39 protein-coding genes, 1 pseudogene and 1 riboswitch are annotated in these 45,617 nt (G+C 44.0%); of the genes and pseudogenes, 5 read left to right on the plus strand and 35 right to left on the minus strand.

All coding sequences use genetic code 11. The features are described from left to right. The 13 genes from H8704_RS12525 to H8704_RS12585 form a co-directional block, all read right to left on the minus strand. The coding region (locus H8704_RS12525) for an IS3 family transposase (RefSeq protein ID WP_249298476.1) at window positions 1-320 on the minus strand (320 nt) is incomplete at its 3' end. Between the two features lie 77 nt (window positions 321-397). After that, window positions 398-682, minus strand: coding sequence for a transposase (locus H8704_RS12530; protein WP_249298477.1), 285 nt, complete (start codon window positions 680-682; stop codon window positions 398-400). A gap of 392 nt (window positions 683-1,074) precedes the next feature. Continuing rightward, on the minus strand, window positions 1,075-3,525 hold the full coding sequence (locus H8704_RS12535; RefSeq protein WP_249298478.1) for an ABC transporter ATP-binding protein: 2,451 nt from the start codon (window positions 3,523-3,525) through the stop codon (window positions 1,075-1,077). 12 nt (window positions 3,526-3,537) lie between these two features. After that, window positions 3,538-5,733 (minus strand): ABC transporter ATP-binding protein, encoded by a 2,196-nt coding sequence (locus H8704_RS12540; protein ID WP_249298479.1) that lies wholly within the window; start codon window positions 5,731-5,733, stop codon window positions 3,538-3,540. Further along, window positions 5,726-6,406: an ABC transporter ATP-binding protein gene (locus H8704_RS12545; RefSeq protein WP_330605999.1), complete on the minus strand. Its 681-nt coding sequence runs from the start codon at window positions 6,404-6,406 to the stop codon at window positions 5,726-5,728. The genes H8704_RS12540 and H8704_RS12545 overlap by 8 nt, the downstream gene beginning before the upstream one ends. Next, a complete protein-coding gene (locus H8704_RS12550) occupies window positions 6,403-7,683 on the minus strand; it encodes an ABC transporter permease (protein WP_249298480.1) in 1,281 nt (426 codons plus the stop codon). Before H8704_RS12550 ends, H8704_RS12545 begins: the two co-directional genes overlap by 4 nt. Next, window positions 7,680-8,882 carry an FtsX-like permease family protein gene (locus H8704_RS12555; RefSeq protein ID WP_182439755.1) on the minus strand — a complete coding sequence of 401 codons (1,203 nt, stop codon included), beginning with the start codon at window positions 8,880-8,882 and terminating at the stop codon, window positions 7,680-7,682. The genes H8704_RS12550 and H8704_RS12555 overlap by 4 nt, the downstream gene beginning before the upstream one ends. A 101-nt stretch (window positions 8,883-8,983) precedes the next feature. Then, window positions 8,984-9,436, minus strand: coding sequence for a leucine-rich repeat protein (locus H8704_RS12560; RefSeq protein ID WP_249298481.1), 453 nt, complete (start codon window positions 9,434-9,436; stop codon window positions 8,984-8,986). Between the two features lie 181 nt (window positions 9,437-9,617). Further along, a complete protein-coding gene (locus H8704_RS12565) occupies window positions 9,618-10,358 on the minus strand; it encodes a glycoside hydrolase family 30 protein (protein ID WP_249298482.1) in 741 nt (246 codons plus the stop codon). Window position 10,359: 1 nt separating this feature from the next. Further along, window positions 10,360-10,524, minus strand: coding sequence for an AraC family transcriptional regulator (locus tag H8704_RS12570; RefSeq protein ID WP_249298483.1), 165 nt, complete (start codon window positions 10,522-10,524; stop codon window positions 10,360-10,362). After that, a complete protein-coding gene (locus tag H8704_RS12575; protein ID WP_249298484.1) occupies window positions 10,517-10,663 on the minus strand; it encodes a hypothetical protein in 147 nt (48 codons plus the stop codon). The genes H8704_RS12570 and H8704_RS12575 overlap by 8 nt, the downstream gene beginning before the upstream one ends. Before the next feature lie 90 nt (window positions 10,664-10,753). Next, window positions 10,754-11,290 (minus strand): M48 family metallopeptidase, encoded by a 537-nt coding sequence (locus H8704_RS12580; protein ID WP_249298485.1) that lies wholly within the window; start codon window positions 11,288-11,290, stop codon window positions 10,754-10,756. Between the two features lie 4 nt (window positions 11,291-11,294). Beyond that, on the minus strand, window positions 11,295-11,789 hold the full coding sequence (locus H8704_RS12585) for a CinA family protein (RefSeq protein WP_249298486.1): 495 nt from the start codon (window positions 11,787-11,789) through the stop codon (window positions 11,295-11,297). Between the two features lie 191 nt (window positions 11,790-11,980). Between H8704_RS12585 and H8704_RS12590 the strand changes: the two genes are divergently transcribed. After that, window positions 11,981-13,459, plus strand: coding sequence for a DUF1846 domain-containing protein (locus H8704_RS12590; RefSeq protein WP_249298487.1), 1,479 nt, complete (start codon window positions 11,981-11,983; stop codon window positions 13,457-13,459). A gap of 114 nt (window positions 13,460-13,573) precedes the next feature. On the opposite strand, the gene H8704_RS12595 is transcribed toward H8704_RS12590, so the two are convergent. From H8704_RS12595 to H8704_RS12625, 7 genes are all read right to left on the minus strand, one after another. After that, complete coding sequence (locus tag H8704_RS12595; protein ID WP_249298488.1) at window positions 13,574-15,259, minus strand: hypothetical protein; 1,686 nt, start codon at window positions 15,257-15,259, stop codon at window positions 13,574-13,576. Window positions 15,260-15,292: 33 nt separating this feature from the next. Next, window positions 15,293-16,219 carry a chemotaxis protein gene (locus tag H8704_RS12600; RefSeq protein ID WP_118678342.1) on the minus strand — a complete coding sequence of 309 codons (927 nt, stop codon included), beginning with the start codon at window positions 16,217-16,219 and terminating at the stop codon, window positions 15,293-15,295. A 25-nt stretch (window positions 16,220-16,244) separates the two neighbouring features. Further along, the gene (locus tag H8704_RS12605) at window positions 16,245-16,946 is read right to left on the minus strand and encodes a DUF4352 domain-containing protein (protein ID WP_249298489.1); all 702 of its coding nucleotides are present in this window, start codon (window positions 16,944-16,946) and stop codon (window positions 16,245-16,247) included. 137 nt (window positions 16,947-17,083) lie between these two features. Then, window positions 17,084-18,628, minus strand: coding sequence for a sensor histidine kinase (locus tag H8704_RS12610; RefSeq protein ID WP_118689555.1), 1,545 nt, complete (start codon window positions 18,626-18,628; stop codon window positions 17,084-17,086). Window positions 18,629-18,664: 36 nt separating this feature from the next. Continuing rightward, window positions 18,665-19,336, minus strand: coding sequence for a response regulator transcription factor (locus H8704_RS12615; RefSeq protein ID WP_022465533.1), 672 nt, complete (start codon window positions 19,334-19,336; stop codon window positions 18,665-18,667). A gap of 34 nt (window positions 19,337-19,370) precedes the next feature. Further along, window positions 19,371-20,483, minus strand: coding sequence for an FKBP-type peptidyl-prolyl cis-trans isomerase (locus H8704_RS12620; RefSeq protein ID WP_249298490.1), 1,113 nt, complete (start codon window positions 20,481-20,483; stop codon window positions 19,371-19,373). Window positions 20,484-20,511: 28 nt separating this feature from the next. Continuing rightward, complete coding sequence (locus H8704_RS12625) at window positions 20,512-22,869, minus strand: M3 family oligoendopeptidase (RefSeq protein ID WP_330606003.1); 2,358 nt, start codon at window positions 22,867-22,869, stop codon at window positions 20,512-20,514. 533 nt (window positions 22,870-23,402) lie between these two features. Here H8704_RS12625 and gdhA point away from each other — a divergent pair. Beyond that, on the plus strand, window positions 23,403-24,755 hold the full coding sequence (gene gdhA / locus H8704_RS12635; protein ID WP_249298491.1) for an NADP-specific glutamate dehydrogenase: 1,353 nt from the start codon (window positions 23,403-23,405) through the stop codon (window positions 24,753-24,755). A gap of 80 nt (window positions 24,756-24,835) precedes the next feature. On the opposite strand, the gene H8704_RS12640 is transcribed toward gdhA, so the two are convergent. From H8704_RS12640 to H8704_RS12660, 5 genes are all read right to left on the minus strand, one after another. Next, entirely contained in the window at window positions 24,836-25,117 is a 282-nt protein-coding gene (locus tag H8704_RS12640) for an acylphosphatase (protein ID WP_022465537.1), read from the minus strand. Window positions 25,118-25,153: 36 nt separating this feature from the next. Continuing rightward, window positions 25,154-26,212, minus strand: coding sequence for an NAD(P)H-dependent flavin oxidoreductase (locus H8704_RS12645; protein WP_249298492.1), 1,059 nt, complete (start codon window positions 26,210-26,212; stop codon window positions 25,154-25,156). Between the two features lie 144 nt (window positions 26,213-26,356). Further along, window positions 26,357-27,406 carry a GGDEF domain-containing protein gene (locus H8704_RS12650; RefSeq protein WP_249298493.1) on the minus strand — a complete coding sequence of 350 codons (1,050 nt, stop codon included), beginning with the start codon at window positions 27,404-27,406 and terminating at the stop codon, window positions 26,357-26,359. A 60-nt stretch (window positions 27,407-27,466) separates the two neighbouring features. After that, window positions 27,467-27,542, minus strand: a riboswitch (cyclic di-GMP riboswitch). Between the two features lie 76 nt (window positions 27,543-27,618). Further along, window positions 27,619-28,812, minus strand: a complete 1,194-nt coding sequence (locus H8704_RS12655) for a BMP family ABC transporter substrate-binding protein (protein WP_249298494.1) — start codon at window positions 28,810-28,812, stop codon at window positions 27,619-27,621. Between the two features lie 77 nt (window positions 28,813-28,889). Next, complete coding sequence (locus tag H8704_RS12660; protein ID WP_249298495.1) at window positions 28,890-32,447, minus strand: HD domain-containing phosphohydrolase; 3,558 nt, start codon at window positions 32,445-32,447, stop codon at window positions 28,890-28,892. Between the two features lie 238 nt (window positions 32,448-32,685). On the opposite strand from H8704_RS12660, the gene H8704_RS12665 reads away from it, so the two are divergent. Next, on the plus strand, window positions 32,686-33,630 hold the full coding sequence (locus tag H8704_RS12665; RefSeq protein WP_118678362.1) for a GTP-binding protein: 945 nt from the start codon (window positions 32,686-32,688) through the stop codon (window positions 33,628-33,630). Window positions 33,631-33,679: 49 nt separating this feature from the next. On the opposite strand, the gene H8704_RS12670 is transcribed toward H8704_RS12665, so the two are convergent. The 5 genes from H8704_RS12670 to cyaB all read right to left on the minus strand — a co-directional run bounded on the left by H8704_RS12670 (window position 33,680) and on the right by cyaB (window position 37,378). Then, a complete protein-coding gene (locus tag H8704_RS12670; RefSeq protein ID WP_249298496.1) occupies window positions 33,680-35,068 on the minus strand; it encodes an MATE family efflux transporter in 1,389 nt (462 codons plus the stop codon). Window positions 35,069-35,196: 128 nt separating this feature from the next. Continuing rightward, complete coding sequence (locus H8704_RS12675) at window positions 35,197-36,147, minus strand: cysteine-rich small domain-containing protein (RefSeq protein ID WP_249298497.1); 951 nt, start codon at window positions 36,145-36,147, stop codon at window positions 35,197-35,199. 94 nt (window positions 36,148-36,241) lie between these two features. Further along, window positions 36,242-36,466, minus strand: a complete 225-nt coding sequence (locus H8704_RS12680; RefSeq protein WP_249298498.1) for a hypothetical protein — start codon at window positions 36,464-36,466, stop codon at window positions 36,242-36,244. Beyond that, entirely contained in the window at window positions 36,460-36,741 is a 282-nt protein-coding gene (locus H8704_RS14560; RefSeq protein ID WP_408611201.1) for an AAA family ATPase, read from the minus strand. Before H8704_RS14560 ends, H8704_RS12680 begins: the two co-directional genes overlap by 7 nt. Before the next feature lie 34 nt (window positions 36,742-36,775). After that, the gene (cyaB, locus tag H8704_RS12685) at window positions 36,776-37,378 is read right to left on the minus strand and encodes a class IV adenylate cyclase (protein ID WP_249298499.1); all 603 of its coding nucleotides are present in this window, start codon (window positions 37,376-37,378) and stop codon (window positions 36,776-36,778) included. Between the two features lie 218 nt (window positions 37,379-37,596). On the opposite strand from cyaB, the gene H8704_RS12690 reads away from it, so the two are divergent. After that, window positions 37,597-39,018 (plus strand): alanine/glycine:cation symporter family protein, encoded by a 1,422-nt coding sequence (locus H8704_RS12690; protein ID WP_022465549.1) that lies wholly within the window; start codon window positions 37,597-37,599, stop codon window positions 39,016-39,018. A 173-nt stretch (window positions 39,019-39,191) separates the two neighbouring features. On the opposite strand, the gene H8704_RS12695 is transcribed toward H8704_RS12690, so the two are convergent. From H8704_RS12695 to H8704_RS12705, 3 genes and pseudogenes are all read right to left on the minus strand, one after another. Further along, a complete protein-coding gene (locus H8704_RS12695; RefSeq protein WP_022465550.1) occupies window positions 39,192-40,313 on the minus strand; it encodes a 5-methyltetrahydropteroyltriglutamate--homocysteine S-methyltransferase in 1,122 nt (373 codons plus the stop codon). Between the two features lie 151 nt (window positions 40,314-40,464). Then, window positions 40,465-40,682: pseudogene (locus H8704_RS14420) on the minus strand (hypothetical protein); the annotation flags it as partial. A gap of 344 nt (window positions 40,683-41,026) precedes the next feature. Continuing rightward, window positions 41,027-41,248 (minus strand): hypothetical protein, encoded by a 222-nt coding sequence (locus H8704_RS12705; protein WP_022465552.1) that lies wholly within the window; start codon window positions 41,246-41,248, stop codon window positions 41,027-41,029. Between the two features lie 203 nt (window positions 41,249-41,451). On the opposite strand from H8704_RS12705, the gene H8704_RS14295 reads away from it, so the two are divergent. Then, complete coding sequence (locus H8704_RS14295) at window positions 41,452-42,756, plus strand: response regulator (protein ID WP_330606006.1); 1,305 nt, start codon at window positions 41,452-41,454, stop codon at window positions 42,754-42,756. A gap of 117 nt (window positions 42,757-42,873) precedes the next feature. Here the strand turns inward: H8704_RS14295 and H8704_RS12715 are convergent, their stop codons facing one another. Beyond that, complete coding sequence (locus H8704_RS12715; RefSeq protein ID WP_249298500.1) at window positions 42,874-44,979, minus strand: PTS sugar transporter subunit IIC/EAL domain-containing protein; 2,106 nt, start codon at window positions 44,977-44,979, stop codon at window positions 42,874-42,876. 234 nt (window positions 44,980-45,213) lie between these two features. Then, a complete protein-coding gene (locus H8704_RS14565; protein ID WP_408611202.1) occupies window positions 45,214-45,507 on the minus strand; it encodes a leucine-rich repeat protein in 294 nt (97 codons plus the stop codon). Window positions 45,508-45,617: the final 110 nt, after the last annotated feature.

A 45,617-nucleotide genomic window follows, 5' to 3' on the forward strand; every position in this document is an offset into this window, starting at 1 on the left:
TCAGGATTAAACTGCTCATCAAGGATATTTTGCAATTCATTACTGAAATCGGAATCCTTGGTTGTTACTGTCCATGGACGGATCCATTGGGCTTTGATGCCCATTTGTTTCATGTATTTGCCGACAGTTCTTTCAGAAACGTTTTCCCCTGTTTTACGCAATTCCCTTGTGATCTTAGGGGCACCATAATTCTGATGAGAATTGTCATAAATCTTTTTGATCTTTTCCTTGAGCAGTTTCCTGCGTTTGGCAGTATCGGATGGCATATGCCGTTTCCATGTGGCATACCCTGACCGTGAAACGCCTAAATATTTTAACATTCCGGAAACAGAAACCCGGCGTCCTGCTTTTTTAGCGTTTTCTGCTTTAACGATAACTTCGAGATAAACAGCTTCCGTTATTCGCCCAGAATGTTTATGGCTTTTTTTAGCACATCAAGCGCGTCCTTGGCATCACGCAATTCTCTCTTCAGACGGGCGATCTCTTTTGCCTCATCCGAAGAATAATTGCCGGATCCACGGCATTTCAGATTACCGGATTCCCGCAGCTCCTTCTGCCATCTGGACAGAGACTGCTGGCTGATGCCTAGATTTGATGCACAGCCGACCAATCCCAGTTCACGGTGATCATGATAGTACTGGACGGCATCCAGTTTAAACTGTTTGTCAAAATGTTTTGCCATGATAAATTCCTCCTTCAGTACGATACTTTTATTGTATCACTAATCGACGGAATGAAAAGCTCTCACTTTGACTTGTACTATTTATATTCTAACACCAGCTTCGCTCATTTCTCTGTTAAGAAATTTGCTCGCAAAACAGGGCATATGCCCTAACAATAAAAAAGAAATAGCATCCCCAACCCTCGCAAAGTTTAGGATGCTATTCTTATAAACATTTTAATACTGAGGGCAATCGGATAACACATCCGATAACCTTTCTAAGTAGATTATACATCAGGGTACTTGTACTTTCAAGTACCCTTTTTAATCATCCGGTGATAGATAGACACCCAGTGAAGCATTTAATGCATCCATTTGTCCTGTCAATTCTTTTCTTTTTTTGATGTTTTGCATTATTCCGTATATCTGAGTGGGAATCCCGGCAGATTACATTTCCAGACGGCACCATATGCCACTGTGACAAGTCCGGTCAATACACCGCCGAAAATCAACGCAATCCACCAGGTCATGTCCACAAAATAATTGAATGACGGAATCGAAGACATAATCTGCACTACGATCCAGCATATCATCACAACCGGCAGACATACAAAGCTTGTATTCCGGAGGGCATACAGCATTTTCATTCTCCACAGCACACTTCGTCTGATCCCCACGAACTGACTGACGATCATCTCTTTTCTCTGGGACAGAATCTGAAACCAGATCAACACAAGAATCACAACAAACACAACTGCAACAAAAGCAATCAGATATTCATAATCCATCCGGAGCATGGAATGCTTTTCTTCCAGTGCTTTCTGAAACTGTTCCTGTGTCGTCTGCTGCATCACAACCGGAAACTTATCTTTTCCCCGTTCCATATCCTTCCGAATCTGGGCGATCATTTTCTGCGGCGATTCCGCATAGGCATAACATTTGTGATCCTGAATCGCTTTTTCCCTGGAAATGTCATAACAAAATCCCTCCGGAATAATGTAATCATAGCCCTCCTCGGAAAAAGTTCCTGCAATGTAACATTCCCAACCCGTAAGATCCTTCAGGGTCTTTAAAATCGTTTCCTTCTTTTCTTTATCACTGGCGCCCTCCGCCTGTGCTAGGATTCTTTCCGAAACGAGCACCTCATTATCATTCAGATACAGATCTTTATATTTCTTTGGATACAACGCGCTGATTTCTTCGGCTGTTATCAAAGAAGGAAGCTCATATGCCATACTTAGCCGCAGGGTATCACTGCCATAAACGGACGGCTCATCCCGGCTGCCGATCCCAACGATCGTTACGGGATTTCCCGTAACGAAGGACACCTTCTGCCCCAGAAACTGTTTGTCATCCAGAAATAATTCCCGCAGAATATTATTATCCTGTCTTGCACGTTTTAAAAGCCACCGGTCCACCACGATCTCATTGCGGTTCTTTGGCATCCTTCCATATTGTATATCCACCGTCGAGATCTCCTTAACGGAAATCATGGAAAAATCCTGTACCTTGCACAGATGACCGGATAATTGCAGATAACCGTCATACTGCACATTCATGGTATCATTCAGTGCCGGCATGATATCGCTGTAGCCCCCTGCAGTCAGATATTGATCGTAAAAAAGTTCAATCCCCGACCGTGTAAAACCACCCTGTGAAAAATCAAAGGTCACCAAATGACTGTCTGTTGTCTGCAGAGCAAGCTTATTCAGAGAATCTCTGGAGCGGTAGTCCGTAAATATCAGAAATGTGACCACCGTAAATAATAAAAGTGTCAGCCGCATAAAAAGCCATCGGCCATGTCCCTCCGAAAGTCCGGCAGAAACCTTTAAGAGCTCCGGCAGCCGGTAATGCTGTCGGAAAGCCTGTGAAATACTCTCCAGTCCCAGCTCCTGCCCCTCCAGAGTATCCATATACTCCGGCCGTAGACCATCGACCACCTTGCAGTCACTGTCCTTTAACAGAATGATCTCTTCCTCGCCGGTTCCTTTGACAAAAAACTTGTGATTACGGTGAATGATCTGAATGGTGTTTTCCTGTGCAGTATTTTCCTGTTCTGTCTCCTCCTGCATTTCCTCTTCCTGCTCATAAAACTGAACCTGCAAATGCTCCAGTTTCTGCTGCGTCCGGCGATATTCCCCCAGATAAATATCCTTCCATTCCATACGGCGGATCTGTTCCGCCGCATTGTTTTCCCGGTCAGACACGATCCGCCCCTCCTCCAGATGAATGATCCTGTCTGCAAATCCCTTCACCATATTCTGTTCATGGGACACCAGAACCACCAGTGCTTTTTCGGAAAAGGCCCGCAACAGCTGCATGATCCGGATGGTATTCTCCTCATCCAGATTTCCGGTGGGTTCATCTGCAAAAATAATCCTTGGGCATGTTACAAAGGCTCTTGCCACAGCGACCCGCTGCATCTGCCCTCCCGAAAGATATTCCAGACGGCGGTTTTTGTACTTCTCCATCCCCACAGCCTCCAGAGTCAGCCGGATCCGCTCCTGTTCTTCCTCCCCGGAAAGCTCATACGGAACCAATGCCATCCGGACATTTTCCAGAACCGTCAGTTCTTCCCTCATATATTCATTTCGAAAGACAAATGCGATATTCCGGTTCCGGTATTCTTCCATAGAATTCTTCCGGGGCATGATCACATGTTTTCCTTCATATACCATCCGGCCATCGTCAAAACAGTCCAGACCGCTGATGCACCTTAAAAGAGTCGTCTTTCCGCAGCCACTCTCCCCCACCACGGCAATAAGACCATGGGACGGCAGTTCCAGATTGATCTCCTGTAATACATGTTTTTCGTTTTTCTTATGACGATCATAATATTTCTCCAGATTTTCTACCCGTATCATAGCCATCCCTCCTTACATGATCTGACGCTTTAACCACTTTTTATAAAATCTGCAATGTAAAAGCCATGACGCACACACACAGACAACATTATACAAAAGCACGCACACGGCTCCTGTGACCGTATAATAATCTAACATCACCCGCGCCTCCTCATTATAATGCAGAAGCCACACCACGATGCCTCCCAGGACAAGTACCGGTATAAGCTCCAGAATAAGCTCTGCTGCCTCGATCCAAAGCAAACGGTCCACCGTTATCCCCAAAGTCTGCATCAGAAACTCCTCTGGGCGCCGGATCCGGTAAAAGATCATATGCACCAGGATCTGTACCAGAAACATCACACCCAGAATCGCTCCCATGATCTCAAAAATATTCATTCTCTGCTGCAGCCGGTCCGGATCATACTCCGTCTTGCTGACACGGTATGTACTGACCCCGTCATACCCTTTTGCACGAAGACTTCGGATCACACGGTCCGTACTGTTATAGCTTTTGATATAGACAGAAATCTCCCCCGACTGTTCCTTTCCGTAATCGCCATAGCACTCACGAAATATCGGTTCACTGACCCCCAGAAAAAATGAAGTACTGCTGTGAGTCTTTTTTGTATATTGTACTGATATCTTCTTTTCTCCCATCTCCAGCTGCTCTGTCCCGGCAAAAACCTTCCTGAGTTTTTTGTCAAATTGATACAATATTGATGCCGGTACCTGAAAGGAATCATCCAGCGCCACTCCGGCTCCGGATGCCACATCGCTGATAAACGGGATCACCCGGAGGCTGCCCAGATATTTTCCATCCTTCCGGCCATAATTCATAATAACGTCCTCCGATGCCAGCGGAAGGTACAGCATCTCACAGAAATCATCCGAAAAATAAACCTGCGGTGTCCGGCCATTGCTGATTCCCGCCACCCGGAAGGTGTATTTCAGGGTTTCATCCCTGCCCCAGTAATTCCTGCATTGAAAAGAAATGTTGACCGTACCTCCTTTTGGGATGCCTACGCCTCGGGACACAACAATCTCCCCCGTTTTCTCTGCCATGGTTCCTTCTTTAATATCCTGTTTTTTTAGTACATAAACGGATTTCATATATCCCTTCTGATCTCTGGAACTTATCGTATACTCTATTTCATTGACCGCTCCGTACAGATCTGCCGCCACCACTTCGGGCTGCTTTAGTATTTCCTCCAGATCCGTCTTTCCCATTGCAGAACCATCGGAGCGTTTCACCAGAAGTCTCGTCCTGTCCTGCTCTCCAAAGATCGAGTCATCCGTCACTCTGGCGATCCGGTCATCCCGAAACATCTGGATTTCTCCAATCGAACCATAAGAGATCACGGCAACCAGCATCATCAGCAGAAGGATCAGCCCTGTTTTCACCTTATGACCCCGGATATTTTTCCATGCAAAATACAAAATATCTTTCCGGTCTGCTTTCCTTTGTAACCCGCTTTTACCGGGATCCATCGTTTTAAGACACTGCTTTTTGTCCCCGTTCTGCGCATCTGATCCATTTGTTTCCTGCAGCCTGACATCATCCATCACCTGCCCATTCCGGAGCGTAACCTTTCTGGAAACAAACTCCTGCGCCTCCGCAAAGTCATGGGTCACCATGATCACCAGACTGTCCTTTGCCACATCACGAAGCAGCCGGAGAATTTCCAGACTGCTCTGGTGATCCAGATTGCCGGTGGGTTCATCCGCCAGAATGATCGGTGCCGATACGGCAACCGCTCTCGCAATCGCCAGCCTCTGCTTCTGTCCGCTGGATAACTGTCCTGCCTTATGATTTTCATAGTCCTTCAGACCGGCCCGGCGTAATGCATTTACTGCTTTTTCCTGTGCATTCTCTTCCATTCCGGCAATTCGAAGCGCCATGATCACATTGTCCATCACCGTATAATGCTCGATCAGTTTATAATCCTGCCATATCATACCGATCTCCCGGCGGCGTATCTCATTCCATTCCTCCGGAGAGCAGGAAAAACACGACTCTCCATGCAAAAACAGATCACCGTCATCCAGAGGAATCAGACCACAGATCGCACGCAGCAGTGTGGATTTGCCGCTTCCACTTTCCCCGGTCACTGCCACAAATTCTCCCCGCTCAAACTTCAGGCTGATACGCCGCAGTGCCTCTACAACATGGGTATCTGTTTTATAATATTTACTCGCCAATTTTAATTCTACTAATGTCTCACGCAATATCCTGCACCCTTCCATCTACTATTTTGATGATCCGATCACAGCTTTCCGCCACCAGTCTGTCATGGGTCACGATCACCATCGTGGTTCCCTTTTCATTTAAGGTCCTAAGCAGCTTCATGATCTCCCCACTTGTCACAGAATCCAGTGCTCCCGTTGGTTCATCCGCAAATAGAATCTCCGGGCGATTCACCAGACCTCTTGCAATCGCTACCCTTTGTTTCTGGCCACCGGACAGCTTGCACACCGGTTTTCCGGCATACTCTTTCATGGAAACCGCCTCCAATGCCTCCAGTGCCATATTTCTTTTTTCCTTTTTTCTGCGTTTCTTTGCCGAGAAATCCAATGGCATCATAACATTTTCCAATGCAGTAAAATCCTCGATCAGAGCAAAATCCTGCATAACAATTCCCATTTTTTCATTTCGTATCTCTGCCATCCGGGCATCCCCCATTCTCCCGATCAGTTCTCCGTCCAGCAGATACTCTCCATTGTCGTACCGGTCAATGCAGGACAAAATATGTAACAGAGTGCTTTTGCCTGCGCCGCTTGCTCCCATGATAGCAGTCATCTCCCCGTCATGAATCGTCAGATTGATTCCCTTTAACACCTCACAGCCGTTCTCCTCTCCGAGATTATAGGCTTTATTCAGATTTTTTATTTCGATCATCATTCTCCCCCTCTCGTTAATATTTCCTTTGCACTCACTCCATGGGTCTCCCGACGTACCACACCGATCCCAAACAGAGTAAACAACAGACATAACAGCAGACACCCCGCCATCTGCCAAAGACCCGGTGAAATCACCGTATACTTTAACGCACCGCCAAACTTCAGCAAAAACAATCCCGCCGTCACCAGAAGAAAGCTTCCTCCTTCCAGAAGTATCATGCTGAATATATGGATTGACCTACACTTTTTCCACGACAATCCGTTAATGTAATACACCGCATAATTCCGCAAACTTTTCTGAACCATGATCGCCATATTACAGACCGTAGATAAAACCGTCATGATACATAATGTGATCAGGATCGGCAGGATCATCCGGACCTGTTCCCAGATATACTTTTTACTCTCCCTTCGGATCAATTCATAGTCTTTGGTATCTGTAGCCGTAGCGTTTTTCATTACCTTTTCCTGATTGCTGCTGATCACCTTCGGATCCTCGGTTTCCCAGGAAAAGAAACATTCCCCTAACATCTTCTCCGTCCATGCACCGGCATGCTGATGCTTACACCGCAGCAGATCGGACTGTATCCCGAAAAGATATAAGCCGTCATTATAATAATCATAATAATCCCAGAACAATGTCCGGTAGTCCTCCTTACTTTTTTTCCCCTCCAATTTGGAGCCCAGAATAGAAGCTCCGTTTTCAATAATGCCAATAACCTTAAAAGATATCTTGGTATCATCACCTTCATTGACCCAATCTCTCAATTCCTTTTCGGCACTCAGGGTATCTCCCACCTGATACCTGCCATCCTTTCCTCCTTTTTGTGCGATCACAACCTCCAGCTCCTCCGTCTGTTTATCCCGGTCAGAAAACCATCTTCCTGCTGCGATTGCCGGCCGATGACACTTCCACAGTGCCTCATCATATGCGGTCAGACTACAATCCTGCACATCCCCGTCAATGCCCACACCCCAGTTATAGCACCCCTGCACCTTTGCATCCGTCAGGCCGCTTTCAACTTCTTCTCTTGTGTATGCACAGCTGTAATGCCATTCTCCCTCCTTGTTCTTGTAATAATCCTGGTAACTCTCCAATGTATAAACAGCACCATTTCCGGACACCAGATCTGATATCTCCCGGTAGGTATTATAGCGGGAAACAATTGTAGATATCATACTCACCGTTACCGCAAAAACCACCACGTTTTGCACAAAGATCAAAAGCATCATTAACGGATGATGCCATAATTCTCTCCAGGCATATCTCCATTTCATACTCTTCCACCTCCAATCCGCATCCTTCCTTCTCCCTGCAGCCGTCTCCAGATAGAAACCAGCAGAATGATCAGCGAGGATATGTAATAAATCGCAAAAAGCTCCAGATATAGTTTCAGGCTGTAATGATCATCCACATAAGTGTAAAAAGAACTCATCATCCGCAGGGCAAACCGGTCATACAGAAATACCGACAGCACATAAACCGGCAGTGTCAGGCAGACACATTCCGCCAGAAACATCACCACGGCACGTCTCCGCTTCATCCCGCAGATCCTCATTGCCCGGATCTCCTCCTGCCTTTTTTCCAGAAAATACTGATACAGGATCACAAAATTTAACGCCGAAACCACTGCGATCAGAACCGCAATAATGATCATCGTATTGTAGAGATAAATCTTATCCATATCCGGCAGATCCATATCCGGAAGGGATGCATGATCCCCCAGTGTCTCCTCTACCACATCCTTTAACTCCGTGTACTGCAGACTGTTGACGGACTTCGTGAAATCAAAATTTATAAATTCATGCAGAGGATAGTCTTCCGGCAGGGATGTGATCGGGACAATGGGCTGATCATAAGTAAAATGTTTTCCTATGATCCGGTACTTTTTTCCCGCAATAGTCAGGTATTTACGATCCTTTGACCGGATGCTGTCGATATATGGTGTTTTCTGACTCTTAGACATAATTGCCTCATCCAGAGCAACCGGCAGTCCCTCTTTGTATTCCTCCTCTGTAAAAAATCTTCCTTCCGGCAAAGAATGCGCTGTGATATTGTCACGATACTGCTTCGACATCACGATCTCTCCGTTCTCCACACCAAACCAACATATATACGGAACATTATCCACAACCACCTCTGTTCCAACATCCAGTACCTCCTTTTGAAATTCCTCGGACAATTTTTTCAGCAGTCGTTTCAGATCTTTGATAGTGACATATTTTGTCCCCTTCCGTGGAATGATCCGGTAATCACTATCATTAGGATCACCCTTCTGTGTATACAGATCCTGAAGCTCTACGTCCAGCCAATCCGCCTCCACACTCTGGGCATCCTTTTCCTTCATAAAGGACTGATATAATGAATAGGAAAAATGAAGTAAAAAAACAGACGACATCACAGCAGCAATGGATAAAAGATATATCCCCCGCTGATTTGTCATAAAAAGACGAATGTTCCGCAATATATAACGCATATTTACCCTCCCCTTTATATAGAATAATGATTCCATATATTTAGTATAGCGTTATTATATCATGGAACATTCCATGTGTTTTTTAAGAATTCCTTACGAATTTATTTTGTAATTTTCATTGACTTTATGTATCCTGTTTTGGCAGTAAACAGCTTTTTGTATGCTGTCACATTCTTCTTTCCGCAGGAGATCTTTGCCTTTCCGGAAATTCCCTTGATGGCATTTTTGCCAACCTTTTTCAATCCGGAAGATTTGATCACAAGCTTCTTCAAAGCTTTATCTTTTGCAAATGCTTCTTTGCCAATAGATGTAACATTTTTACCGATCGTCACTTTGGTGAGACTGCTGCCTTGATCTTCTTGTTCTCCGTCTTCTTCAGGGCAACGGTTTTCTTCTCCCTCATAGGCAGCTCCCAGTACAGCCACTGCATCAACCGCAATACTTCCACTTGCCAGTTCAATTGTTACTGTATGCTCTGAATCTGTCAGATCATATGTCTCCATATTATCAAGATACTCATTATAATATGGTGCATACCCCTTGATCTTTGTCACTTCCAGATTATCAAATCTGGTATATATGCTTTAATAACATTTCCCTCTCCCCGAAGTTTTAAATTGAACCAGGTGCCCGGTGTTACTAACGCTCCGTCTACCGATCCTGTCACAAGCTCTGTTCCTTTGGAAGATGTCTTTCCTAATTTTGCACGCTGCAGTACCCAGGTTCCATCCTCATTTACCTTGAAGGAATACCCTGCACTGTTGCTAAGATTTTGTGTTCTTCCTGTCTGATACCCACCTGTGCATACTGGTTTTCTCTCTGATTCTCAAAAAACGCATCAATGGATACTGCATAATTCGTCCAGCGGTAATCTCCGATCAACGTGACCGGATCTCCTTTACTCCAGGCTCCGCCTAATCCCAAAGTATCTTTATAATCCTCCATCCCTCCGGTAAATCCACCCTTTCCGTCCACGGCGTTGCTGCTGGTTCCCTGAACTGCTGATGCCTTGCTTGCAAAAGGTACGCCTCTCCAGATACCTGCTGTATTCGTCTCATTCTCCCAGCCGGTAACCGCAAATTTACTGATATGTGCAAGAATAAGCAAGCCCGCATCATAATGTATCCAGCCGGACCATGGATCTCTGGCACTTAAAAGCTCTTTAAACGAATACTGTGCTCCTTCATAGAAAGAACCGATTGCCGGCTGATAAATTACATGTCCACGACGAGACTCCACAAGGCTCTTGATCACAGTATTTCCCATTTCCAAGGCACTGCCGGAGCCACCGATTCCGGTCCCCTCCACAGTTGGTCTCTTGTCGTTTGTGGACGGACGGAATGCAGAGTTGGAAAAGATTGCCTGCTCCTCACTATTCCACACCTCTTTATCGACTTCTTCTGCCAGCCATTTCATTCCACCGTTACGATCGTCGGCTGTTTTATAGTGATATCCAACCACATCCACTGCATCCATACTACCATGTCAGGCTTGTACCATGCCTTTTTCTGCAGTCCGTCGGTGTAATCCCTTCATACTTTTTAAACACCATGCCAAAATATGTTGGATTATCATAGCCCACCGCTTCTCCGATCTCCGCCAGCTCCTCCAACGTAATATCCGAAGCATAATTTTCATTCATATATCAGTACCGAACAGTATTCATCCCCATATAACGGATCCTTCGCCGCCCCTAACAGCTGATGAAAAAGCTTCTCTATCTTTTCATTAACCGCATCTTTTTCATAGGCAAAATCTATAAAGCCCAGTCCCTTCATCATTTCCGTTAAATATTCGCCACGAAAAACAATCCATTGATATTCCCCTCCTCCCCGTTAACTTTTTATGCTGTATATGAAACTTCCGGTATTTTAAACGGTTTCGTACTTTTTTAACTGATTCCGGTAAACCGCATATTCCGGACAGTACCGCGCTACCTCTTCCCAGAATAATGCAGAATGATCCATATGCCGCCTGTGAGCTAACTCGTGGACGATCACATAGTCCATCAGCTCCGAAGGCATATAATATAATTGATAGTTAAAATTTACATTCCCCTTTGCACTGCAGCTTCCCCAGCGGGTTTTCTGATTTCTTATGGTAATCCTGCCCACCTGTACATCCATCTTTTTGCAATAATAATCTACCCGGCCTGCAAAGGCTTCCCGGATCTTTTCCCATTCCTTTCCGCTAATCTCATCAACCGGCGGTGCCCCTGTAGAAACGGACTGTGCACGTCGTTTTTCCATTAATCTGCACTTATGCTCGATCCAGCTTCTGTGACTTTCAATAAACTCCTGTATCTCCCTCTGAGGCATCCGGAGAGGTACCCGCACGATCACGCTGCCGTCTCTTTTCACTTCCAGACTGACCGTTTTTCTTCTGGTTTTTATGATCTGAATCTCCATCGCTTTATCCCTGCTTTACATTAATAATTTCTGCCAGCTTCTCAAATACACGGTCTGCATAAAGCTGTTTGATCCCGTGACGGCTCTTCCCGGTCACATCGACATGAATTTCATCAACAAATACGCTTTCCTTCCACACAATGCTGAAAAATGCCTGCCCCTGCACACTGTCCGCATTATTGGGATCAAGATTTCCTGTCGTTCCGGTAATGCCAATGCCAATATCCGTATTTAACTTTTCTCTAACGGTTTCCGCCATAGCTTTCGCACATTCTCCGGAATAGACACCATACTCTTTGATAATTTTTTCATCAACACCGGCGCAAACCTTTGTTTCATTCAGATATGTCACAAAGCCTCCCGGAAAAACAGCCGATGCCCCTGATGTATCAGTGATCATAGATGCGATCATTCCTGACGTACAGCTCTCCATTGTAGAAATCGTGATCTGTCTGTCAATCAGACTGTTTATGATCCTATCCTGCTGTGTCTGTGTCATTTTTGTCACCCCCTGATATATAAAACTATATCATTTCTTTTCGGGAAAGAAAAGCCGCATTCCATTTTGAGAAAACATTATAATTTCTTATATTTTCACTGTATTTTTTCTTCCGGGTATGTTATCCTCATATGTGGTACATTAGATTATTATATTCGACAATATTCGATTGATTTACAAAGGAGAGTTTCATGAAACGTATTGGCTTTGATAACGATAAATACCTGTCTATGCAGTCAGCACATATCCGGGAACGTATTTCCCAGTTTGGCGATAAACTCTATCTGGAATTTGGCGGAAAGCTTTTTGATGATTATCATGCTTCCCGTGTTCTTCCCGGCTTTGCACCGGACAGTAAACTGCAGATGCTGTTACAGCTTGCCGATCAGGCAGAAATGATCATATCCATCAATGCTGCAGATATTGAACGCAATAAAATCCGTCATGATCTGGGCATCACCTATGATCAGGATGTGATCCGTCTGATCGACGTCTATCAGAAAAAGGGACTTTATGTCAGCAGCGTCGTCATCACCCGTTACGCAGGTCAGCCGTCAGCAGACCTCTTCCAAAAGAAGCTGGAGGATATTGGCATTCACGTCTATCATCATTATACGATCGAAGGATATCCCAACAACGTGGAGCGGATTGTCAGTGATGAGGGATATGGCAAAAATGATTATATCCAGACCAGCCGTCCCCTTGTGATCGTTACAGCTCCGGGACCGGGAAGCGGCAAAATGGCAACCTGTCTGTCCCAGCTTTACCATGAAAATAAAAACGGCATCAAGGCCGGTTATGCCAAGTTTGAAACCTTTCCAATCTGGAATATTCCTCTGAAGCATCCGGTGAATCTGGCATATGAGGCTGCCACGGCAGACCTGAATGATGTGAACATGATCGATCCTTTCCATCTGGAGGCCTACGGCGAAACTACCGTCAATTATAACCGTGACATCGAAATCTACCCGGTACTTGCCGCAATGTTCGAGGTGATTTATGGACACTGCCCGTATAAATCACCAACCGATATGGGCGTTAATATGGCCGGAAACTGCATTATTGATGATGAAGTCTGTCAGGAAGCTTCCCGTCAGGAAATCATCCGCAGATATTACCAGTCCCTGAACCGTTTTGTTAAGGATGAAGCCTCCAGGGACGAGATCTATAAGCAGGAGCTGATCATGAAACAGGCAAAGATCACTGTAAATGACCGCTGCGTTGTTTCCATTGCAAATGATCTGGCTGCTGAAAACGGCTCTGCCGCAGCAGCCTTAGAGCTGCCTGACGGAACTATTGTTACCGGGTCTACCTCCGACCTTCTGGGACCGGCATCTGCCGTTCTGTTAAATGCCATCAAGGTATTGGGGCATATTGATAAAAAGGTACATCTGATCTCCCGTACCTTTATCGAACCGATCCAGCATTTAAAAACCGGTTATCTTGGAAGCAAAAATCCACGGCTTCACACGGATGAGGTACTGATCGCACTTTCCATGTGTGCCGTATCCGATCCTAACGCCAAGCTGGCTCTGGAACAGCTTCCGAAATTATCCGGCTGTCAGCTTCATGTATCCGCAATTTTATCTGCGATTGATATTAACACCTTCAAAAAGCTTGGCATAGAGCTTACCAACGAAGCTGTCTATGAAGGTGCCGCAAATAATTAGTCCGCAGATGCCGTCACTTCCATATATTTACAGTACTCAAACTTCCCACACCAGAAAATAATACAGGGCATTGAGATGTTTTCTTTTCTCAATGCCCTGTTATTTTCTGCTCTATTATGAATTCTTTTTTTGTATTCCAAGCTTTACAACCTGGTCTGTATAAGCGTCCTTTTTTAAAGAAAGAAGCTCTCTCGCCTGTGCCTCCGACAAACCATACTCCTCGTCTAAAAGCGTCAGTATTTTTTCCTTACAGCTGTCAACATCCTTTTCAACCTCCAGATTTCTGGCCGTTTCAATATTTTCATCATATTTCTTCAAACCAACCAGCAAAGCATTTAACGCATCCGGATAATACTTCATATTGTCATAATTCTCATAGGAATTCAGGGATCGCTGTACCTTCATTACCGTAATGATTTTGTCGTATGTCTCCTGATCCTTCTTTTTCAGATCAGTTCCCAGAATCTCCCGGTATGCGTCAGTATATCTGCCATCATCAAAGAAGCTGACTGCCTGCTTCATCGTGGATTTGTAACTAAATATTTCAGTGCCGGAAATTTCTGTTGCCAAAAACATCGCCGCCAGAATCACTACAATGGACACTCCGACCTTGTTGAGCTTTCCTGTTACCTCCAGCTCCTCCTGAGCAGCTTCTTCTGCTTTTCTGGCTTCCTTTTCTGCCTTTTTCTGTGCCTTTTCTTCGGCTTTGGCAGCCTTCTTGAGTTCTTTTTCCTCTGCCTTTGCTTTTTTGGCTTCAGCCTTTTCTTCTGCCTTTGCTACTTTGGCAGCCTTTTTCTCTTCTTTGGCAGCCTCCGCTGCCTCCTGCCTTGCCGCTTCGTCCTCTTTATCCTTTTCCTTTTGGGCAAGCTCTGCCTCTGCAATCTCGTCTGTCACGATATTTCCAAAAAGACGTTTCAGTAATCCCGGCTTTTTCTCTATATCTTCCTGGCTGCCTTCCGGAGGAAGCTCCGGCATATCATCCTCAGACAGCCCCTCCAGTAATGCCTGCATATCATCCGTCTGACCATTTTCCTCCTCCGGCTCCAATGCAAGAATGTCATCAAGTCCAAAGGCTTCCTCTTCCGGCTCTTCTTCCAAAACAGGCTCCGGCACTTCATCCGGTTCTGCTTTTCCAGCCGGTGCCACAGCTCCATCCGTTTCTGTTTCAGAATCCTTTTGCATATCTGAGGTATCAGTAACATCTGATAATTCATTTTCTTCTGCTCCCAAAGAATCAAACACCGGCTCCTCCGGCTGTACTTCCTGCCCGGCTGCTCCTCCTGAAGCATCCAGATCATCCAGAAAATCCCCAACCATATCATCCAGCGATGCCTCTCCGGAAGTAGCCACAGGTATTTCCGGCGTTGGAATATCCGGCTGCCCCCCGGAAGTAGCCTCAGGTATTTCCGGCGTTGGAATATCCGGCTGCTCCCCGGAATCAGAAAACAATCCCAGATCCTCGATCTCACTCGGATCCGGCAGATCATCCAAAGATGCCATATCCGAGTAATCCATTTCCTGCTCCGGCTCATCCAGAGATACCGCCTGCGCACTATCCGAAGCATCATCCTCTGTCAAAGATGCCTCAGCCTGTGCTTGTGCAGCTTCATCCTCCAAAATACCATCCCCATCCAGATCAAGATCAGAAATGTCTCCCAGATCTTCTAAATCAGTAAAGTCATCATCATCCATCAGACTGCTAAGATCCTCCAGATCTACGAAATTTTCCAGATTTTCATATTCACTTATATCCTGTTCTGCAGCATCCCCTGCCACATCCTTTAAATCCTCTTCACTCAAGCTTCTATCTCCTTAACTATCTGTTCTATGATGTCAGACAGATGTTCCATCTGCATTTTCAATCTGCAGGACCTGATCAATCGCTCCCACTAACTGTCCAATCTCCGGCTTAGATAACTGCATATCGGCTCCAAGGCTCTCTCCCTTTTTCCTCATTTCGTCATTGATCAGAGAGGAGAAGATGATTACCGGAATATGCATCATCTGCTCATCACTTTTGATCAGTTTTGTCAGATGATGGCCGTCCATCTGTGGCATCTCAATATCTGTGATCACACAGGCCACCTTCTGATCCAGCACGCCCTGCTCCTGATATGCTGAAAGCTTATCCCAGCATTCCTTCCCGTTGTTCGTAAGGTCAATATTAGCAAAACCTGCTCTCTTTAAGCAATCTAAAAGCATCTTGCCCAGCAATGGAGAATCCTCTGCGATCAAAATCGGAGAATCCACTCTTGATCTGCCTGTCATATGCTCTACATCAGAGATCTTCAGTCCGGTCTCCGGATTGATTTCTGCAACAATTTTCTCAAAATCCAGAATAATGATCAGCCGACCTTCGATCCGCACAATTCCGGTAGCCATTCCCATACCGGAAGCATTGATCGTAGAATCCGGTTCGATAATGTCTCCCCAGGATACCCGGTGGATTCCCTCTACTCCCTGTACATGAAATGCTGTATTGAGATTATTAAAATTGGTTACAATGTACATATCTCCTGCCGTGGACTGTGCTGCCGGCAGATTCATTACTCTCGATAAATCTACAATAGAAATGATCTCATCTCTCGGCATAAAGATTCCCTCTATCCTTGCATCTGCATTTGGGATCGGTGTCGGCACCTGATATGGCAGAATCTCCCGGATCTTTGCCACATTGATTCCATAATAATTGCTGCCAACCCGAAACTCCAGAATCTCCAGTTCATTTGTTCCACTCTCTAATAATATCCCTGTCTCCATAGTATCACCCTGCCTTTCCACTCTCTTAATGTATCGCTATTTCACCTGTCATTTTTCCGTTTGTCACCTGAATGGACATATTTTGAAGCGTTTGTTTCTTGTCTGTTTCAAAAACAAGCACTGCCTCTGAGCTTCTGCCCGGTGCCATTTTTTCTTTAAAATACTGAAGATCATTTCTCAGGATCGTCATCAATGGACTGCCTACCGTCTCTCCATCTGCTGTCAGCGTATACTGCAGCTCTTTCTTCATCAGATTGACCTTTTGGCTGACCGATGATTTATTTTTAATGCGGAAATGAACAATCAAAAGCTCCTTTCCTTTATGTGCACTGATCGCTGCATCTGCCGAACCATATGTACTCTTGATCTCATTGGACATCTGCTTAATATCAACCTGATTCATGGCATAAACCTGCTCCGCCGCCACATAATTGACAGCCGGAGTATCAGAAGCTGCTCCCGGATCCGATGAATTCTGTGATGCTGCCGATGCTGCCGGCGAACCGAAAGGTACCGGCGTCCTTGTGGGCTCCGGCGTCGGCGTTGCCCTTAAAACACTCCTGTCATAATCCAGCATATCATCGTTGTTTTTATCGTACTTCAACAATGTACCCGCCATATACTCTGCTTCCATGCTCCGGCTGACATCATCCAGATTCGGTCCGGAACCGCAGCCTGTCAGCGCAAGTGCCATCACTGCTGCTGTTACGATCAATCTCTTTTTCATATCAATAATCATGCCTTTCTCAAAATACTACATTTCATATACACAGGCACACAAAAAAATACCTGTCACCGTATTATATGGTATCATATTTTCCCACTTTACGCAATGACTTCCATCGTTGTGAGAGGAACGAACCATTAACTTTTCCGGTCAAGATCAAACCAGAATTCTACACCATTCTGACAATTTCTGACTCCGCACTGCTGGTTCATGGAATCTACGATTGCCTTGACAATAGACAGACCGATACCACTTCCGCCATAAGCTCTCGTTCTTGCCTTGTCCACTTTATAAAACTTGATCCATATTTTGTCCAGCTCATCCTCCGGAATCTGATTTCCCGTATTAAATACTCTCACGCGGACTACGTTTTCTCTCATTTCCAGCGTCACACGGATTCTTTTTTCCCCATCCACATGATTGATTGCATTACTGATATAGTTGGTTACTATTTCTTCTACCATATACTCATCCGCCCAGACATAGACCGGCTCTGTCTCTTCCATGTAGATTTCAGCCCCCTTCTGTTCTGCCAGAAGAGTCGCAGACTGGATAACCGACCGTACTACCTGTACAATGTCAAACCGTTCAAATGTGATCTGATTCTTTCCGAACTCGATCTGGTTTAAGGTGAGAAGCTTTTTCACCATTTTATTCATTTTATTCGCTTCGTCTATGATAACATCACAGTAAAATTCCCTGCTCTCACTGTCATCATTAATATTATCATGAAGTCCCTCTGCGTATCCCTGTATCAGGGCGATCGGTGTCTTGAGCTCATGAGAAACATTCGACAGGAAATCCTTTCGCATCTCATCAATCTGTATTTTGTTTTCAATATCCTTCTGCAGCTCATTATTGGCAGATTTCAGCTCGGAAATCGTCTCCTCCAGCCGTTCCGAAAGAAGATTGATACTGTTGCCCAGCTTTCCGATCTCGTCCTCTGTATTAACCGGATATTTTGCCTCAAAATCAAGCTGGGACATCCTCGTTGCAATGTCTGTGAGGTATACGATCGGCTTTGTAAAATTGTTGCCGATCATAAAAAGCAGGATCCCTGAGATCAGCACCGCGATCACACCGATATATGCCAGAAAACGGTTAGAAACTGCCACGCTTTCTTTCATGCTCTGATAGTTCGTGCTCATATAAACAAAATCACCGGAATCAATACGGCCAAACAACTCCAGATAATATGATCCGATCCTCTCGTCATAGGATTTAAATACCTGATAACTTGTGTTTCCCTTGATAAGCTCTCTTCCGTCTCTCTCCACATAACCATTTACCAGCCCCACCACATAATCCATTGTCTTATCACGTACATTTTCCTTTTGGATATTGCTGAGACTGTCTGCCGATGGATAGCAAAACGTGTACTGTAAAATCCCAAAATAATCACTGATCCGGAACAGATATGTGTTCATAGAACCGTTTTCTGTCAGGGAATCCAGTGTATTAATGCTCTTCTCAGAAAGACCGTTTTGCCCTGCTCCCTTCTGAAAAGCATTGTCATTTTTTACAATATTATCAATCTTTCGAAATGAATCTGACAATGTGCTTATTTTACTATGCTGATAGTACATTGGTAAAAATAGCTGATTGGCCAGCCAGCATCCCAGAATTGTCAACGCCAGTATACTGCATAATACCACGATTAATTTTGTTTTAATTGACTGCATTTTCAGAAAAGATGCCTTTTTCTTGTTCATGATCTTTTACACCTCAAATTTGTAACCCATACCCCAGATCGTTTTAATATATTCTCCTTTGTCCCCAAGCTTGCTTCTCAGCTTTTTGACATGGGTATCAATGGTTCTTGCATCTCCAAAATAATCATAATTCCAGACATTATTTAAAATACGTTCCCTGGATAATGCCACGCCCTGATTGTTTATAAAGTATGTCAAAAGCTCAAACTCCTTGTAACTCAGTTCGATATTTTTACCGTCTATTTTTACTTCATGTGCTGCCTGATTCAGGGAAATTCCTCCGACCTCCTTCACACCTTCTTCTAATGCGTTGGTTCTCCGTAAAATCGCCTCCACACGGGCTACCAGTATCTTGGGACTAAACGGTTTTGAAATGTACTCATCCACCCCAAGCTCGAAGCCCTGTAGCTCATCCTTCTCATCACTTTTAGCTGTCAGCATAATAATCGGTACCTGAGAATATTTTCTGATCTCACGGCAAACCTGCCATCCGTCCATTTTAGGCATCATCACATCCAAAATGATCAACGCAATATCTTTATTTTCATAAAAGATATCTACGGCTTCCTCTCCGTCTCCCGCTTCCATCACATCAAAATTTTTCTTTACCAGAAAGTCTCTCACAAGCTTTCTCATTCTCTGTTCATCATCCACTACCAGAATTTTTAACCGCTCCATTTCACAGCCTTCCTTTCCATCTATTCCGCGACGATCAGCCGGAATATTTCGCATGATCTGCAATCCAGTTTTTCACCTGTTCCAGAAGCATCTGTCGCTCCAGATATCCCTTTCTGTCTTTCTCAAATGCCTCCGGCGAATCATACTCATCCGTCATATCCTCATATTGCTCTTTGATATATTCCTGCAATTCTTCCCTGGTATAGCTTATGTTTTCCTTTTGGGCAATTGCCTGAGCCGCAAGATACTCCTTTGCCGTATCCTCTGCCAGCGGCTCCAGATCCGAATTTACAAAAGTCTCCTCGCTGTCATAGCCAAATGCCGGGAAGATTTCTTCTTTGCTGCAATTATAGACTGCTGCCATGTCATAATATCCCTGAAGTACCTCCTGCTTGCAATCCTCCAGCAGAGATTTCGGATATTGATCCGCTTCACAGGTTTCCAATACATCTGACCATGCATATTCCGCCTTCTGGTCTTCATTTTCCTTGTGCAGCTTTTTCTTTAGATATTCATTATACTCTGCCGTTGTTTTGTATTTATTTTTGGACACCTTTTTTACGAAATCATCCGAATACTCCGGAAGAATCTCTTCTCCACAGATATACAAAACCGTTGCATGGAACTCTACGTTCTTTCCATCCAGTGCCGGATCACCATAAGTTCCCTCCGGTACCGGTACGGTAAAGACTACGGAATCCCCCGTATTGACTCCTGTGAGATTCTCCTCAAAGCCATCCAGCCAGTCTCCGGAACCAAGCTCTACATAATCCTCTCCACATGTATCATCCATTTTCTTACCGTCCACATACCCCTCAAAAGATGCCCGGATGGTCTGACCGGTTTGTGTGGTCCCTGTCAACTGCTCGTAAGATGCGTTATCCTCCCGTACATTGTCGATCTCATCCTGAATATCCTCATCCGTCACCTCCAGCGATACCTGTACTCCCTTATACTCTCCGATCTTAACATATTTTGCCGGATCATAATCCAGCTTTTCATCTACGGCACGATTCTTCTGCCAGTAAACCATTGCTCCTGCAGCAATCACTACAACGGCTGCGACAGCCACCATGATTCCGATTTTCTTGTTGGATAATCTGCTCTGTTTTTTCTGGAGTTTTGCTTTTTTCTTGTTCTTACTCATCGTAATAATACCTCTGCCTTCCTTTTATCTATGCTCCACTCAGCTGCTGTATCAGCTGCTGAATACATTCTTCCTCTAATGGATTCAACAATCCCACATCCCGTATCATATCTGTAAAAAATCCACTTGCCGACATCCGACAAAGCTTAAGATAGCTTTTCCAGGCTCTCTCATAATCCTGCTCCATCATAAGCTTATACTGCAACGCACAGATCTGAGCCAGACAGTAATCAATATAATAAAACGGCGTAGAATATATATGATGCTGTCTCTGCCAGAAACCGCCTTTTTCAAAAAACGGCATTCCTTCCATGTTCAGATGTGGCCGATACTGCTTTTCGAGTCGGCGCCATACCTCATGGCGCTGATCCGGTGTCAGCTCCGGATATTCATAAATAATCTGCTGAAATTCATCCACCATACACCCATAAGGAATAAAACAGATGGCATCCTCCAGCTGCATCTGACGAAACTCCGGAGCGGCCTCTCCAAAAAACAGTTCCATCCATGGATTTGTGAAAAACTCCATAGACATGGAATGTGTCTCTGCCGTCTCCATCGTAATATCCCAATGCTCCCGGATATCATCCTTTCCTGCCAGATATCCCTGAAAAGCGTGGCCGCATTCATGGGTGATCACATCCACATCACCGCTTGTCCCGTTAAAATTAGCAAAGATCAGTGGCATTCTCGGTAATGGCAGAAACTCCATATAACCGCCCTGTTTCTTTCCGGGATGACTCAGCACATCAAACATCTCCCTGCGAACCATCTGCTCCATAAATTCTGCTGTTTCTGCAGAAAGCTCCCGGTACATTTTCAGGCCGTTTTGTAAAATCTGCTGTGGAGTTCCCTCCGGTGCCGGATTTCCTTCCTTATAATACAGACCGTTATCATATATATGAAGCGTTTCCAGCCCCAGCCTCCGTCGTCTCCGATCCTGCACCTCTGATGCCAGCGGAACCCAGTACTCCTTGATCCATTTACGAAACTGTTCCATCTGAGAATGATCATAACAATTTCTCTGCATCCGGTAATACCCCAGCTCCACAAAATTTTCATATCCGGCCTTCCTCGCCTGCTCTGTTCTGTTGTGAACCAGCTCATCATAAATCCGGTCTAACGTCTCCCCATTTGTCTGGAGAAAATCCTGCAGCAAAGTCCATGCCTTTTGCCGGATCGCCTGATCCGGATCCGTCTGATATTTTCCGAGTTCTGCCATACTGATCGTATCGCCATTCCAGAGAAACTCCGCTGATGCCAGAAGTTTCTCATACTCATTCACCAGCTTGTTTTCTTCCTGCTGCAATTCCACCAGCTCCGGTGATGTCGATTTCATTTGAAGCTCTATATTTTTGAATGCAACCTTTCCGATCACCTTTTCCAGTTCTCCACGATATGGCGAATGATATAGAGCCTCGTGATATTTCATATCCCATAATTCAAAATCAGGAAGCTGCTCATCATAATAGGACATTTCCTGATCATAATACTGATCCGTAGTATCAATAGAATGACGGAACATTGCCAGTGCATACATCGTTGATACCAGATCACTCAGCCGGTAATACTCCTGATGGATCTTTAGCTGCTCTGCCCCGCTCTGCGCCTGCTCCTGCTGCCGTATCAGCTTTTTCAGATGTTCCACCGCCTGTTCCAGGTCTACCCGCTGATATTTCATTTCTGAAAGAGATTCCCCGTCGGAATCCTTAGATTCTGCCTGACTCTCTGCCGCTCCGGCAATCGTCACCATGTCATCGACGCTCCAGGCAATATAATCTGCCCCTGCCTTTTCCAGCTCTCCAATCTCTGCAAACCCATAATAAACACCCAGTGACGCAATGCCACAGTCCTTTGCCCCCCGGATATCGTGACGGCGGTCGCCGATCATAAGAACCTGTTCTTTGTCATCCTCTGATATCCCCAGGCGACGTAACGCTTCTTTTATTACTGCCGTTTTATTATTTCTGGATTCATCCATACTGGCTCCCACAGCCACATCAAAATATTTCATCAGATTAAAATGCTGCAGGATCCGCACAGCATACGACTCCGGCTTTGAGGTTGCCAGTGCGATTACCTTTCCCTGGCTTTTCAAACGCGATAACGCCAAAGCAATTCCATCATATGGTTTATTTTCAAATAAGCCAATGACACCATATCTTTCCCGGTATTTCACAGTAGCCTGAACCGCTGCGGCATGATCCATCCCGATAATGTCCTGAAACCCCTCAATCAGTGGCGGGCCCACAAACTGCAATAATTTTTCCCTGTCCGGGACTTCTATACCGGCAGCCTCTAATGCATAAATCACGCACTTTAATATTCCTTCACTGGAATCCGTTAATGTACCATCCAGATCAAATAATAGATATTTCCAGCTCATACTTCCTCTTTCTCACACAATATCCCTGTGTGCCACTCCTTTGACAATACATTCCATTACCATATAATATAGAATATTTTGTCCTTGTCCGCAAGCACCAGAACCCGATTTATCTGATTATCTTCCTTAATAATAGAATCCCTTAATAAATAATAGAATCATTTATCCCTATAAATCAAAAAGAGCCCCGAAGGGCTCTTTTGTGGATAACTCTCGTTATCCAGCGTATAATAGGGTGGGAGTAGAAAGTTTTCACTTTCTGTAGTAGATTATACGGATCATTTGTGTCCAAACTATGTTTATATTGTAAACATTTTGTTCATATTTCATTTTATTTTCCATACTTGTATACACGCATTTTGTATACAAGTATATTTTTGTCTATTTTCACAACTTTAATCGAAAAAAAATAAGGTTTTTTTAGAAAAAATTGTTGAAATCTCACTAATTTTATGCGATACTTGTTTTAACGTGTTGCGTTAATCACACACAACATACACAATCAAAAATAAAGAAAAGGAGGTTTTTTAGCAATGGCGTTAAAAAATCAGTATCTGATCGACTTACTTGAAACAGTTAAGAAGAGAAATGCAGGAGAGCCTGAGTTCATCCAAGCAGTTACAGAGGTATTTATGTGTCTGGAGCCTGTTGTTGAGAAAAGACCGGATCTCGTTGAGGCAGGCGTTTTCGAGCGTATCGTAGAGCCTGAGAGACAGATCATCTTCCGTGTGCCTTGGGTTGATGACAACGGCAAAGTTCAGGTAAACAGAGGATTCCGTATCCAGTTTAACTCAGCTATCGGACCATACAAGGGAGGTCTCAGACTTCACCCATCTGTATACAGCGGTATCATCAAGTTCCTCGGCTTCGAGCAGATCTTTAAGAACAGCCTTACTACTCTTCCTATGGGCGGCGGCAAAGGTGGTTCCGACTTCGATCCGAAGGGCAAGAGCGACGGAGAGGTAATGCGTTTCTGCCAGAGCTTTATGACAGAGCTGTGCAAACATATCGGTCCTGACTGTGACGTACCTGCCGGTGATATCGGAACAGGTGCCCGCGAGATTGGTTATATGTTTGGTCAGTACAAGAGAATCCGCAATGAGTGGTCCGGTGTACTTACCGGTAAGGGTCTTACCTATGGTGGTTCTCTGGCTCGTACAGAAGCTACAGGTTTTGGTCTCTGCTACTTCACAGAAGAGATGCTGAAAGCAAACGGCAAGAGCTTCAAGGATCAGACCGTTGTTATTTCCGGTTCCGGAAACGTAGCAATCTACGCTACAAAGAAGGCTACTGAGTTTGGTGCAAAGGTTGTTGCTCTTTCTGACTCTAACGGATATATCTACGATCCAGACGGAATTGATCTTCCTGTTGTTCAGCAGATCAAAGAGGTTGAGCGTGGACGTATCAAAGAGTATGTTGACAGAACCTCCCATAAGAATGCTACATATACAGAGGGATGCAGTGGTATCTGGAGCATCAAGTGTGATATTGCTCTTCCATGTGCTACCCAGAACGAGATTGATGCAGACAGTGCTAAGAAACTTGCTGCAAACGGATGCTATGCTGTATCTGAGGGTGCTAACATGCCTTCTACTCCAGAAGCTATTGATGTTTACTTCGAGAACAAGATGCTTTACGGCCCGGCTAAGGCTGCAAATGCCGGCGGTGTTGCAACATCCGGTCTTGAAATGAGCCAGAACTCCGAGAGACTTTCCTGGACATTCGAGGAAGTTGACGCAAAGCTTCATGGCATCATGAAAGAGATCTTCAAGTCTTGTGATGAGGCTGCAAAAGAGTTCGGTATGGAGGGTAACTACATGGCCGGTGCAAATATCGCAGGTTTCCTGAAGGTTGCAGAGGCTATGAAGGCTCAGGGTTGTGTTTAATATCCACACCTTTATTCATACGACATAAACATAAAGGGCTTCCACTTTCACAGTGGAAGCCCCTTTTTCTCTGTCTGCTTTCAATCCTTCACCTCGAAGTTTCTCTCGTTCTCCTGCGGAATCAGATTCTTGATATCCATATCCACAATATCAATGTAGCGGTCCTGCTGCAGCATCTGCAGCAGGCGGTCTATAGATGCCTCATCTCCCTGCACCTCCATAGTCACAGTACCGTCCTCTTCATTATATACCCATCCCGTGAGGCACAGACTCTCCGCCGCATATCTGGCACGATAGCGAAAACCTACACCCTGCACTCTTCCATAAAATAGGATTCTTCTTCGAATTGTTTTTCTTTCCATCCAGATCTTCCTCCAACTCCTGTCGGAATATTTTTCTTACTCAAAGCCCTTCCCCAATTCCATCATAAGATCATGTACAGTGGTCATACAATGAATTCTTCCAATCTCTGCTCCGCAAAAAATCAATCCATTCTCCACGTCACCACGAACCGCTTTTGTCAATGCATCTGTAATACAATATGGGATCTCGTTGATATTGCACTTACGCATACACCCATAACATTTCTTTACCGGAATCCGTCCCTTCTGCACTTTTTCCAGAAAATGATTGTGAAGTGCGCGTCCCGGCATGCCAACAGGACTTTTAATGATCTCTATCTCATCTGCCGTACCATGGATATATGCCTCTTTGTATGCCTGCGATGCATCGCATTCCTTTGTGACAACAAACCTCGAAGCAACCTGAACTCCATCAGCCCCAAGATCTACGGCATGCTTTACATCCTCCGCCGTAAAAATTCCACCAGCTACAATCACCGGAATTTTTTGATGAAAATGCGTTGCAAATTCCTGTACAACCTGAATGATCTCCCGGATCCTGTTATCATAGTCAAGTCCATCTATATCCTTTAATTCTTCTCTGGAAAACCCAAGATGACCGCCGGCTTTTGGTCCTTCAATCACTATAAAATCTGCGGTTCTCTGATATTTCTTTTCCCAGCGCTGTAAAAGCACTCTGGCAGCCTTTGCCGAAGAAATAATTGGAGCGATCTTTGTACTGCTCCCTTTTACATATTCCGGAAGCTTTGCCGGAATCCCTGCACCACTAATGATCACATCTGCGCCTGCAGCAACTGCGGCTCTCACATGCTCCGCATAATCCCGAAGTGCAACCATAATATTAACTCCCACCATTCCCCCGGCAGCCTTTTCCTTAGCCAAAGAAAGATGCTTTTCAATTGCTTTACGATTGGCCTTTACCGGATCTGTTTCAAACTCCTCCTCATCATAACCAATCTGTGCTGTTGATATAATTCCAATTCCTCCTTCTCTCGCTACAGCTCCTGCCAAATTTGATCTGCTGACACCAACTCCCATCCCTCCCTGTATAACAGGAATTCTTGCAACCTTCTCTCCAATCCTTAACACTTTCATAAATAATCCTCTTTTCTGTCACAGAATGTTTTTATAACCAAAAAAATGTCGATTACATCTTCTATTCTGTAATTATATTAATCATTTATGGCTTACATGTCAATATATCATTTTCTCTTTTACTGTTTCATATGGTTTTTGATACTATATGTCTCCACAGTTTAAGTTATAAATCTTCACCCTGTTTCGTCCACTTTCCTTAGCTTCATACAAAGCCTCATCGGCCATCCTTACCGAAGCATTATAATCTCCGCCATGATACCCGGTTACACCAATGGATATTGTCACAGAACAAATCTTTCCCGTCTTCTTCTCGATTGCCTGACGAATCTTTTCTGCCTGTTTTTCTGCTCTTACCAAATCACTCTGGAGAATGATCAAAAACTCCTCTCCGCCCCAGCGAAGCATATAATTGGGATACTCCAGATGCGCTGATACAATATCTACAACTTCCTTTAAAACAACATCTCCACTCTCATGACCATATGTATCATTGACTCTTTTGAAGAAATCAATATCAAACAGTAAAACTGAGATATCCTCTCCTCCGAAACACTGTAGGGATTTGTTTTCATCCATAAGAGTATCAATGATATTACGGTTAAAAAGTCCCGTCAACTGATCGTGATATGCACTTTCCTCCAGCATCCTTTGTGCAACATACTGGTACACATAAGATTTCTCCATCGCCCATACCACAAGACAGATTCCACCATAAAACGGAATGCCGAGGATCAGCATCATCAGCAGCTCCGGATAATGCAGAAAAATATTGGCAACGCCGATATCCAGAAAGATCAGACCCGTAAAAATAACACTCCACTTCCCCGGTGCTGCAAATCCAAAAAAGATAAAAATTGCCATAATAATGATAAAACCATCACTGGCAAAAGTAAGATCCGGCAGATATACACACGCCCAGATAGTGCACCACATAATACTATGTGCGATAAGGTAGGATAACGGCACGATCACGCGGTAATCCTTCACCTTTGCATTCACGATCATAAAAATAGCAAAAGGAATCAGAATTGCTGTCCTCGCAGGAACTGTCACCATATTGATCTCCCCGAATAAATACCAGTCAGATATCACATAAAACAGTGATGAAATACAGCTTGCGATCACGATCCACATATTCATCACACGGTAATGTTCAAATTTTGATTGATAAAATACTTTGTCCTTTTTCATTCTCCAAACCCCTCTTATAAACTATAAAAAGCATTACAACCATAGCCGTAATGCTTTCTTTTTTGCAACTGGTTACCATTTTACAGGTCCTATAGCTTTGCGTCACAGTCTTTCGGCTGCTTTGCCCATCTATATTTATTTCATACATAATCAATAGTTTATTTTACCATACTATCTGACGATTTGCAAATGACCCTTTTCATCTGTTATGATCATTCCACATGAATCACATCCCGCAGCACATAATGAAATGTCGGTGCGGAGCTCTTTTCATTTTCCTGATATCCCTCCTTCAAAGAAATCACATCTTCTTTATTGTCCGGATCAACCCCGGTATAATCTCCCTGAAATACATTGATCTCTTTCTTTTTAAAGCTGCCGATCAGTTTTTCTACTTTTTCTTTGGTTCCCGGTGCCGCAATCAGCTCATTGACCTCCAGCATCTGTACCCAGCTCTGATCAAATCCTGCCCCTGCATCATTTCCATTGATGTTGGCATCCAGCGAGCTTTCGATATCCTTCTCCGACAATACTGCCTCCACCGCTGCAGAAATATAAGGCTCCCAGTTGATCCGGCACCCGGTCAGATATGTGGTTGGCGCCACATCCGCCATACTCTGATTATATCCCACATGGTATACCACATGCTTTCCCTTGACTTCCTCACATGCCACGGCCGGTCCCGTAGTATCAGAATGCTGCGAGATGATCACACAGCCCTCATTGATCAACTGGGTCGCATATTTCTTTTCTAATGCGTAGCTTCCCCAGGTATTTGTATATTTCACTGTCATTTCCGCTTCCGGTACAATGGATCTTACTCCCAGGAAAAATGCCGTATATCCGGAGATCACCTCCGCATACGGATAGGCTCCGACATATCCCACCTTTGCTTCATCTGCTGTAATCGTTTTCTCATCGATCAACTGCTTCAGCTTCATTCCCGCTGCCACACCGGAAATATAACGTCCCTGATAAATAGCTCCCATATAGGTATGATAATTGGAGAGTTTTGGTTCTTCGTTGGCATTAGAACAGGTAGACTGACAGAATTGAACCTTAGGATATTTCTCTGCCCATTGCTTTGCCTTTTCCCCAAATCCATAACTTGTGGTGAAAATAATATCACAGCCCGCCTCCACCAGGTCCTCTAAAATACCGTCTTCACTTCCCTCAGTGACATTAAACCGTGCAATCGTCCGTACCCTGCTGCCATATTTTTTCTCTACCGCCTTCTGCGCCTTTACAAAATTGCCTGTATAAGCAGTACTGGTATCTCCCACATAAACAAATCCCACGGTAATGTTTCTCTGCTCACTGTCATCCTGCGTCAGCAGATGCAGACCAAAAGCTGCCAGTATCACAAACAATGCACTGCTGATCGTTATGATATATATCCTTTTCATACGAATCCTCTGTTCCTTTCCCAGCCCGAAAGCTTTGGGCCGCCGGCTCTAATATTTGCGAATTAATTTCACCCGCTTTATGAAATTTTATTTTCACTTGCTCCATAAAGCCCTTCGACATCAATGGTTCCATCCTCTAAGAGTCCCAGCATGATATCAACTAACCGGGGATCAAACTGCGTTCCTCTTCCTTTGCGAAGCTCCTCCAGCACAAAATCCAGATCAAGCTTCTTGCGGTATACACGGTTGGCCGTCATCGCATCAAACGCATCAGCAATTCCAATGATCCTTGCATTCAGAGGGATCTCCTCCCCCTTCAGACCATTTACATACCCCTTGCCATCATATCTCTCATGGTGGTAAAGAGCCCCCTCATCTACATGCTCAATAAAGGTAAAATTCTTTAATATCTCGGCTCCCCTGAGTACATGGGACTTCATCACACCGTACTCTTCATCCGTCAGACGTCCCGCCTTATTCAGAATACGGTCCGGAATCGCAATCTTGCCAATATCATGAAGAAGTGCTGTTTTGCGGAGCACCTCCAGATCCTCTTTGCTGTAGCCCAGCTTCTCTGCGATCATCACAGAATATTCCGATACTCTCTGGGAATGCTGGCTGGTATTTTCATCCTTGGCATCCACCGTTCTTGCAATGGTAATGATCGTTTCATTACCCATCTGGATCTGATTTCTGGCAAGCTCTAACTCCTTCTTCTGGAGATTCAGCTTTTTCTGGATCTGTGTCCGAACGATCAGCCAGGTCAGATAGACGATCGCCAGCACCAACACAATACCATAATAAACATAAAACCACCAGTGGTCGTAGATTTCCTTATCCTTGATGATCTGGTAAGTACTTTCCTCGATCACCTTCGTCCTTTGATGATCATACACCGCCATATGAAAAATGTATTCTCCCGTAGGAAGATTGGTATATACAATATTTTTTAATTCACTTTGCGGAAGAATCGTCGGCTCTTTGTCGTAGCCCTCCAGCCAGACCCGGACATATGGGTCATTAATGGAATAATTGACCACCTCCGGTATGATCTCCACCCGGCTCACACCTCTTGAAATATGAAAGGCTTCCCCTCGTTCCACATAGGAGGTCTCTCCATCCATTTTGATAGACTTCATCAGCATACGATAAGAAAAATTATGGGAATTATAATCGTTCATATTCATATATACTGTACCAAATCCACCGGATAGATATAAATTGTCTTTTTCGTCAATATAATTCCAGGCATTCGGGGTCAAAGATTCCTGCAGGCCTTTGGCAGCATTTAACAGATCATAATCCAGTTTTTCTCCGTTTTCCAGTTTCTTTTTGTCCACAACGTAGATTCCTGCGGAGCTAAGAACAAAAACCTCCCCCTTCTTTCCCTCCACAATATCGTAGTTGTTATAATATGGGAAATTATCCAGAATACGAATTTTATCGTTTTTCATAAAACAGAGACTGTTGCTTGTTACGATAAACATTCCACCATGATCGGTATCCTCCACCATACGCAGGATCACTTCTGAACTTAAGCCATTTATTTTTTTGTAATGGCTCTGAACCTTATGATCCCGTATCACCGCGATACCATTTCCATCTGTCCCCGCCAGAAGAGTACCATCTTTCTTCTGGAACATACACAATACCCTGGGATTGGATAATCCATCTGATGCACCAATATTTTCAGTCACCGTTCCATTTTTAACAAAGGATATGCCAAGATCTCCTGCCAGAGCAATGGTTCCATCCTTTAATTCCATCGCTGTACGAAATTTATCCCCCAAAAGACCGTCTTTTTCCGAATAGATCCGGAGTGATCCATCCTCTGACACTTTCCAGACACCTTCTCCGGAAGTACATATCCAAAGATTTTCCTGACTGTCCTCCATCAGACAGCGTACACGGATCCCCTCCAGTTTTTTTGATAAGGATGTATGTTTTTCTCTGGTCATAACACCATCCACAACCTTCAGACCACTGTCCGTTCCAAAATAGACATCACCTCTCCACTTGATCACGGTGTTCACAACATCCTCTTCCAATCCTGCTTCTGTAAAGATCTCTGTAAAAACAGATTTGCACATCCGAAGCAGTCCCAGACGTGACGAGGTAAACCAGAGATTTCCCTGATAATCCATAAGCATATGATCAATGGAACTGTTAAACTTATTGGTATTCACACTTTGATAATTTCCGGAGATATCTAAAAAACCGGCTCCATTATCTGCACAGATAAAAATTTCCTGATTTTCCGACATATGAAGTGATTTTATATTGGTAAGAGTTCCACAGGAAACAGTCCTGCATTTCTGCAGCTTTCCATCCTTTAACTTATATATTTCAATGCAGTTGTCAGTTCTTCCCACATATAATCTGCCATGATCATCAAACATGCAGCAGGAATATGCCGCACGGTATGCTTTCCTTTGCAGATGCTGTATCACTTTCCCCCGCGAAAGCAAATACAGGCTTCCTTCATCCGTCACTGCCGCCACATGATCCTTCTGGTCTGCCGACAAACTCTTTGTATAGGTAACCTCAGAAACAATATCACTGACTGAAAGGCCACCCGACAATGATACGATTGCAAGGGCATCCGAAGTTCCCACATAAAATGTTCCGTCCGAACATTCCGTGACACAGCGCACCGAATCCGCCGGAAGTCCCTGGGATGAATCCACCACATTGGATATCTCCTCATTAATACAGATGGACACACCACTGTCATTTGTTCCGATCCAAAGTCTTCCTGCCTCATCCGTATACAAACAGTTTACATTTTTGACGGAATCATAATGGTTCATCCACTGAAACCGGCTTCCGTTATACCGGTAAAGCCCGCCGTATGTTCCAATCCACAAAATACCATCCTTTGTCTGGGCAATATCATTTGCCTTGCCACCCGGAAGTCCGTTATTGTCATTGTAAATCGTCTGCACATACATATTATAAGAATGATCCTGTGTATTCTGTGCAGACACAGCCATAGGATTCCACAACACCGACCCCAGCAGCAAAAAAACGATCACAATGCTGGTTTTCATATGATTCGGACTAATCCTGGGTGTCTTTTCCTCATTTTGGCGTGTTTTATATCCGTGCCAGAGACGAAGTCCCACAAAAAACGCCACCAGCGTAACTACCTTATCCAAAAAATCTACATAAAACTCACCGATCACGCCACGCATCCATGAGCGAAGCCCCATCTGCCCCAGCAGATCGATCACACCATCCCCCCAGATATTGCCGGTTCTCCCACTGTAAAATACATAATTCAGCGGAACAGACACGCCAACGGAAAGCAGCGTGATCAGAAAGCTCAGGGACATTGTCTTAAAAAGATCCTTCAAATAGCCCTTCGATGCATAATAACCGGTCAATATACCAACAGCAATATTCGTCAAAGCATAGACATAAGAAGTCTTATAATAAAACCCATATATCACATTGGTAGCAGCTCCTACAACTCCTCCGCAAAACGGTCCCAACGCATATGCACTGCATACGGTTCCGAACGAATCCATCCATACCGGAAGCTGTCCTGCTGCTGCAATCCATTTACCAAGACAATTTATCAGAATACATCCGATCACAAACAGACTGATCTGATAATTCTTCCTGTGCTGCATTTTCATACCTCTCTTTCCTGATGTCCAAATTTTTCCTTTGCACCACAACAATTATAAACGTATTTTTATAATGAGACAAGCAGTTTCATAGCATTTCTTTTTCGATTTTGTATTTTTATGATATGTGTGATAAACTCAAGCGTGATAAAACAAGTTTCTGTACAAAATTAACATATGTATAAAATATTCCTTACACAGAAAAAGCATATAAAATAACACAACAAGGGGAGGATACAATATGATTTCTATTGATCTGATCACAGGATTTCTGGGTTCCGGAAAAACAACTTTTATTAAGAAATATGCAAAATACCTGATCGATCAGGGTAAAAATATTGGAATATTAGAAAATGATTTCGGTGCTGTGAATGTGGATGCCATGCTGCTTCAGGATATTCTGGGCGACAACTGCACTTTGGAAATGGTGGCAGGCGGATGTGATGCCGACTGCCACAGACGACGTTTTAAAACAAAGCTGATCGCTATGGGAATGTGTGGTTATGACCGGGTTTTAGTGGAACCTTCGGGAATTTTTGATATGGATGAGTTTTTTGATGCCCTGCACGAGGATCCACTGGACCGCTGGTATCAGATTGGAAACGTAATCACGATCATTGATGCCAATCTGGATACGGCACTCTCCGAATCTTCCCGTTTTCTTCTTGCCTCCCAGGCAGCCCAGGCGGGTACGATCCTTTACAGCCATGTACAGGAGACGGAGGCTTCCGTCATCTCCTCCACAAGCCGGTATGTATCCGGTCTGCTTGAAAAGCTGCAGTGTCCGGCTCCGTCCGGCCAGCTTATCCTGCAGAAGGACTGGGACAAACTGGTTCCGAACGACTTTGAGAAGATTATGCACTCCGGCTATCATTCTGCCGATTACCGAAAGCTGTGGCTGGACGAAAAAAAGACCTATGACAGCCTCTATTTTATGAATATGGAGTTTACCGAAAGCTTTCTGCTGGAATCCTGTGTCAAAATATTAAAAGACCCTGCCTGTGGCAAGGTCTTTCGTATCAAAGGTTTTCAAAAGCTTCCGGACAATACCTGGATCGCCGTCAATGCAACCCACCAAAAAACAGAGATCCATCCGATTCCAAACGGGCAGGCAATCCTCATTGTCATTGGGGAAGGGCTGCATCCGGAAGCAATTGAATCCTACTGGGGAAAGTCAAAACCATAATCAAAGAGGATGTTGTGCCTGTCCTCTACAAATTTATTTCAAATTCCGCCTATGCCTCCATGGGAATCTTCTGAATAATTGTACGATAGATCCGGATCAGGAATGTCAAAGATACCGCAAAGGAAATGACCTCCGCAATCGGGAAGGACCACCATACCATCTGAAGTCCTCCGATCCTTGCCAGAATATACGCTGCCGGGATCAGTACAAACAACTGACGCATGATGGATACGATCATGCTGAACACAGCCTTGCCAAGTGCCTGGAATACGGTACCGGCAATAATACAAAACCATGCGATCAGATAATGGATTCCTATGATCCGGAGTGCCGGTACACCGATCGCCAGCAGATTATCGGAGGCATTGAACAGCCCCAGAAGTGTCTGCGGAATCGTCTCAAACAGCAGGAATCCAATAAAAGTCAGGCAAAATGCCACCGTCAAGCTGAGCTTGATGGTATGTATCATACGCTTTCTCTTCTGGGCGCCATAATTATATGCGATGATCGGAGTAATCCCATTGTTCAGTCCGAATACCGGCATAAAAAAGAAGCTCTGCAGCTTGAAATAAACGCCAAAGACTGCTGTCGCCGTAGAAGAAAAATCAATCAGAATACGGTTCATACAATATGTCATAACCGATCCAATGGACTGCATAATGATGGATGGAATACCAACGGCATATATATTTCCAATAATCTTTCCGTCCGGGCGGAAGCTCTTCAGCTCTACATTAACCTCATGATTAAATTTATGATGACATGTCCCTGCTACGACACCGGCCACACATTGTCCGATAACTGTAGCAACGGCAGCACCTGTCACTCCCATTTTAGGTGCACCACATAAACCAAAGATCAGAATGGGATCCAGAATAATATTGGTCACCGCTCCCGTCAACTGAGAGGTCATACTAAAGATCGTTTTTCCTGTAGAAGTCAGCAGACGCTCAAAGAAAAACTGTGTAAACAATCCAAAAGAAAAGATCATTACCGTGCTGAGATACTCAATTCCCATGGTCATGATCTCCTGATCCGCACTGCCTGTCTGACTGGCATAAAACGGTCTCACCACGGTAAATCCAAGGATCAGAAATAAAAAATAACTCAGAATATAAATAAATGCACCATTGGTAGCAATCCGATTAGCCCGTTTCTGGTTCTTCTCTCCTAAAGATCTGGAGACAAGAGCATTCATACCGACACCGGTGCCGGCTCCCACAGCGATCAAAAGCGTCTGAAGGGGAAATGCCAGAGAAACAGCGGTCAGTGCATTTTCTGAAAGCTTTGCCACAAAGATACTGTCCACAATATTGTACAATGCCTGTACCAGCATAGAAACCATCATGGGCAGTGACATATTAAAAACCAATTTTCCGATCGGCATTGTCCCCATTTTATTTTCTGCAACAGGGGTAGAATTCTGATTTTCGTTCATAATGATCCAACATTCCTTTCCACTCAGCTCACAAACTTCTTTCGGAGCATTTATCTTTTTCTATTTTATATGTCCAAAAGGATATTTTATCATGGATCGAATTGCTTTGGCAACCCTTTTGAAGAATCTTAGATAGGCTTTTTATGGTAATTGACACAGAACCGGCAGCCATCTTTCCCTCCGATACAACTGACACAGTCCCCACAATTTGACAGAATATCCTCCCTGCTGACCAGATAGATCCCCACAATACTCATCGACGGATCCATTTTCTCATCCTTCCAGCGGATTCCCAGCTTTTCTGTATCCATCAGCTTTAACAGCTTTGGCACCGCCGCCATCTCCATTCCATAAAATCCCGGTCCAAAGGAAGGGCTGCAGTAATGTCTGCTCATAACGCTGTGCTTTCTCTCCAGATATCCCTGTACCCACTCCCGCACCACATCCATACAGGCAATCTGAAAAATCTCCAGATAATATTGTGTCAGCAGTGAATCTGTCTCCTCCATTTCAAATAACGGTGCGTGAAAGGCATATACATACCCTGTCTCAATCTGACTCCGTTCAATACGCTCCAGCACATTGCAGTAAATTTCCTGCTTTCCAAATATAAAACGGTCTTCCCGGACACACTCCTTTGCAAAAGGCTGTAGCAATACATTGAGACGATAGAGATATTTATGTTTTTCCAGAATATTAGTGATACTGCTGATCGCCGTTGCCCGGTGCTGCCGGTGCATTTCCGGCTCCATCTGCTCCCAGGATGCGATCTGCGCCATTCTGTCCCATATCTGTTCCCGCAGATTCCATATGTTAATAGAAATTTCCTGATCCTGCCGTCCCAGCTCCTCCAATACCTTTTCATACATTTCCGGACGGTGCACCACCGTGCAGCTACTGCAATCCTTGATCCGCTGCCCCTTTCCGTTCAGGATATAATCCGGATGCCCCAGACAGGGTTCCTTCAGATATAATGGGCAGTAACAGAACAGGCAGTTAAAGGAAGATGAGTCTGCAACATCGTGACATGGAAAATATTCACATTGTTTGTTTTGATAAAATTTGTAGGTGTTGTTCATGTTAATATTAAACTCCTTAATTTACATAAACCATATATCGGAATCACAATATATTGATATACTCATTTTACATTTATGTATTAAATACTCATAATCAAAGAATAAACTGCTTTTTTCTTGCCTGCTCCTCATTAAGAATAATAAAATCTGGTATTTTCCAAATCCGCATCTCTTTTCTCAGCTCTTTCCGAAACTTATCCCGAAACGGATCTAACCATGCAATCTCTGCATTTTTTACTATTAAAATCAAGCGCATATTCAAGTTTTCTGCATCTTTTAATTGATCCGGCATTCCATCTTGTGAATATCTCTTTAACACAATGTTTGCATATAAATTAAGAGAATGGCGCATCTTTTCAACAATCTCTTGTATGTACTCCTGATACTTAATTTTCTTTTCTTCGGAAGAATCTGCCGTAGTTTTTCCTTATATTGTGCACTATCCTCTATTTGGAAAATAATAATCACAAAATAAGAATGACTTGTAATAAACACCTGAAGTCCCATTTCATTTGCAATATTATCAATCATATCCAAAAACTGACACACTGCTTTAGGATGTAATGCTGATTCTATCTCGTCTATAAAAATAATGGAATTTCTGCCTAAATATCCATTTGCAAGAAGCTTACCATTTCATTTTAACATTTTCCTCCAGCATCGACAAGTAACTGATCCTCGTAGTCTCCTCCATAGAATATCCCAGCTTTTTCAACTGTTCTTTAATCCTCTTCAAAGCCTGTGGTCTCTCTCCTTCTGCATCGACCAGGACCTCCAGTTCCAGATAATCTCCCAGTCCCTCTACCTGATCCACACAGGCAGTCATATCCTTATGAGAATAATATTGTCTTGTTTTAACCACCGACTGAACCGGACGGTACCCCAGGGAAATCAATATTTCCCGCATCACCTTCGCATCTCCCACCGTCGTTTCCAGCTCTTCGCGGGACATCCCCACATTTCCAAGCTTTGGACCTTTATATGTAATGTATGTCGTCTGCTCCGGCACATCGTCCGTCAAAACGGAGTCCTCCTTCAAAGCACTACGCTCCAGCCATTCTGTCTTTCGGATCCGGAATGCTTCATCTGTCTTTTTAAAGTCACGATCCACTCCGTTAAAATAGCGATCTGTCTCCCGGACCAGATGACTTTTGACAAACCCGTCCTCTTCCAGTTTCTTTTGTAAATTTCTCCGGTCCCTAACCGGCAATTTAATTTCAACCTCTATCATATGTTGATCCTGCTCCTTTTTTCGAACTCGCGGGCGCGTTCACATGCCGCATCGTCATCTGCAGGAAGCAAGCTTCCGCATCTGCCAATGTGGCATGTTCACTTTTGCCTTCGCGCACATTATATCATGTTATTGAAAAAATTCCTAAAAAAAGGTATAGTATAAAGGTGTGTTTTTGCACATGTAACACTCAAATTATACATAGGAAGGATAAAATAATGTGGAAAACAATCAATGATTTACTCGTTCAGATCGACAACCTTGTATGGGGTGTCCCACTTATGGTACTCATTATGGCCGGTGGTATCCTGCTGACTCTCCGTCTGGGTCTTCTTCAGATCCGAAAGCTCCCATTGGCGTTAAAATGGATGGTAAAAAACGAAGAGGGGGGCGAAGGTGAAATTTCCAGCTTCTCTGCACTCTGTACGGCATTAAGTGCCACCATTGGTACCGGTAATATCGTCGGCGTCGCAACTGCAGTAGGAGCCGGCGGTCCGGGAGCACTTTTCTGGATGATCGTAGCCGCTTTCTTTGGAATGGCAACAAAATTTTCCGAGGGTCTTCTCGCCGTCAAGTATCGTATCGTCGGCGAGGATGGACACAGCCTCGGCGGCCCGTTTTATTATATCGAACAGGGCATGGGAAAGAAATGGAAATGGCTTGCAAAACTATTCGCCTTTTTCGGCGTATGTGTCGGACTTTTCGGTATTGGAACTTTCAGTCAGGTAAACGGAATCGCCAGTGCTGTTCACGGTTTTTTTGATCCGAATGACAAGCATTGTATACAGATTTTTTCTCTTGGCCAATATTCCTGGTCTGTTGTCATTGCATCCCTGATCCTTGCATTCTGTGTAGCCGCCGTACTTATTGGTGGTATCAAGCGTATCGCAAATGTAAGCCAGGTTATCGTGCCTTTTATGGCTATTATCTATTTCCTTTTTGCAGCAATTCTGATCATTACAAATATCACACAGGTACCTGCTGCAATCAAGATTATAGTGAAAGCAGCATTTACTCCTAAAGCTGTAACCGGCGGTGCCGTTGGAAGCATGTTTATGGCAATGCAGAAGGGTGTTGCCAGAGGTATCTTCTCCAACGAAGCGGGTCTTGGTAGTGCACCGATCGCTGCCGCTGCTGCCCAGACAAAGGAACCTGTCCGTCAGGGTCTCGTCAGCATGACAGGTACTTTTATCGATACCATTGTGATCTGTACTCTGACCGGTCTTTCCATCGTACTGACCGGCGCATGGCAGGTAGATGGCCTGGAGGGAGTTGCCGTAACAACATATGCATTTCAGAAGGGACTTCCGTTCCCGGCAGAGATTTCCTCCTTCATTTTGATGCTGTGTCTTGTATTCTTTGCATTTACTACAATCCTCGGCTGGGATTACTACAGCGAACGTTGTCTGGAATACTTAAGCGGCGGCAATATGAAGCATGTTAAGATTTACCGCTGGATATACATTCTGGCAGTATTTATCGGACCTTATATGACTGTCAGTGCTGTCTGGACCATCGCAGATATCTTTAACGGACTGATGGCGGTTCCAAATATGATCGCACTCTTTGCCTTAAATGGTGTCATTGTAAAAGAAACCAAAGATTTCTTCGAGAGACATGAACGCGGAGATTTTGAATAATTCAATCATCTCCCTGTTTCACACAATTCATCGTAATGTCAATAGTTACAATAATAAAAATAAAAAAGGTTTGAAACAATGTATGGCGTCCGTTGAAGTCTAAATACCTGTTGACTTCGACATCATATTGTTTCAAACCTTTTTTGTTTTGTGGAGCAATTCCCATCTTTACACTATTTGCCCCAAACCTCTTCTGCGACTTCTTTTACCAGAGCAAGCTTTGCCCACTGCTGCTCCTGTGTCAGCTTATTTCCGATCTCACAGGATGCAAAACCACACTGAGGACTCAGATAAAGCCGGTCCAGTGGAATATATTTTTCTGCCTCGTGTATCCGGGCAATCACCTCTGCCTTGTCCTCCAATACCGGAGACTTTGTTGTGATCAGTCCCAGTACCACCTTTTTATCACCGGAAACTTTGGCCAGTGGCTCAAAACCGCCGGATCTCTCGTCATCAAACTCCAGAAAATATGCATTAACATTTTCTTCTCCGAAGAGCACCTCTGCTACCGGATCATATGCACCACTGTTTGCATAGGTGGAATGGAAATTACCACGGCAGACATGGGTATTGATGATCATATCCTCCGGTGCATTTGCGATTACCTGATTATTGATATCCTTATGCCTCTTCTGCACCTCTACTGCACCCTCCGCCGTTGTGCCGTAAAGCATTGGTCCTGTCTTATCTGCAAGCATCCCCCAGGTACAATCGTCAAGCTGTACATTACGACATCCTGCCTCATAAAGATCTGCAAGCACTTTTCCATACGCCTTGACAATATCCCGGATCAGCTCTTCATCCGTATCATAATATTTATCTGTATGTTCTCTGTTGAATGGCATGGTAAACTGTGCCAGAAACTGTGCCGGAGACGGCATTGTCTGCTTTGCCACAGTATTTTCATCCTCCAATGCCTTCACGAAACGAAAATGTTCTACAAAAGGATGCTCTCCCGATATCCCTACTTTTCCATTCAGATATGTGTCATCCACCATGGCAGCTTCTCCATGAAATGGCAGCCCGGTCTTGGTTGGTGTATGTCCTACGCCATCGAACGCCCACATAAAATCAAGATGCCATGTAGCTCTGCGGAACTCTCCGTCTGTAATGACATGATAGCCCAGCTCCTTTGTTTTCTGAACCAGCTCTGTGATTGCCTGATCCTCTACCTTCTTTAATTCGTCATACGAGATCTCTCCCTCGTCAAACTGTCTCCGTGCCTTTTTTAATGTATTGGGACGCAAAAAGCTTCCAACAAAATCATATCTGCATGGTGTAACAAGCTTACTCATATATATATCCTCCGTATTCCTCATATTTTATGATGATATACTAGCACTTGTTGATCTCCTTGAATAATACAAAAAAATGTCACTTTGACATAGTTTCAAGCTATGTCAAAATGATATTTTCTAATCTATATTTTCCTGCCATACACATCCTTTATCCCGCTATATGATGCATCATACGGATCAAAAACATCCACGCAAGTCCATAATAGGTCACAACTGCCACCAGATCATTGACTGTAGTGATCAACGATCCGGATGCCACAGCCTCTTATGGAAAAACATCGGCACAAGGGTTCCCACATTTCCTGCCATATCCAGGATCAGAGACTGGAAACAGATCACAATAGGAAGTACCGCAACAATTTCCTGTATAAATTTGGTTTCGTTCAATACTTCTTTTCTCATTTAAGCCTCCATTCTACCCAAAAAGAGCATAAAAAATCCATCGTCAATAATCGTCCGCAAAACATACCTCTCACGGTTTCCTTAAAACGATGGAAAAGGCTTATCTTATATCTGATCCGGCTCCACTAACAGACACTTGAAATATAATCCAAGCCTCGTCCATCCATATATGTGCTTTGACTTCGACTATCACAACTGTCCATCTGCTTCGCCTCCTTTATCTTCAAATCCACGTCATCATAATACCGGCCTGTGCATATGTCAAGCCGGTACTGCAGCTATTTCATATTAATTTATGTATGCTCCATTTACACTCTCTTCCAGCCGGAAACAATAAATGCCACAACCAATGCAACTACCAGCAACGGAAATGCTGCAGATAATAATCCTGCTAACAGCATACCGATCAGGATCACCGGAAGAAATACAACAAACGCCACAACCTTTGTCAGTCCCCATGCCATCTTTATTGCGAAGAAAAACAATTTCACTGCCAAAATAAGAATCCCTATGATAAATAATGTCATCATATGTCTCCCCTTCTTTCCTATGTTTATTTACCGATTATACTGCTTCACGCAGGATAACGCAAGAAAAATCAAAATAAGAGTACTGGATACAACAAAAACACCAATTATAATTATTATTTTGTGAAAAATCACGATTTTCCTTTTCTTTCTGGTATAGTTATTGTATAATATAAATAGAAATCTATCAGAAGAGGTGAAATTCAATGTTTAGTCAATTATTTGGAAAATATCTTGTAGAAAAGCAGATCATCACCCTCGATGAATACCGTGCTTCCATTGAGAAACAGTTATCCGTTCGTGTAAAGCTTGGTACCATTGCGATTGCAGAGGGCTTACTCTCAGAAGAAGACGTAGATATGATCAATAAACTGCAGATGCAGTTTGATAAACGCTTCGGTGATATCGCTCAGGAGAAAGGTCTCCTGACAGATGCCCAGATCAGAGAGCTTCTTCAGAAGCAGGGCAATCCATATATGCAGTTCACACAGGCTTTAACCGAATGCACGAAGCTGACTGCTTCCGTTATTGATAAGACTTTATCTGCATTCCAGAAGGAGCATGGCTTTTCTGATACAGATATGACCGCTTTAAAGGCAGATGACCTGGACGCACTGATCCCGGTCTTTGCATGTGCAGCCAATGCTTCGATCACAGATCTGGCAGGCCTGGTCATCCGCAATATTAACCGTTTCGTTACCAGAGATTTTTATATTGGTCAGATCAAGCATGTAAAGTCTCTGTCCTATCATTCTCTTGCAGGACAGAAATTATCCGGAGATGAGAATTTCTATCTTGCTCTTGCTGATGATGCCGATGAAAAGGCATTTTCCCTGATCGCTGATCATTTTTCCGGGGACAAGCAGAATGATACAACGGATATTTTTGATGCCGTTTGTGAGTTTATCAACGTCAGCAACGGTCTTTTTGCTTCTGAGCTGAGCGAGAAAGAGAAAGAGTTAGAATTAGAGCCGGTATTTGCTTATCAGGATCAGACCATAGAAGGAGATTTCCATATCCTGCCGGTCTACATAGAGGATCACCGTATCAATCTTGTAATTGCAGACAATGATCAGGTCAAGCTGGGAGATACTCCTTATCATTTCGCATCTAATGAAAAGCAGGTTTACGATATTCCGACAGATTCCAGGGGATCTGTATTAGTCGTAGATGATTCCAGAATGTCACGAATGATCATGAAGAATCTTCTGGAGGAAGAAGGTTACTCTGTCATTGGCGAAGCCACAAACGGCGAGGAAGCTATAGAGATGTTTAAGCAGCATCCGGCAGACCTTACGACTCTCGATATCACGATGCCAAAGATGGACGGTATCGAGACATTGCAGAAGATCCTGGAGATCGATCCGGAGGCAAAGGTCATCATGATCACTGCTGCCGGTCAGCAGTCTAAAGTGTTAGCCGCTTTGAAATACGGTGCAAAACAGTTTATCACCAAACCATTTGAAAAGGATGTTGTATTAAACAACATCAAAGAAGTTCTCGGCAAATAGCCCCGGGAACAACGCATCATTGATTGAATATTTTATCTTAATTCGATACTCCTAACATAATAGCAGCCACCGGTCAGATACTATTTCTGACCGGTGGCTGTTGTTATATTATCATTCTCACTTTTTTCTTTGTTCCATCCATACAAGCAGATCCTCCAGCTTCAATGGCTTACTGTAAAGATACCCCTGAAATGCATTACATCCCAGTCTCTCCAGTTCATCTCTCTGCTCCCTGGTCTCCACATACTCTGCTATGATCTTAAAATCAAGTGACTGACCCAGATATACAATGGAACCAATAATATCGCTGTTTCTCTCATTGTCCAGAATATCTCTCGTCAATGATCCATCCAGCTTCACCACATTAAAGTAACTGGTCTGCAGATACATTAATGAGGTATGTCCCATACCAAAATCATCAATCAGGAACTTATGTCCCTTTGCCTTCAGATTCTTTATCTTGTCCGCAATATCAATAGATGTCGAAAGGGCATCCTGTTCCGTAATCTCCAGACAAAACCATTCGTTCGGAATATGATACTTCTCTACCACATCTGCAATACACCGCTCAATGCCGTCCCATTCCAGAGACTCATTGGTAATATTGACAGATACTTTAAACTCTGAAGAGGTCTCAGGCTTCATCTGAGTGACTGCCCTGGCCGCCTCATCAAAAATAAACTGTTCCAGCTTATGCAGGATATGTGCCTCCTTTGCCAGCTGGATGATCAACGGCGGATAGATAAATCCAAGCTCCGAATGATTCCAGCGGATCAATGCTTCCACACCGATACATTCGCCATCACAATTTACCTGCGGCTGATACACCATAAATAGTTCTTTGTTGTGTACTGCCTCTGCCAGCTCCGATGCCAATACTCTCGCCACATACCCCAGATCGTCCTCTCTCTTAGTTAGAATGCCAATGGAATTGTTCTCCTCTTCCCGCTGCATCTCCTCTACTAACCGTTTCACATCTCTGGCAATACGGAGCCGGCTCTGCTCCTCATAAATCCGCACAAACGGCCGGTAGATCAGAACACCCGCCGTCAGACAGACAACCTGAAGCACAGCTCCTCTCCAGGATCCCGTTGCCTGATAACCGCTTAACAAAATCGGCGTAGTCCAGTCCACTTCATTGACAACATGTGGCACGATTCCACTGTAAATCGCTCCATAGGTAATGAGAAAATTGGCAATCGGCACCAGAATAAACGGCACCAGAAAGATCGGGTTAAAAATAACCGGAATACCAAAAAGTGCAATCTCGCTGATATTAAAAATCACCGTTGGTGCTGCCATGAACGCCAGATGACGTACATCCTTCTTTCTTGCAAAAAGAAGAATCGCGGTCACCAGACAGAGCATCGCCCCGGCACCTCCCAGCAGTACAAAAACATCCTGCATGGTTTTGCTGAAAATCCCCGCCGTCACATCAGTAAAGTGCTGTTTGATCACTGTATCCAGCATGTTATGACCATGAAAACCAAGGAACCACAATCCATGGGTCAAAAAGATCACAATGAGTCCGGATCCCAGACCGTTTTTTATCGGAGTCAGCAAATAATTAAATATCTGCTCCATGAGTTCCTGAATCCCATCCACTCCGAAACACACGTGGAAAAGCTGATGCAGCAGAGAGAAGAACCCAATAATGATCACAGCCGGTCCAATCCCTTCAATGGCCGCAATATAAACACTGTCCGTATTCATCCCATGTTGTCCGATCATCTGAAAAAGTCCTCTGCCCTTTAAAGCATAATATACCACACTGGAGATCAATGCTACCAGAAGGGCACTGAACGTATGCATATTGCTGAACTTATCAACCGAAAAATCATCATACTGGATGCCGGAATATCCTGCAAATGCTGCCAATGTTATGATCACAAGAATGATGATACTTCCCGTGCTCTCATTGACTCCCTTTTTACGTCTCATCATAATGGAATAACCGACACTGACAGCTGCTGCCAAAAAAACAGAAAAGAAACGATTCACGCAGCAATAGAGACACAGAAAAAAATCCTCCACACGTCCGCCTAACAAATGGTGCATAAAACTCTGGTACGCAGAGATTGGAAGATTCACCAGCATTGCTGACAAATACCCCACGACCAGCAACGGTATCATCATGATCATACCCTGCCTTATCGCACCTAGTACACAGCTGTTTTCCATTTTATCTGTAATATGCATAAGCACTTTTTTTATCGGATCCATCTTTAGTACCCCTTACATTCCCTGTACTTTACCTATCTCATACGCTTCTTATCCCAATTCATTTCTCCACATCCTTGTACAAGTATATTTTACCACTTTATAAAAGTCAAAACAAGATTTATATAATCCCGTAACATACACGTTAAATAAGAAAAGATCCTTTTGTAACAGCCAAAATGCACTGTTATCCAAAAGAATCTTTTCCTAAAATATAGTCACTTTAACCTGTGTTTATCAGCTTTCAAAGGAAGCATTCTTGCTGATCCCCCGTTTTTTCAGGAGCTTTTTGTATGCCTCCAGTTTTTTCTTTAAAGTCTTTACAATAACTTCATCAGAACCATTTGCAAATGCGTTTTTGCCTACATTACCTGCTTTCAGTTTTTCAGATTTAATGATTATCTTTTTCAGATTTTCACATCCGTCAAAAGCATTTTTTCCAATGGATTTAATTTGCTTTCCAATCGTTATCTCATTAATGGTAGTATTATCCTTAAAAGCGTTATCATCAATGGAAGTTACTGGTCCTATGTCAAGATTTAGTACAAGTTAAAATGAGTTTTTCTCATTCTAACCTGCCAGCAATTCCGAAGTTGCCTGTTGATACAATCTTTCAAAATCATCGGGGGACATATAATCGC

Source organism: Jutongia huaianensis (genome assembly GCF_014384985.1).
In the GTDB taxonomy this organism is placed as follows: Bacteria; Bacillota; Clostridia; order Lachnospirales; family Lachnospiraceae; genus Jutongia; species Jutongia huaianensis.

Coding starts and splice junctions, on each gene's coding strand:
- H8704_RS12530 (WP_249298477.1), bottom strand. CDS start 682: ATGGCAAAACATTTTGACAAACAGTTTAAACTGGATGCCGTCCAGTAC.
- H8704_RS12535 (WP_249298478.1), bottom strand. CDS start 3,525: ATGATACGGGTAGAAAATCTGGAGAAATATTATGATCGTCATAAGAAA.
- H8704_RS12545 (WP_330605999.1), bottom strand. CDS start 6,406: ATGATGATCGAAATAAAAAATCTGAATAAAGCCTATAATCTCGGAGAG.
- H8704_RS12550 (WP_249298480.1), bottom strand. CDS start 7,683: ATGAAATGGAGATATGCCTGGAGAGAATTATGGCATCATCCGTTAATG.
- H8704_RS12555 (WP_182439755.1), bottom strand. CDS start 8,882: ATGCGTTATATATTGCGGAACATTCGTCTTTTTATGACAAATCAGCGG.
- H8704_RS12565 (WP_249298482.1), bottom strand. CDS start 10,358: ATGGATGCAGTGGATGTGGTTGGATATCACTATAAAACAGCCGACGAT.
- H8704_RS12570 (WP_249298483.1), bottom strand. CDS start 10,524: ATGAATGAAAATTATGCTTCGGATATTACGTTGGAGGAGCTGGCGGAG.
- H8704_RS12575 (WP_249298484.1), bottom strand. CDS start 10,663: ATGATGAAGGGACTGGGCTTTATAGATTTTGCCTATGAAAAAGATGCG.
- H8704_RS12580 (WP_249298485.1), bottom strand. CDS start 11,290: ATGGAGATTCAGATCATAAAAACCAGAAGAAAAACGGTCAGTCTGGAA.
- H8704_RS12585 (WP_249298486.1), bottom strand. CDS start 11,789: ATGACACAGACACAGCAGGATAGGATCATAAACAGTCTGATTGACAGA.
- H8704_RS12590 (WP_249298487.1), top strand. CDS start 11,981: ATGAAACGTATTGGCTTTGATAACGATAAATACCTGTCTATGCAGTCA.
- H8704_RS12600 (WP_118678342.1), bottom strand. CDS start 16,219: ATGGAGACAGGGATATTATTAGAGAGTGGAACAAATGAACTGGAGATT.
- H8704_RS12605 (WP_249298489.1), bottom strand. CDS start 16,946: ATGAAAAAGAGATTGATCGTAACAGCAGCAGTGATGGCACTTGCGCTG.
- H8704_RS12610 (WP_118689555.1), bottom strand. CDS start 18,628: ATGCAGTCAATTAAAACAAAATTAATCGTGGTATTATGCAGTATACTG.
- H8704_RS12615 (WP_022465533.1), bottom strand. CDS start 19,336: ATGGAGCGGTTAAAAATTCTGGTAGTGGATGATGAACAGAGAATGAGA.
- H8704_RS12620 (WP_249298490.1), bottom strand. CDS start 20,483: ATGAGTAAGAACAAGAAAAAAGCAAAACTCCAGAAAAAACAGAGCAGA.
- H8704_RS12625 (WP_330606003.1), bottom strand. CDS start 22,869: ATGAGCTGGAAATATCTATTATTTGATCTGGATGGTACATTAACGGAT.
- gdhA (WP_249298491.1), top strand. CDS start 23,403: ATGGCGTTAAAAAATCAGTATCTGATCGACTTACTTGAAACAGTTAAG.
- H8704_RS12640 (WP_022465537.1), bottom strand. CDS start 25,117: ATGGAAAGAAAAACAATTCGAAGAAGAATCCTATTTTATGGAAGAGTG.
- H8704_RS12645 (WP_249298492.1), bottom strand. CDS start 26,212: ATGAAAGTGTTAAGGATTGGAGAGAAGGTTGCAAGAATTCCTGTTATA.
- H8704_RS12650 (WP_249298493.1), bottom strand. CDS start 27,406: ATGAAAAAGGACAAAGTATTTTATCAATCAAAATTTGAACATTACCGT.
- H8704_RS12655 (WP_249298494.1), bottom strand. CDS start 28,812: ATGAAAAGGATATATATCATAACGATCAGCAGTGCATTGTTTGTGATA.
- H8704_RS12660 (WP_249298495.1), bottom strand. CDS start 32,447: ATGCAGCACAGGAAGAATTATCAGATCAGTCTGTTTGTGATCGGATGT.
- H8704_RS12665 (WP_118678362.1), top strand. CDS start 32,686: ATGATTTCTATTGATCTGATCACAGGATTTCTGGGTTCCGGAAAAACA.
- H8704_RS12670 (WP_249298496.1), bottom strand. CDS start 35,068: ATGAACGAAAATCAGAATTCTACCCCTGTTGCAGAAAATAAAATGGGG.
- H8704_RS12675 (WP_249298497.1), bottom strand. CDS start 36,147: ATGAACAACACCTACAAATTTTATCAAAACAAACAATGTGAATATTTT.
- cyaB (WP_249298499.1), bottom strand. CDS start 37,378: ATGATAGAGGTTGAAATTAAATTGCCGGTTAGGGACCGGAGAAATTTA.
- H8704_RS12690 (WP_022465549.1), top strand. CDS start 37,597: ATGTGGAAAACAATCAATGATTTACTCGTTCAGATCGACAACCTTGTA.
- H8704_RS12695 (WP_022465550.1), bottom strand. CDS start 40,313: ATGAGTAAGCTTGTTACACCATGCAGATATGATTTTGTTGGAAGCTTT.
- H8704_RS12705 (WP_022465552.1), bottom strand. CDS start 41,248: ATGATGACATTATTTATCATAGGGATTCTTATTTTGGCAGTGAAATTG.
- H8704_RS14295 (WP_330606006.1), top strand. CDS start 41,452: ATGTTTAGTCAATTATTTGGAAAATATCTTGTAGAAAAGCAGATCATC.
- H8704_RS12715 (WP_249298500.1), bottom strand. CDS start 44,979: ATGGATCCGATAAAAAAAGTGCTTATGCATATTACAGATAAAATGGAA.